Raw genomic sequence first — 57,671 nt, forward strand, 5'->3', positions numbered from 1 at the left:
CATTGTGGCATCCCGAGCCCGCGGAAAGAAGCTGCGCCGCGGGGGAGGCGACCCAAATGGCTTTCTCATATCGTCTTGCGTTTATGGGGCGTAAATGACTCAATTACACCAGACGATCTTATCGTTTTTGGTATTGAGCCTTTATTTAAAGAAGATAAATCGAATAACAAGGGCAACTGCTATGGCCACAATGATTAAAAGCAGGATTGTCAGTCGATGCTGCTTGCGTCGTTTACTTGACGAAACGAAGATTGATTTTCCCTGTTTTGGCGTTTCGAGATAGCGAGCCGAATTCGTCAAGGTTTGCTTTGGTCGAGGACCTCTTTGTTGATGAGTGGCGGATGCTTTCATCGGCTCATCACTAGCTGCGCTGTTTTTAGATAATGGTGCGTCTTTCAGATATACGGGGTCTCCCGAGGCGACGCCCATATGTTTACGTCCCGTTTGGGCATCCTCGAGCGTTTGATATCGATTTCTCGTCACATACTCGGGCTCCGGATCATTAATGGGCTCTTGCGAGATGTGGGGGCGATGGAACCGTGGCGGCTGCGTGGAAGTATCTTCCCCCTGCGTCGGCATAAACATATTGTTCTGGTTTTGGTCGTCCATGATGCCCTTTAGCTCGTTACCAACAACGTGTACGCGCTCATTGTAAGCCCCTTGTTATTTGTAGCTGGGGACATACTCGGTATTTAAGCTCTGGTTCAAAGAACCTTAACCTTCCTAAAACCTGAGTCATATGCACTTAGATATGCTTATAGTACTGGACTCAAAAAACTTTATAGTCGATGTATATATGAGCACTGGGTGGGCATATATAAGAGCGTCAAAAGAAGTCCCAGTCACCTGGAAGATGACTCGGCAGTCCTATAAAGGAGTGGTAAACATGGCAAGCATGGTTCCTTATCGTTCGGTTTTTGGCGTTCGTCCTTCTGCTAGCTCGTTGTTCGATCTGTTTGATGATATGACCGACCTTGCAAACAACTCGATTGCTTCCAAGGCGTTTCCCGTTGACGTTGAGGATAAGGGCGACGGCTATGAGGTCAAGGCCTATCTGACCGGCGTCGCCAAGGACGATATCGATGTCGAGCTCAATGAGGGTCGTCTGTCCATTAGCGTGAATGTCGAGGAAGACGAGGAGAACGAGGGCAAGAACTTCCTGCAGAAGGAGTTCAGCTCGTACAGCGCGACGCGTGGCGTGTATCTAAAGGACGCTTCGAGCGAGGGCCTCTCGGCTAAGTACGCTGACGGCATCCTTACCGTTACGGTTCCCAAGATCGTCGAGAAGAAGAACGTTACGAAGATCTCCATCGACTAACTTCGTTGGTGTTCTGCGCTATTAAAAGACAGCAAAAGGGGCTGGGAAGCGATTCTCGGCCCCTTTTGCTGTCTAGGACTGTCTATTGAATGGTTGCCGGTTGATACTGACTCGAAGGGCGTATCGAGAGTTTTCGAGATCCTTGGAGAAGGGTTGCGGAGCTGCCGACCTCGTCATCCAGGGTTGCGGCCAGAGCTTTGGCATAGCTTTTGACGGTAAGGCTCGGACGATTGTTATCTTGGCTGATATGCATGGCAATGAGCTGTTCGGTGCGATCGGTAACAAGTTTGCGCGCGGCTTCGGCGGCTTGGCCATTGGAGAGGTGTCCCCTTGCAGACAGGATGCGCTCCTGAAGAAAGTGGGGATATTCTCCCTCGCGCAGCATGGTCACATCATGGTTGCTTTCGAGCGCGAGGACTCGACAATCTTTGAGGGTGTTCATGGCTTGGCTCGATAGCTCTCCGGTGTCGGTGGCAAAGCCGATGGAATCATCGAGGGTGTCGAATCGATAGCCGACTGGATTGATGACATCGTGTGACGTCGAGTAGGTTTGCACGTGGATGCCGGCAATGGATAGGGTGTCACCGGGATCGAATTCCTCGACAGGCAGATGCGAAAGATTTTCTTTGCTCGAAAGAGTGCCCCTGCTGGCAAAGAGGGGGCCATGCCAGTGCTTGCACCAGACATCGAGGCCCTTGATGTGATCGCTATGCTCATGAGTAATGAGAAGAGCCGAGACGTTGTCTGTCGAGAGCCCCAGTTCTGCCATGCGCTTTAATGTCTCGCGGCGAGACAGTCCGTCATCGACCATAATGAGCCCCTGCGGGCCCTCGATGAGTGCGCAGTTGCCTTTAGAGCCACTGCCGAGGATATGAAGGTGCAGACGAGACATAAGATTCCAAAGGATACAATGGGTGCGGACGAATAGAGGAGGAAGCAAATGCCTACGGTATCTCAGCATTATGGACACCATGCCGTGCCTGGGGCAGTCGATGAGACCCGGACGAGACAGCAGGCTGCTCCTGTCGTGCTCATGGTATCAGGCGGCGCGGACTCGACGGCACTGCTTCTTATGGCGTGCACATCAAAGCTAGATATCCAAGACGGACGCGGTGTTGCCCCCATCGCGCGCGAGCGACTGCACGTGCTGCATGTGAACCATCATCTGCGCGGCAAGGCGTCCGATGGCGACGAGGCCTTTGTGCGTGAGCTCTGCGCGAAATATGGTTTACCGCTGTGCGTGGAGCACGCTTATTTTGATGGGGAGTCGGGCAATATTGAGGCCGCAGCCCGCGAGGTGCGCTATGCGGCGGCGCGGAGGTATGTTCGCGAGCTCTGCGCCCAGACGGGGGCACCGCGAACGGCGGCTCGTATCTGCACCGCGCACACGTCTTCGGATCGCGCGGAAACGTTTTTGATGAACGCGATTAAGGGTTCGGGGCCCGCTGGCCTATCGAGCATTCCTCGCCGGAGGAATATCGTGGTGCGTCCCTTGCTCGACCTAACTCATGGCGAGCTCGTGGGCTATCTACAGGTACATGGTCAGCCGTGGCGTGAAGACGAGAGCAACGAGGATATCTCGTATCTGCGAAACTACGTGCGCCATCGAGTGATGCCGGTGGTGGCGCAGCGTAATGCGAGCGTGTGCAAGACGATTGGCGCCGCCTGTGAGATCTTGGGTGATGAAGATGCGTTTCTATCCCAGCTGTCGGCACAGGCGTTTCGAAGCTGTTTGCGCAAAGAGGCACCGGGCGCACTGGTGCTCGATGCCAGGCGCCTTGCTGCGGCCGAGGTGGTAATCGCGCGGCGCATCGTGCGACTGGCGATTAAGCGCATCGATCCGGACGCTCGTCCCGAGATGCGGCATGTTGAGCGAGTCCTTTCCTGCGTTGCCGAGGGTGCCGGCTCGGTCACGCTTCCGGCGGGAATTGACGCGCGCGTTGAGTTTGGCATGCTGGCGTTTAAGGCCCCGGTGGCTCGCGAGGGCCTGGTCGCGGACTGGGTTACCGTACCCGGTCGTTTGCCGTTGGGCGGGGGACGTATGCTGGTCACAGAGCCGATGGCCGTTGAGCTGGGATGCGATATCGTGCGCCGCGCCCGTGAGCTTGCGGCTGCCGGGGAAGTGACAGCTTTGGTAGACGCGGCTGCCTTGGGTTTTGCCGACAGCGATAGTGAGCGGATCCTGGCGGGCTCGCGTGGCGAGATCCCTGTCGAGGCGCGATTGGCGCGCCTGTGGGTGGACGGTCCCGCACCGGGAGACGTGATGTGCCCGTTAGGGATGAGTGGCCGAAGCAAGAAAGTATCCGACTTGCTAGGCGAGGCTCGCATTCCCGTTTCCGAGCGCGCCGGCGTGCCCATGGTGAGGACGGCGCCGGGAGGTGCCGTGGTGTGGGTCGCCGGAGTTCGCGCGGACGAGCGTTTTAAGTGCACGGCCGCAACGCGCGTGGCATATCTGCTCCGCGTGGTCGATGCGGAATAGCGTCCCACGCCTGCTATTCTGTGCGACGTTGACGGTATTCCCGCGCTGATGGCGCACGGGCTGGTAAATTTACCCCGTGCGCTGCTAGAATGTGAAGTTCGCGTCCATACGGCGGTGTGTGGGCGATAAGCACAAGAAAGGGTTGTCATGGCTTCTCAACATCCGGATATCGAGAAGGTTCTGTTCACGCAGGAGGATATCGACGGTATCGTCTCTCGCCTGGGCGAGGAGATTACGCGCGACTACGCGGGTAAGGATTTGGTGCTGATTGCGGTCCTGCGCGGTGCCGTTGTCTTTATGGGCGACCTGATGCGCAAGATTGAGCTACCGACCAACATCGATTTCATGGCTGTTTCGAGCTATGGCGACGGTGTGAAGTCTTCGGGCATCGTGCGTATCATTAAGGATCTGGATATCGACATCCGTGGTCGCGACGTGCTGATCGTCGAGGACATTCTGGACTCGGGCCTGACCCTCAAGTACCTGATGAAGAACCTCGAGAGCCGCAAGCCCGCTTCGCTGGAGGTCGCTGCCTTCCTGTGGAAGGACGTTGAGGACCGCACCTCGGCCATCACGCCCAAGTATGTTGGAACCCATTGCCCCGATGCCTTTGTGGTGGGCTACGGCCTCGACTATGCCGAGCGCTATCGTAACCTTCCGTATCTGGGCATTTTGAAACCGGAGGTTTATTCGTAAGATGCCCGACGACCATAACGATAACAATTCCCAGACTCCCCGGGAGCCTAAGATCCCGGGGATGCCCGGAGGCAAGAAGCCCACGCGTACGGGCTGGCTGTATTTTATTTTGGCTTGCGCGCTTCTGGGCTACGCCTTCTTTAACATGGGCTCCGGCTTTGCCAATTCCAGCAATACCGTTAAGCTCGCGACGAGCGAGATGGTGAGCGCCATCAAGCAGGATCGCGTCGAAGATCTGACCTATACGGTTCAAGACGGAAGCGTGACGGGTCATTACTGGAAGACGAAGAAGGACAAGGGCGATACGAGCGAGCTCAAGAGCTTCTCCTCGACCTATGTCGGCTCCGATTCGCTTGCCGAGCTCATGGCGGAGCACCCCGATACCAAGTACATCGTCAACACCAACGATCCCGATTTTTGGGGCGACTTGGCGATGAGTGTGCTTCCGACGATCGCCCTTATCGCCATCATGTTCTACTTTATGCGCCAGATGATGGGCGCCAACAACAGGAACATGCAGTTTGGCAAGACCAACGCCAAGACCAACGAGGCCACACGCCCCAAGGTCAAGTTTGAAGACGTTGCCGGCGTGGACGAGGCAGTCGAGGAGCTCGAGGAGATCCGTGACTTTTTGAGCGATCCGGATCGCTATCGCAAGCTGGGCGCCAAGATCCCGCGTGGCGTGTTGCTGGTTGGCCCTCCGGGCACCGGTAAAACGCTGCTGGCCAAGGCCGTTGCCGGCGAGGCGGGCGTGCCGTTCTTTAGCATCTCGGGTTCCGACTTTGTCGAGATGTTCGTAGGTGTCGGCGCCAGCCGTGTGCGCGACCTCTTTAAGGAGGCCAAGTCCCAGGCCCCGTCGATCATCTTCATCGATGAGATCGATGCCGTGGGACGTCAGCGCGGAGCTGGTTTGGGCGGCGGTCACGACGAGCGCGAGCAGACGCTCAACCAGCTGCTGGTCGAGATGGACGGTTTTGAGGAGAGCGAGTCGGTCATCCTGATCGCTGCGACTAACCGTCCTGACATCCTGGATCCGGCATTGCTGCGTCCCGGTCGTTTTGACCCTCAGGTTACGGTCGACCGTCCGGATGTGAAGGGCCGCGAGCAGATCTTGCGCGTGCATGCCGAGAACAAGCCGATGGACGAGGACGTGAAGTTTGAGAAGCTCGCCCAGATGACCGTTGGCTTCACCGGCGCCGATCTGGCAAATCTGCTCAACGAGTCTGCGCTGTTGGCTGCCCGCCGCCATCGTTCCGTGATCTCGATGGACGAGGTCGAGGAATCGATGGAGCGCGTGATTGCCGGACCGCAGCGCAAGGGTCGCGTGATGACCGAGGCCGAGCGCACCACGATTGCCTACCACGAGAGCGGTCACGCCCTGGTGGGTCACATCCTGGAGCACTCCGATCCGGTCCACAAGATCTCGATCGTCAGCCGCGGCCAGGCTTTGGGTTACACGCTGCAGCTTCCGCAGGAGGACCACTTCCTCAAGACCAAGAACGAGATGCTCGACGAGCTCGCCGTGTTCTTGGGTGGCCGCGTTGCCGAGGAACTCATGTGCGACGACATCACGTCGGGCGCGAGCAACGATCTGGAGCGCGCGACCAAGATGGCGCGCGAGATGGTCACGCGCCTGGGCATGAGCGAGGAGCTTGGAACGCAGGTGTTTGGTGAGGCGCAGCATCAGGTATTCCTGGGCCGCGACTATGCCGATCATCAGGACTACTCTGAGGAGACGGCGCGTCGCATCGACATTGAGGTCCAGCGCATTATGCGTGAGGCCCATCGTCGTGCGGTCGAGATCCTGGATGCCCGTCGCGATCAGCTCGACCTGATGGCCAAGGTGCTGCTCGAGCGCGAGACCGTCGAGGGTGACGCCGTGAACGCCCTGCTCGACAACGAGTGGGACGCCTACCTTGAGCGCGAGGGCGATATCCTGGCGGCCAAGGAGGAGCGCAATGCCAAGGCGGCCGGCATGCCGACCAAGAAGCGCACGCCCCGTATGAGCGAGGAAGAGCTGGCGGCTGATGCCGCGGCCTTTGCGCAGGCGGCCATGCAGGAGGATGCCGAAGTCGCATCCGATGATGCTGGCGATGACCATGCCGTCGTCGATGCCGACGCCGACGCCGACAAATAGTCTTTGTGGCGAAAGCCTCTGCGGGGAAACCTGCGGAGGCTTTTTCTTTTGAGCGATATGGGGCCATCTGTTGATTGGGGACAGACTTAAATGAGCGTTTTCACGCATTTAAGTCTGTCCCCAATCAACATTGCTGCGGCACTTTGCTCGGCTAAAGCGTACAATAGCGCCTATGCGAAAGGGGAACAGATGATCAACGAAACTATGTATGCTCGCGGTGCGGAAAGCTCCATCATCCGTGAGATTTTTAGCTATGGCCTTGAGCGCAAGGCGCAGATCGGTGCGGAAAACGTATTCGATTTTTCGCTGGGCAATCCGAGCGTTCCGGCGCCGGCTGCCGTGGCTGAGTCGATTAAGAAGGCCCTGGAGCTGCCGAGTGATCAGTTGCACGGCTACACCCCCGCTCCGGGCCTGCCGCAATGTCGAGCAGCCGTCGCCGAATCGCTCAACCGCCGCTTTGGAACGAACTATGAGGGTAAGGACGTCTTTATGACGGTGGGTGCCGCGGCTTCGCTCACCTGTACGCTCAACGCCGTTACGAACCCGGGCGACGAGGTTATTGTTATCGCCCCGTACTTTCCGGAGTATCGCGTTTGGATTGAGAAGGCCGGCTGCACGTGTGTTGAGGCGCCTGCTGATGAAGACACGTTCCAGCTGAGCGTGGACAACGTGCTCAAGGCGATCACCGATAAGACGGCTGCCGTCATTATCGACTCGCCCAACAATCCGACCGGTGCCGTATATACATGCGACACGCTGACGCGACTGGCCAATGTTCTGCGCGAGGCCAACGCTCAGCGCGATTCCGAGAATCCGATTATGCTCATCTCGGATGAGCCGTACCGCGAGATCGTGTACGGTGCCGAGGTGCCTTGGGTGCCCTCGATCTACGAGCACACCATCGTGTGCTACTCGTATTCCAAGTCGCTGTCGCTGCCTGGTGAGCGCGTGGGTTGGATCTTGGTTCCCAACACCAATCCGCAGGCTGCCCGTCTGATGCCGGCTGTTGCGGGTGCTGCCCGTACGCTGGGCTTCGTGTGCGCGCCGGCGCTCTTTCAGCGCGTAATTATCGACTGCATCGATGAGCCGAGTGACGTTGAGGCCTATGCACGTAACCGCACCGCGCTTACCGACGCACTAGCGGAGTATGGCTACACCTATGTTGAGCCGGATGGCGCGTTCTACCTATGGGTGAAAGCGTTGGAGTCCGATGCGAATGCGTTTTGCGAGTGCGCAAAGAAGTATGAGTTGCTTGCGGTTCCCTCGGACAGCTTTGGTATGCCGGGTTGGTTCCGCCTGGGCTATTGCGTGAGCTACGAAACGATTGTCAATTCGCTACCCGCTTGGAAACAGTTGGCGGACGAGTATCGTTAAAAGTAAAGCGCTCTGCCTACAATGTTTTACGTGAAACGGGGTTTGGTGTTAAGCCGGACCCCGTTGTCATGGACGTTGTGTCTTTGGGATGGAGTGGTTTTACGACTATCGAAGGCTATGCGTACAATGAATATAAGCGACGGCCGTGCCAGATAAGGAGACCTGATGCCCTACCTGCTTTCTTGTGACATTCATACCCATACGATGTTCTCTGCGCATGCATATTCGACCATTGAGGAGAATGTGTACTGGGCGGCAGAGCGTGGTCTGCAGGTGCTCGGATCTGCCGACCATTTGAGCTCTATGGTTACGGCTTGCCCCAATGACCTGCGCAGTTACCAGTTCTTTATCAACCAGGATATCTGGCCGCGCATTTGGAGCGGCGTGCTGGTGCTGCGTGGTGCCGAGGCCGATATCGTTTCGCTGGACGGAAGCCTGTTTGGCGAGGACACTCCTGTCACGCTCGATATTGCCGGCGATTCGTACAGCCGTCAGCATTCGCTGTTCGATTTGGTTACGCGTAATTTGGATTATTTGGTTGCGAGCGTGCATAATCCGCAGATTGCTGAGCGCGCGACGCTGGCCCAGACGACCGAGATGTATATCAATGCCCTGGAGCACCCCAAGGTGTTCATGCTGGGTCACACGGGGCGTTCGGGCGTGCCGTTCGATATCGACGAGGTGCTGTTGGCAGCTAAGGCCAAGCACAAGATTATCGAGATCAACAACCATAGTCTTGAACACGGTGTCGACACTGAGCATTGGGCCGTATGCCGCAAGATTGCCGAGCGCTGCGCCGAGCTGGGCGTGGGCATTGGCGTGTCGACCGATGCCCACATTGGCATGGCCATTGGCAAGCTCGATCACGCGCGCAAGATGCTCGACGAGATTCACTTCCCACTGGATTTGATCGTGACGCGCGACCGCGAGACGCTGCTGTGCGAGATGGCGGCAGCCGGCGTGTGCAATCTGCGCAATGGGATGTAGCGGAGTTTATAAACCAAGCGAAGGGGGCGGCCCAGGCGGGTCGCCCCCTTTCTTGTCCCAAAAATCTACTGAGGTTGGTTAGCGGCGTTCGAGGACCGCTACGGTTTCGGTGTGGTCGGTGTGAGGGAACATGTCGACTGGCGTGATCTTGAGCAGGCGATAGCCTCCGTCGAGGAGCTGGTGCAGGTCGCGCTCTTGGGTCACGGGGTTGCAGCTGATATAGGTGATGCGGCGCGGCTTAAGTGCGCAGGCAGCTTCGAGGAACTCGGGCGTGGAGCCGGCGCGCGGCGGGTCGATGGAAAGAACGTCGACGCGTTCGTTGTTGTCGGCGGCATCCAGGATGTAGTCGGTGGCGTCGTCGGCCATAAACCAAGCGCTGCGGGTGAGGCCGTTGAGCTCGGCATTGCGACGTGCGTCGGCAATGCCCGCCGGGTTGCGCTCAACGCCGAGCAGCATAATGCCGATACCCTTGTTCTGGGCATCTTTAGCTGCGCAAAGACCGATGGTACCGCTGCCACAGTAGGCATCCATGAGCACATCGCCCTGGTGCAAATCCATGCCGTCGATAGCGAGCTGATAGAGCAGCTCGGTCTGTTGCGGGTTGGTCTGATAAAACGCGGTGGGGGAGATGTCGAATTCGCAGCCGAGCAGCTGGTCGCGCATGCATTCGGCGCCATACACGATGCGGGTTTCCTCGCCGAGGATGGCGTTGCCGGGGCGTCCGTTGATGTTTTGGGCGACGGTGACGATGCGCGGATCGAGTGCGGCGACAGCCTCAAAGAACTCCTGCGCATGCGGCAAGTCGCGCTGAGCGGTCACGAGCGTGACCATGACCTGGTCGGTACGCCAACCGCAGCGGACGACGGCATAGCGAAGCAAACCAAGATGCTTGTCCTCATTAAAGGCGGGAATATGCAGCCGCTCAGCTTCGCGTGCGATGCCGTTGAGAATCTGACGGGCGCCCGGTGCCTCGACGGGGCATTCGGGTACGGCAACGATCTTGTGCGTGCCGCGCTCAAAGAAACCGCAACGGACAGCGCCCTCCTTACCGGGAGCAAAGGGAGTGGCAGCCTTATGACGAAAGCCACGCGGCGCAGGATATTTACCCGGGTCGCCAAGGGTGACGCCCATACCGCGAATAGGATCGACAGCAATGCTCTCGCGCTCACAAAGCTCGGCAAACAGCTCCTCCATAGCAGCCTGCTTAGCCGCCAACTGCTTTTTATAAGGACGATTGAGCGCCGTGCACCCACCGCAAGATTTCGTGATCGAACAGGGAGACTTGGGGTCCACAGCCTTACGCGCAGACGAAACCTGATCTTTATGCGAGCGCTTGGAGCGAGTCTGAGATGCCTTATCCTCGTTCCGACGAGAGCCGGGACGCTTGCCCTTAGCCGACTTACCCTTCGCATTCAGAGACGACTTGGATTTCTTAGAAGATTTTCTCTCCCCCGACTCCTCAGCCGCCTCGATCAAAGCACGACGAGCCTTACGCTCCGCACGAGATTCTGCCATGAATTAACCCCACTAATGCATAAATTGAAATCTGAAAGCATTGTACCGTGCCAAGCTAGCGGACGATATGCAGGCGTCCATTTCCTGTCAGTGATAAGCCCAACGACGTTTGCCCGGCGTGGGCGGGGAGCGGCGCGTAATTAAGTTTATCGCGAGTTCCGCACGCAAAGGAAAGCACTTAATGTGCTTTCCGTCTTGCGCAGGACTGTAGAGCAGGAAACTTAATTACGCGCCGCTCCCCGCCCACGCCGGGCAAACCCTCCCTTGTACTTTATCAAGGTAGAGTGTATGATTCTGAACGTTACATGACTCACTTTACCTAACTAAAGTGCCATCAAGGGGGAATACCATGAATACCGATATGTCTCGTCGTCAATTTGTTGGTCTAGCCGGCTCGCTCGCCACGGTGCTTGGCCTTGGTCTTGTCGGTTGCGGCGGTGGTGCCGGTAAGGGTTCCGCTGCCGGTTCTGCTGCAGCCAAGGATGTGAAGGGCGCTGCGGAGTCCAAGAAGCTCGTGGTGGGCTTTGATAAGTCCTATCCTCCGTACGGCTTTGTGGGCGACGATGGTGAGTACACCGGCTTTGATCTCGATCTGGCCAAGGCTGTTGCCGATAAGCAGGACTGGGAGGTCAAATACGAGGCCATCGACTGGGACGCCAAGGATACGCTGCTTAACTCGGGCGCCATCAACTGCATCTGGAACGGCTTTACCATGGAGGGGCGCGAGGATGACTACACGTTCTCTGAGCCGTACATGCTCAACGAGCAAGTGCTCGTGGTCAAGAAGGACGCGGGCATCAAGAGCTGGGACGATCTTGCCGGCAAGACCGTGATTACCCAGACCGATTCCGCTGCGCAGGATGTGCTCGAGGGTGACCAGAAGGATCTGGCGGCGACGTTTGCCACGCTCGACACGATCGGCGAGTACAACACGGCCTTTATGCAGCTCGAGAGCGGCGCGGTCGATGCCGTGGCTTGCGACCTTTCGATTGCCCAGTATCAGCTTGCCGCCAAGCCCGATGCTTATACGCAGCTTGATGAGCCGCTGTCCAGCGAGCACTACGCCGTTGGCTTTAAGAAGGGCGACACCAAGTCGGCCGATGCTGTAGCCGAGTCGCTCAAGGCGCTCTACGAGGACGGCACGGTCAAGGACCTCTGCGATAAATATTCAAGCTATGGTTTGTCTTTCGATAATTGGGTGCTCAAGTAATGTCTATTCAGGTCATGATGCAGATGCTTGGCCAGGGTTTCTTGGTCAGTTTGCAGTTGTTTGAGCTGACGCTGTTGGGGTCGATTCCGCTGGGAATTCCCGTGGCGTTTATGCGCATGAGCAAAATCGCGCCGCTTCGCTGGATTGCGCGCATCTACATTTCGGTCATGCGCGGTACGCCGCTCATGCTGCAGATGTTTGCCATCTACTTTGCCCCGTACTACGTGTTTGGCATTTCGCTCACGCCCGATTCCAAGTGGACGGCGTGCGTCGTGGCGTTCATCATCAACTACGCCGGTTACTTTGCCGAGATCTATCGCTCGGGCTTGCAGTCCATTCCGCGCGGTCAATACGAGGCTGCCGAGGTGCTGGGCTATTCGCGCGTGCAGACGTTTCTGTATATCGTGATGCCTCAGGTCGCCAAGCGTATTCTGCCGGCGATGGGCAACGAGATCATCACGCTGGTCAAGGACACGTCGCTGGCGTTTGCCATTGGCGTGGGCGAGATGTTCTCGACGGCCAAGGCCCTGGTTGCCTCGCAGGTGAGCATGGTACCGTTTGCGATCGCGGCGCTGATTTACTGGGTCTTTAACTTTGTGGTCGAGATGCTGCTGGGCGCCGCCGAAAAGAAGCTGGACTATTATCATGACTAACTCAGTGATGAAAATCGAAAACGCTCGCAAGGCGTTTGGCGGCAATGAGGTGCTCAAGGATATCTCGCTCGAGGTAAAGCGTGGAGAGGTCGTGGCGATTATCGGGCCTTCGGGTGGCGGCAAGTCCACGCTGCTGCGGTGTGCCACGCTGCTCGAGACGCTCGACGGAGGCTCGCTCTCGTTTGGCGACCTTGCCGTTGCGACGGATGCGGGTTCGGGCGCGGTCTATGCGAAGGGCGATGTGCCCAGGCAGGCGCGCTCGCGATTTGGCCTGGTGTTTCAGAACTACAATCTGTTCCCGCACTATACCGTGATGAAAAACATCACCGATGCGCCGATCCGCGTTCTTAAGCGCCCGCGCGAGCAGGCGGAAGCTCGTGCGCATGAATTGATTGCTCAGATGGGGCTTGTGGGCAACGAGAACAAGGTTCCGTGTGAGCTTTCGGGCGGTCAGCAACAGCGCGTGAGTATCGCCCGCGCCTTGGCGCTCGACCCGGAAATCTTGTTCTTTGACGAGCCGACCTCGGCGCTCGATCCCGAGCTAACGGCCGAGGTGCTGCGTGTCATTAAAGACCTTGCCGCGCAGAATATGACGATGGTGATCGTGACCCACGCGATGCAGTTTGCGCGCGATGTTGCCGATCGCGTGGTCTTTATGGACGGAGGCCGCATTGTCGAGGAGGGTCCGGCCGAGCAGGTTATCGACCATCCGCGCGAGCAGCGCACGCGTGAGTTTTTGAGCCGTATCGAGGGATAGGCTCAGGTATTTGCTCAACTATTAATTGAGGCGAAGCCGCCGCAGGTCTTACGGTCTGTGGCGGCTTTTTGTTTGCATCGGCGGGGTTCAATAATCGCCTCACAAGCTTATCTCTTCCTCTCGCCGCCTGTATTCATACGTGTGCCGAAAGGTGTGCATGGACGGTCGCCCGTGAGGGTAGGGTGGTGGCATAGGACATTTGGAGGGTGAGTCGGCTCGGCTGCCGACCATGCTGCTCCCGGGATGGCACCGACCGCGAACTCTCCCCGTTGGCGTCGCGCATTGCGCGCGGCCCTGCAAGGAGGTCATCATGGGTGCTCCCAAGACCGGTAACGTAAGGAACGTGGTGCTCGTAGGCCAAGGCGGGGTGGGCAAGACTTCACTCGCCGAGGCCATGCTCCACCTTTCCGGCAAGACCGCCCGCCTGGGCGCCCGCGACGGCACCAAGCCCACGCTCGACTATGACCCCGAAGAGGTCAAGCGTGCATTTTCCATCTCGACGACCATCGCGCCGATCGACTGGAAGGGCGCGCGCATCAATGTGCTCGATGCCCCGTGCTACCCCGATTTTATCGGCGACGCCTTTGCCGCGATGAGCGTCTGCGAGACGGCTCTGTTTGTGGTCGACGCCGAGGCCGGCCCACAGCCTACGACGGTTAAGCTCTGGTATGCCGCCGAGGACCTGCGTCTGGCGCGTGCGGTGTTCGTAAACCGCCTGTCGCGCTCCGAGGCCAGCTTTGCGACCACGATGGCCCTGCTGCAAGAGCGCTTTGGCACGCGCCTGGGCGCCGTGACCCTTCCCTGGGGCGAGGGCGAGGACTTTGACGGCATCATCGACCTGGTGCGCATGAAGGCGCGCCATTGCAACGGCACCGAAGCCGTTGAGTCGGAGATTCCCGAGGAGTATCGTGCCCAGGCCGAGGAGGCCCATGACCATCTGTGCGAGTTGGTGGCCGAGGCCGACGATGAGCTGATGATGAAGTACCTGGAAGGCGAGGAGACGCTGACGCAGGAGGAGCTTGAGGGCCTGCTGTCGAAGGCGATCGCCGAGCGCATCTTTGTGCCGGTCTTTGCGGGCGATTGCATTAAGGAGCAGGGCGTCAACTCGCTGATGGACGACATCGCGACGTACTTCCCGGCGCCGACCGACTACGGCGAGATGCCGCTCATCGACGGTGATTCGCTCAAAATCTCGAGCGACGATGACCGTCCGGTGGCGTTTGTGTTTAAGACCCTGGCCGATCCGCAGCAGGGTCGCATCAGCTTTATCAAGGTGCTGACGGGTACGCTTGAGCCGGGTCTTGAGCTGATCAACGCGCGTACCCGCAAGGGCGACCGTCTGGCTCACCTGTATGTGATGTGCGGCCGCGATATGACCGAGGTCGGTCACGCCTATGCCGGCGACATCATCGTGGCGCCCAAGCTGGCTGCCGAGACGGGCGACACGCTCTCGATTACCGGTAAGGTCGAGGCCGCGGCGTTTAAGTTCCCCAACTCGCAGTACCGCATTGCCATCGAGGCCGAGAATCGCGGCGACGAAGAGAAGCTCTACACGTTTATCGAGAAGGCCTGCAAGGCCGATCCGACCATGAGCATCGACCGCGACGAGGAGACCGGCCAGACCATTATCTCCGCCGTTGGTGAGGCGCAGGTTTCGGTGCTGCTCAACCGTTTGGAGGATCGCACCAAAGTCGTGGCCAAGAGCGTGCCGATCCGCATTCCGTATCGCGAGACCATTCGCCGTACGGCAAGTGCCCAGGGCCGCCATAAGAAGCAGACCGGCGGCGCCGGTCAGTACGGCGACTGCTGGCTGCGCGTGGAGCCGCTCATTGGGCCCGACGGCACGAGCGATGGCTATGAGTTTGTGGACGAGGTCGTGGGCGGCCGTATTCCGCGCTCGCTGATCCCCGCCGTGGACAAGGGTGTCCAGGAGACCATGAAGGACGGCATCATTGCCGGCTACCCGCTCACGGGCATTCGCGTGGCTGTGTACGACGGCTCGTATCACAGCGTCGACTCCAACGAGATGGCGTTCCGCGCGGCAGCTCGCATCGGCCTGCGCAAGGCATGTGCCGATGCCGACCCGGTGGTGCTGGAGCCCATTGAGGAAATTACGGTGACCATCCCCGAGAGCTACGCCGGCGCTGTGATGGGCGACATCTCGGCATCGCGCGGTCGCGTGACGGGCATGGAGACCGATGAGCGCGGCGATACCGTGGTTATTGCCCAGGCGCCGCTGGCAGAGCTGACGGATTATTCGACGCGCCTGCGCTCTATCACGCGCGGCACGGGTGACTTTACCATGAAGCCCGCAGGCTATGAGCAGGTGCCTTATGACGTTCAGGCCAAGCTGGTCGAGCGCTATGAGGAGGGCCGCGCCAAGTAGCGCGTGATTTTGTCTGCAATGTAGGTGCTGACGAAAGGGCCGCCCTGGGTAACCGGGGCGGCTCTTTTTGATTCCTTGGGGACGGAGGAAAACGGATCATTTAGGCTTTGGGGCAGCTTGGTCGGTCCTAGTCTCCCGAGGCCTGATTGCGGCCGGTGGTGTAGTCGATCTGCACGTGCGGCTGCAGGTTGTAGCAATATACGTGGAAGCAGAGGGTCTTGCCGTGGTCCTCGACCGATTGCGCCTCAAGGCGCATGCCACGGCAGACAAGTTCCTCTTCGTTATACATAGGCGTGACGCGGTAGAGCACATGGTTGCCCGTATCGCGAATATAGTTGAGAATCTGCTCTTCAAACGGCAGCATGCCCGTCTCGTTGAGATAGCGCGTGCCGGTGAGGAGATTCTTGCGGTTGGCGTTTTCGCCGCAGAGCGACCAGGCGATAAGGTGGCAGCGGTTGTAGAGGCTCTGGCCCGGAATAAAGTCGTAGCGCTGCTGGTGCCAACCGGCAGGATGGATGCGCGAGATATCGCCGCGCTTTCCCTGTCCGAGCGACTCGGGGCCTACACAGGCGAGCGCCTTGCGAGTGCGACCCAGGCTGTCGAGCTTGGAGAATTTCTTAAAGCAGCCCTCTTCGGTGGCGCGATCGTATTCATCGAGTGTGAATGACGGCGTGCCGAGCGGGTGCGTGCTGTCGGCGCGAAGGGCAACGTAGGGGTTGCCGGCGTAGTCGGGAATGCTGCTGAGATAAACACCGCGGGCGCGGTTGAGGTCGGGGTTTTCGACCTCGTCGATGGGGGTGGCGGCACTGCCCGCGGAAACGTCGTCATCGGTGTCGGTCGCGGCGGAATCGGAGCCATCGCCAGAGTCCTGGCTGTTTTGAGGGTCCGCCGCGCTCGCCGTTCCCGATTCGAGCCGAGCGACCAGGTCTGCCTCGTCGTCGGTGCGGCTGGGACTCTCGTTTTGTTTTTCGGCCAGAGCCGCCGCCTGCTCATCGCCTTGCGGCGACAGCAACTTGGGCGCTCCGTCGAGCGATCCCGTAAACAGCGCAAACCCCAGCACCACGGCGGTGCCGATGGAAAGTACTTGCTTGTAGGCGGACTTGCGCGACATTGCGGCTCCTGGATGGACGGTTGGGAATCTACCAGTCTAGCAGGAGCCGGCAGGGGCCGTTCTGTCGAACAAATACTCAAGATTTGGGATAGACGCTACTGATTCATTTGCCTCATATGGAGCTGCGGTGGTTGTGTATGTGGGGCTATTTTGCGTTTCCCCAGATAAAACCCGCCAAAATAAACCTGTCCCTTTTTGGCAGGTTAATCGGGGGACTATTTCACCGCAACTTAGGACACGGTTAGGGAGTGTGCACCTTAAAGAGTGGTGCCCTTGATTAGAGAGGTCGCGCTCGTCTCTCTAATTGTCTCTCTAAAGAGAAAGCCAGTTAAAGAGATAACATTGGGCTATCTAACAGTGAATTCGATACATCTCTCTAAATGTCTCTCTAAAATAAGGTGCTTATCTCTCTAAAGTTAGAGAGATATACTATACTTTAGAGAGATAAATCTATCGTTTTAGAGAGACGGAATGCCAATGCTGCTGGATGAACCTCTTGGCCTTATCGTTGAGCGCCTTCGCAGGCGGGGGACTGATGACGCATCGGTAGAAGTTAAAGCCTGCACGAATAAATTGAGCGCAGACGTATGGGAGACAGTGAGCGCTTTTGCGAACACTGCGGGTGGGCTCATTATTTTGGGCCTAAACGAAGCCGAAGGATTTGTTCCTTCGGCTAACTTTGCTATCGATAGGGTGCGCGATCAGTTTGTTTCGGGTATCGGAGACGGAGGCTCAGCGGCAGTGGTGACCCATGCGCCGCGGTACGAGCTTGATCGAGGCGAGGTCGACGGGCTCCAGGTGCTTCTGGTGCGCATCTTTGAACTTGAGCTTAAAGCGAAGCCTTGCTATATCGGCGCGCGCGGCGTGCAGAACGGTAGCTACAAGCGCGTGGATGATAAAGATATCAAGATGTCACCCGCTGAGCTATATGAGCTGCAGAGTGCGTTGCTTCCGAGCGATGCAGACGGCACGGTGGTTTCGGAGGCAACGGTCGAGGATTTGGATCCAGATGTCGTGCGGTCTATTATCGCAAATCGCCGGCTGCAGACCCCCCGCGTTTTGCGCGGGGCCGATACGCTGGAAAAGCAGCTGGTCAGACTCAATATCACTACAAAGGATGGTGCCGTGAAGCTCGCGGGGCTTCTGTCGGCGGGAATTTACCCCCAGCAGTTCTATCCCAAACTGATGATCGATGTCGCCGTTCATTCCGATGTGGAAAAATCTGCACCCGGGCAACCCCGGTTTATTGACCGCCAGTTGTGCGATGGCCCGATTCCGGCTTGCATCGAAGATGCCCTTGCCGCGATTGGACGAAACTTGCGCAAAGCGACGATAGTGCAAGGCGCTGGCAGAAGGGAGGATTGGGAAGTTCCCCAGGAGGTTTTGCGCGAGGCCTTGGCAAATGCCTGCATCCATCGAGAATATTCGCCCATGTTTGTGGGGCAGGCCGTGAGTGTCGATATCTATCCAGACAGAATAGAGATCAAAAACCCTGGCGGCCTTTGGGGCGGAAAGACGGTGGACAATCTTGCAGACGGGGAATCGCGCTGCCGAAACCCAAAGCTCATGAGCCTAATGGGGGCGACGCCGTTAGAGCATGCCGAGGGGGCCGTTGCGGAAAGCCAGGGATCTGGTATCCCGGCTATGATTCGCGAGATGGAGTCTCGTTCGCTTGGCAGGCCGAAATTTATCGTTAAGGCCGATTCGTTTACGGTGCTGCTTTCCCGGCACGGGGCGGAGCTTGCTGAAAACCGCACGTGGATTCAGAGCCATGTGGGCACCGAGCTGACGGATCGCGAAGAAACATTGCTCATGTTTATGCGGGAGCATGGGTGCGTATGCGATGTTCAAAAAATACGAGAGGCCCTGAAGTGGGATTCGGATGACATTCGCCTGATCTGCGGGGACCTTGTAGATAAACATGCCCTGTCAAAATGCGGCAAAGACACGTTCGAAATTATCGATAGGAACAGAGAACCGTCAGCTTCGACGGCGGATAGGATCCTGGAGGCTCTCAGCGCCGAAGTGGATATGACGGCGCGAGAAATAGCGGTTGCATCGGGGGTCAGAATTTCGTCTGTCCGTTACCATCTGCCAAAAATGGCGGATAAAGGGCTCATCGAAGTAATGGGTTCATCGACGAGTCGTAACCGCCGATATCGGAAGAAGTAGATGCAGCCGGGTCGCCTCTCTAGTGTCTCTCGAGGCCAGATGGGTGCTGGAGGGGCGATTGTCTCGCGATATTTCCCCAGATAAAACCTGCCAAAATAAACCTGTCCCTTTTTGGTAGGTCAGTTAACGCAGTCCAGGTTGAGCATATGCGAGCGAGCGGGCTCCGGGAGCGGTAAGGTGACGTGAAACAAGCGGGCGCTGACCTTTTGGTCGCGCCCGTGAAGTTGAACGTCAGATTGCCGTGCCCGGAGCCCGTGCAGCGCCGAGCAGTTGCGCCGTTTGTAAAACGGCGCAACCTACTGGTTCATGTTGCCGTGGATGTAGGGGGTGACCTCAGGGGAGATATGGTCGCAGCCCAGTTCGCGCAGCGCGGACTCGATAACGGCGGGCAGCGGGGTTTTGCCCTCGGCATCGACGGCGTTGCCACCGAGGGCAGCAATCTTGGCGACATCTGCGGGTGCGGCCTCGATATGCATGCAGCCGCCGATCAAGCGCGCGCGTACCTGTGCCAGATCAAGATCGTGCAGGTAATCCTCGCAGGCGCGGATTAAATCGACCTTCTCGCGCGTAAGCTCCTCGCCCGTGGGGACGCGGGTGGCAAGACATGCTCCCGCCGGCAGGTTCCAAACGGGATAGCCCCATGCGCGCAGCAGCTCGCGCTCTTCGTCCTTGGTAAAGCCGACCTCCATAAGGGGTGAGCGTACGCCGAGCTCTTCTGCCGCACGCATGCCGGGGCGGTAGTCACCGCGATCGCTTGCATTACTGCCATCGATGACGGTGGGAAAGCCGAGCGACTTGGCGTGGTTGACGATGGCGGTAAAGCCGGCGTGCTTGCAGTGGTAGCAGCGATTAGCATCGTTGCAGGCTACTTGGGGGAGCTGCAGCTGATCGACCGAAAGATTGAGCACGGGGAGCTTAAAATGTGCCCCTTCATTGGCTTGTCCATCAACGGACCGCTCAAACGAGGCCTGCTCGGGCGTGCCGATGAGCGGCGTGGTGAGATGGACGAGGAGGGTATTGGTAGGCATGATGCGGGCGCATACGGCGGCCAAAAAGCTGCTGTCAACGCCGCCGGAAAACCCGATAGCCACGCGCCCGTATGCCAAAAGCAGCTGTTCGAGCGCCGATAGCTTGTCTTGAAGCTCCTCTGCGGGTGCCGTGGTGTCTAAAATCATGAAACGATCCTTATCGTTGAGTACTCGATCGAAAACTATAATCCTAATGCGTTACTTGCCATAAGACTTCTATCTGTGTAACGAAAGTGCAATATGGCATATACGTTATATACAAGTTGCCAAATGCGGTAGAGTTGCAGCAACGCGACAGCGAGAGTCGATGGGGGACCGATATGATCAAGGCTGTTATTTTTGACATGGATGGAACGCTGGTCGATACCGAGCGTTTGGGGATTAAGGCCTGGAAGGCAGGCGCCGCTGAGCTTGGGCTCGCGATTGATGATGCGCTGATCCATCAGTTTATCGGTCGCACGCTGCCCGATGTCATGGACATCCTTGATGAGCATTACGGCAGCCACGAAACCACCGAGGCGGTCTATGTCCGCCACAAGGAGATTCGCGACGAGATGGTCAAGACCGAACTGGAACTTAAGGCCGGCGCCGCCGAGTGCCTAGACGAGCTGCTAGCTGCGGGCTATCACGTGGGCCTAGCGACGTCGTCGCGCCTCGTTACGGCCGAGCGCAACCTTAAGATGGTCGGTCTTTTTGACAAGTTTGAAACGGTAACGTGTGGCGAGGACGTCGTGCACGGCAAGCCCGACCCCGAGATGTATCTGCTCGCCTGCGAGCGCGCGGGCTTTGCCCCCGAGGAGTGCGCCGTGGTCGAGGATTCGCGCAACGGCTGCGTCTCGGGTATCACGGCCGGCTGCCATGTCTTTGCTGTGCCCGATATCGTGCCGCTGCCGCAGGACGTGGTGGATGGCTGCGAGGTCGTGCTCGACACGTTGTTCGATCTGGCGGCGGCGGTCAAGGCCGCACGCTAGACAATTGCGGCGTTGAAGCGAGTAATTGGCCGTCTTTGCGTAAGCGGCGTTTTGGCATACTGGCCGACGTGCTATAGATACGCGCCTAGGTTGATGGCCGTGGCGTCGGTCTGGGTGTTTGCCTGGGTGCTGGCGCGCTCCAGTAGGAACGGACGTACCAATTCTTGGCGGTTGATATCCTCGGCGGCGGTGGCTGCGGTGACGGTGCGTGCTGCAGAGCCGACGTGGATATGCTTGGTCTTTGTCGGGACCTTGTTCTCGATTTGCTCCATGAGCAGTTGGACACCCTTGCGGCCAATCTCGTAGCCCGGGGGCGCTACCGTAGTGAGCGGGACCGATCCGCTCCAAGCGAGTGGGTTGCCGTCGCATCCGGCCACGCGAACCTGCTCGGGGACGGAGATGCCTTTGTCGACCAATGCCGAGATAACGCCCGAGGCCAACACGTCGGTCAGACCGACGACAAAATCGGGGCGTTCGTTGGCAGGGCGCCCGGCAATCTGAGCGCCAATGCTGTAGCCGTCGGCTGCGGTATTCCACTCTCCGGCGTCAATGACCTCAATTTTGATATCGGGATGCAGGGCGAGGGCCTTGTGAATGCCAAGGACGCGCAGGGTGAGCTGCATGAATGCCGCTCTGCCCACAACGGTGATATGGTGTGCGCCGCGGGCGATGGCGAGCTCGGCGATAATGCGCCCCTGTGCCTCGTTGTCGGCCGCTACGTAGTAGCCGGGCTCGGAGCAATGGATGTCCAGGTGGACAATCGGCACGGGCATCTTGGTCATAGCGGGGTGCCAGTCGGGGGATGCCATGGGCTGAACCATGACGCCGGACATCTGGGTGCCCATAAAGTAGCGCAGGTAATGGTCCTGGAGAATATCGTCGTTATCGGCGTTGGCGATGAGCAGGTCGTAACCGTGCTTTCGGGCCTCGTTATGGGCACCGCTGGCAATTTGGAGCGAAAAGCCGTGATCGAGACGGGGGAGCACCAGGCCAAAGGACTTGGTGGCGCCGCCCGCGAGCTGACGAGCGCTTTGGTTGGGCAGGTAGCCCAGTCGATTGATGGTTTCATTTATGAGCTTGAGGGTCTCGGGGCGCAGCTTTTCGGGATGGTTGAGTGCGTTGGAAACCGTGCCCAACGAAACCCCGGCTTCGCGCGCGACGTCGCTGATTTTAACCTTTGCCATAGCGGCCCCTTTGATGCGTTTCAAGTACAAGCCAGATTGTAGCATCGCCCGCCCCTGGGGTGTCAAAGCCCACCATGTTGAAAACCACCACAAAGGTGCCTGTCCCATTGTGGTGGTTTGGACCGGCTGGACGTGTGTGCATCGGGTGGTATCTAAGTTGAGGTACCACTTCTGGTATATCAGCTTGCGTTTGCGTGAGTACAATACTCGAACGTTATACGTCTCAGCGCCCCCTGTGCGTGGACGTCTTGCAGTCACGCGAACGAAGGGATTTATCCTATGTGCGGAATCGTCGGCTACACCGGCTCTGATATTGCAAAGAACATCCTGGTCACGGGCCTCAAGCGTATGGAGTATCGCGGCTATGATTCCTCGGGCGTCGCGCTCGAGGTGGGCGAGGGCGCCGCGGCGCACCTCGACGTCATCCGCCGCGTGGGCAAGGTCGCGGGCCTGGAGAGCGAGCTTTCCAACATCGACAGCGACGCTACCTGCGGTATCGGCCACACCCGTTGGGCCACCCACGGCAAGCCTTCGGTCGTTAACGCTCACCCCCACACTAGCTGCGACGGTCGTATCGCCATCGTCCACAACGGCATCATCGAGAACTTCGCCGAGCTGCGCGAAGAGCTGGAGGGTCGCGGCCACCACTTTAAGAGCGAGACCGATACCGAGGTCTTCGCGCATCTGATCGAAGAGGCTTATGCCGAGACGCACGACCTGATGGCCTCCGTGCGCGAGGCTTGCGCCCACGTGGTCGGCGCCTATGGTCTGGCCGCCGTGTGCGCTGACGAGCCCGGCGTGATCGCCGTGGCCCGCAAGGATTCCCCGATCGTGGTCGGCGCGGGCGAGACCGGCGCTTATGTCGCCTCCGATGTCATCGCGCTCATCGACGCCACCCGCGATGTCGTGGTGCTCGAGGACGGTCAGTTTGCCAGGCTCACGCCCGCAGGCGTCGAGTACACCGACGAGGCCGGCAACGTTATCGAGCCCAAGGTCACCCACATCGACTGGGACCTGGACATGGCAGAAAAGGGCGGTTATCCCGACTTTATGCTCAAGGAAATCCACGAGCAGCCGCGCGTCGTGCGCGACACGCTGGTCGGTCGTATGACGCCGGCCGGCGAGCTCGACATCGACGAGCTGGGCCTTTCGCTCGAGGAGCTCAACGACATCGATCGCGTCTACGTGATCGCTTGCGGCACCAGCTATCACGCTGGCCTCATTGCCAAGAATCTCATTGAGGGCTGGGCTCGCATCCCCACCGAGGTGGAGGCGGCCAGCGAGTTCCGTTACCGCAATCCCATCATTACGCCGACGACGCTTGTCGTTGCCGTGTCCCAGTCGGGCGAGACGGCCGATACCCTTGCCGCCATTCGCGACGCGCGCATCAAGGGTGCCAAGGTCTTCGGCATCACCAACGTGGTGGGCAGCCCCGTAGCGCGTGAGAGCGACGGTGTTATCTACACCAAGGCCAACAAGGAGATCGCGGTCGCCTCGACCAAGAGCTTCATCGGCCAGGTTGTGAGCCTTACGCTTTTGGCCCTGCTGCTGGCGCAGGTCAAGTACCGCTTGACCACCAAGCAGGCGCGCATGCTGTTCCGCGAGCTTTCCGATACGGCCGAGCAGATCCAGTGGATTTTGGATACCCAAACCGAGGCCGTGCATGAGGCCGCCCTGCTGTGCAAGGACGCGCAGTCCGCACTGTTCGTGGGTCGCGGCATGGGCGCCGCTATTTCCTACGAGGGTGCACTCAAGCTCAAGGAGGTCAGCTACCTGCACGCCGAGGCCTACGCCGCCGGTGAGATGAAGCACGGCCCCATTGCCCTGATCGACCCGGGCTTCCCTGTCATCGCTGTGGCCACCAAGAGTGCCACCTACGACAAGACCGTGTCGAACCTCATGGAGTGCAAGGCGCGCGGCGCCAAGGTCATCGTCGTTGCCACCGAGGGCGACGAGGAGATCAACAAGATCGCCGACTGCATCATCCGCGTGCCAGCAGTCCGCGACGTGTTCAGCCCCATCACGGCGAGCGTCCCGCTGCAGCTGCTCGCCCGCGAGGTCGCCATCCTGCGCGGCTGCGATGTCGATCAGCCCCGAAACCTCGCTAAGAGCGTGACCGTGGAATAGTTGGTTCCGCCGTCCTAGCGACCAAGGCCCGGCTCCGTTGCAGCGGAGCCGGGCCTTGTTGCATTTGCCCAGATAAAACCTGCCAAAATAAACCTGTCCCTTTTTGGCAGGTTAGCGGAGCTTGCTGGTCTCGAAGTACTCGGGGAACTGGTCCAGAACCTCGGTTTGGTTGCGGAACATCATGTGCAGGTGCTTGCTGACCAAAAAGCTCGCTTCGATGGGGTCGCGACCGGCGATAGCGCGGCGAATCTGCTTGTGCTCGTTCACGATGTCCTGATTGTCGAGAACCTGCGTGGCGGCGCGCAGCCAGCGGAAGCGCTCAAGGTCGGCATTGGTCTCTTCGAGCCACGACCACACGGTGCTGCGACATGCGATGCTAAAAATCATGTGATGCATGAGGTTGTCGCTCAAAAAGAAGCCGATGCGATCCTCCTCGGCCATGGCCTTTTCCTGCAGCACGATGGCGCGGTCGAGCTGCTCGATGCCGGCCGACGTGGCGCGCGCACAGCACTCCACAATCACCTGCTTTTCCAGATGCTCGCGGATGTAACAGGCACTCTCGGCAAGGGTGAGGTTGATGGGCGAGACGTAGGTGCCGCTCTGGGGCACGGTGCGCACCAGGCCTTCCTGCGCCAAGCGAACCAAAGCCTCGCGCACGGGCGTGCGACCCATGTCCAGGTCATCGCAAAGCTGCTTGACGCCCAGCTTTTCGCCCGGCTTGTAGTCCAGGTAGACGATTTTGCGTCGAATGGTGTGGTAGGACTGGTCCTGTAGGCTCGTTTCCTGCTCGCCGACGTGCATCGATTCTTCCATAGCGCCTCGCAACTGTTCTATCAAACTCATATGTCAGTTGTTAATTATGCCGCGAATCAGCTCTCCGCGGTGGGTAATTCGGCTGTTGCCTGAGAACTATCGCGGCATCTTAGTCTGTGTTTGCGCAAGGCTGTGCTCAATGTTGCCGTATCATAAGCCGTCGCAAACGTGAAATAGAAAGAAGGAATCCCATATGCAACTGGCAAATATCGTACGCGAGCGCTGGAAAGGCGTCTTGTTCTGCCTGACCATCGCCATTCCCGCGACGTTGCTCGGCAAACAGGTTGAGGTGGTCGGCGGTCCGGTATTCGCCATCCTCTTTGGCATGGTCCTGGCGCTCGTCTTTCCCAAGAATCGTCGCGAACAGCTCGCCGCCGGCGTCACCTATACGTCCAAAAAAGTCTTGCAGTACGCGGTTATCCTGCTTGGCTTTGGCATGAACCTCTCCCAGATTCTGTCCAAGGGCGCCCAGTCGCTGCCGATTATCGTGGCGACAATCTCGACCTCGCTTGTCATCGCCTTTGTGCTCTGCCGCGTTATGAACGTGCCGGGCAAGATCGCGACGCTTGTGGGTGTGGGTTCGTCGATTTGCGGCGGTTCTGCCATCGCTGCGACCGCACCCGTCATCGATGCCGACGATCGCGAGATTGCCCAGGCTATTTCGGTCATCTTCCTGTTTAACGTTATCGCGGCGCTCGTGTTTCCGACGCTCGGCGGCATGCTCGGGCTGACCAACGAGGGCTTTGGCCTGTTTGCCGGTACCGCCATCAACGACACCTCGTCCGTAACGGCTGCGGCGAGCGCCTGGGACAGCATGCACCCCGGCGCCAATGTGCTCGAGGGCGCCACAGTGGTCAAGCTCACCAGGACGCTGGCCATTATTCCCATCACGTTGGTTCTCGCATGCTGGCAGATGCATCTGGCGCGCAAGGCCGGCGGTGACGCCAAAAGCACGTTCTCGCTTAAACGCGCGTTTCCCATGTTCGTGCTGTTCTTTGTGCTGGCGAGCGTGATCACCACGGTGCTTCAGCTTCCCGCGTCCTTTACGGCGCCCATCAAGGAGCTGTCGAAATTCTTTATTGTGATGGCCATGGCGGCTATTGGCTTTAATACCGATATCGTCGAGCTGGTCAAAAAGGGCGGCAAGCCCATCGCATTGGGCTTTTGCTGCTGGATTGGCATTGCGTGCATGAGTTTGGGAATGCAACACGTACTGGGAATCTGGTAGAGAAGTAGCTTGTTTGCGTGCTGGTTGCTGGTGAGCGCATTCTCACGGTGGAGCGATAGGAGCTCTTGCGGGTATGGCTTGTCCGCAGGTTTATAAGTCCCGAAGAGCTCTTATCGCCCCGCCAGGATGGCGATGCGGGGCAACACCTATACTCGCAGGACGGCGCTTTCTGCCCTATAGTGTTTGGTGAGCAATATCGTTCAATTTTGAAACACTCGGTCGTGCGACCGTCGGCGGCTGCATGTCGCCGCGGACAGGGGCAAATCATGGATAGCGATGCCAAGCTGAACATCTTGACCGAGGCCCTGGCTGCTGCCGGGGCCTCGGCATTGGCAATCGATGTGCGTGGGGACGTCGCGATCTCGACCATGAATGACGCGGCGCTCGAGCGGGATGTGGCGGCTTTTGTCGCTGAGCGCCTCGACCGTATAGGAGACGGCGCGCGTCTGGTTATGGGGCGTGCGGGTACGCGCCTGAGCCTGACCGTTCGCCCCACCGACAAAGAGGGCGGGGGCCTTTGGGTCGTCGTGGTCCGCGAGGTGCGCGGCGCCGCGGCGCACGCGGGCATCGAGTGGCTCAACGCCGACGAAGTCGGGGTCCGCTACGAATCGAGCGCGTACGGCATCGTTGAGGGGGCGGCCTCGGTGGCTGCACCGGTTGCCGAGAGCTATGCGCGCGGCGTGCCCCTTATGTTCGAGGGCGAGCTGGGAGCGGGTCAGGTCGAGATTGCCATGCGCCTCTACCTGGATGGCCCTTTTGCCGATCAACCCTTTGTTTCCGTCGCGCTCGATGAACTCACCGATCGCGGTTGGCGCCATGTGCTCAAAAGCTCCGAATCGCCGCTGTTCCAAACGGGGCTGACACTTTGCATTGAGGGCTGGAATGCGGTTGGCCCCCAGCGCCTCCGCGAGCTCGTTTCCGCGATGGCCGACACCGCGTTGGCGACGCGCTGCCATGTGGTGCTGACGGCGAATGACATGCCGGGCGGCGGCGAAAGTGATCAAGCCGCCTTTGTGACCGAGCGCTTCGCCTGTGCGGTGAGCGTGGCGCCGGCAATCGCCGAGCAGGGAGCCGCGTCGACGAAGGTCGCGCGCTATTTGGAATATCTCGCTGATGCATTTGGGACGGCAGCGCCCACGCTGTCTGCCGCGGCGACGAAGACGCTCGATGCTTACCGCTGGCCGCGCAATTATCTGCAGCTCCGCGAGGTCTCGGAACGACTGTATATATTGGTGGGGGCGGGCACGGTGGACCGCGCTGTGGCGGAGGAAGTGCTCGCCCAAGAGGACGTGATTAAGACCGCAACCTTTGGCGCCCCGACGCTCGAAAGTGACCTGTATATCCTGCGACCGCTGGCAGATACCGAGCGAGATATCGCGCATCTGGTTGTAGATCATCTCCACGGCAACCGGACTCGTGCGGCAGAGGTGCTGGGTATAAGCCGTACAACGCTGTGGCGCTTGCTGAAGGACGATGACCGTTGAGCGAGGCGCCCGTGACCGCGCGCGACGCGTGTGCTACAGTCCAAAGCGTTATTGTTTCGATTTGGTTACGGCGTGCGAGGGCATATGGCTGAGACTTCAAAACCGAGCCGCAGAAGGCGGAGCGCCGCGCCGGTCAACCGACGCACGACATCGGTGACGTGGGGCAAACACGCCTCGGGGTTTGATGGCTCGTTCAAGCGCACTAAATATGGCTATCCTTCGGCAAGCGCCCGCTTGGCAATGCAGGCAGAGTCCTCACTGTGGGGCCGCAAACGCGTGGTGGGCTCAAAGCTCAAGCACGACGGAACGCTCGGTTACATCAGCCGCGGGGCGGCTCGCCGCAGTGGGCTCAATCCGGCTGGTTGGCACCGTTATGTTCCGATCGCGGTCGTCGTTGCAGTGATCGTCATCGCACTCGCCGCGCTCGGCTACGCCGGCGGTGGCGCCAACTTGGACGCAGTGTTTAAATCGCCCGAGCTCGCGCATGCAGGCACAGAAGTTGTCGAGGGCGCTCAGACCCAGACGGGCGTCGCACCCCAGCGCGGTATCGTCGCGGCGGCCTCCACCATCGCCGACGCGCAAAAGGACGAAGATAAGCAAGGCGACGACGCCGAAACGGCCCAGACGAACGAAACGACGACTACTCAAATATCAACATAGCTTGCCGGCAGAAGGGGACGTTCCTTTTCTGCCGGCAGTTTGGGACACTCCTGCGCTACTTGACGTATACCACGTTGTCGCGGCGGGGTTTGGGCTCGGGTAGCGTGTCCTCGGCGTAGCCAAGAATGCAGTTACCGACACCGCGCAGGCTGCCGTCGGCGGGCAGTCCCCAGCTGGCCAGCAGCTCCAGGCCCTCGGGCGAGTCAAAGACCTCATGCGCGCGGTGAATCCAGCACGAATCGACACCCAGTGCATAGGCGGCGTTGAGCAAGTTGCCCATAGCGAGCGAGCCGTCTTCCAGATGTGTGGGCACGCTGCGGTCAACCAGCACCACCACAACGGTCTTGGCGCCATAGAAGGGGTCGCTGTTGCTGCCCATGACCTGGGCGTTGAACTGTGAAAGACGCTCGACGGTCGCGGGGTCGGTGACGGCGACAAACGTCACCGGTTGGCGGCCCATGCCGCTCGGTGCATATTGGCCGGCTTCGATAATACGTGCAAGCTTTTCGGCCTCGACGGGACGATCGCTGTAGTTGCGGCAGCTGCGACGGTGAATGAGTGCTTCGATAGTCTCCATGGTGTCTCCTTGCGGTGGCGTTGCAGATGCCCCGTTCATACCCGTCGGGCTTAAACGATAGACGGTCAATTACCCAGCCAAAAGGATAGATTCCAATTGGGAAAGTAGGTTTGCATAAAAGTACCTTCAGAATGTGACAAACAAATGGGATGGTTAAACGTTTTATCCCGTCTACCCTGCGGTTTTTTACCACTTGCCTAAATGACGAACGCATAACCTTTGATAAAGGTTTTACTAAAGGAGTACCAACGTTTATCAATGCGCCGTGGTGGCGCCGGGCCAGGAGGTAACATCATGTTCCAGGCTGGAGATGTCGTCGAGACCGACTTCGAAGGATTTCTGAAGCTGCTGCGTTCCAAGACGCGCGCTTTCGTGTCGATCAACGATCACGAGTACTACATCACGCACACCGATGGCTATTGGCGTGTTCAGGATTGCGAGGCCCTCAACGACAAGGGCCACTTTACTGACTGCTCCGAGCTGGTCAACACGGTCTGCGAGGTCGTCGAGCTGCCGTGGATTGCCGGCAAGAGCCTGCATGACAGCTTCTCGGGCGCTACGGTCTATGAGGCCGTCGCCGCTTAACAGGCAATAAAACTCGATTTTCACGTGACCGCTGGCGCCGCCCCCGCGCCGGCGGTCTTTTTCTGCCGATAGGCCATAAAAGTGCACGCATTTGCGGAGAGCCTGTTGACGATAGTCAAAACTCGGACTAATCTAGAGACACAAAATTGGTCAAAACTCGGACAATCGAATGGTGGGATAGATGAATAGTGCGGTTACACTGGTCGACTTCGACCGGTTGCTCAATGGACTCGACCATATCTATTCGGAGTTCTCGCGCGCCTGCGGCCTTTCGGACTGCGCTTACTGGATGCTCGTTGATACCAGCACGGCGGGCGGCAGTATTGCCGTAAGCCGTCTGACAAGCGAATGGTTCTACAGCAAGCAGACCATCAACTCGGCAATTAAAACCTTGACGGCGCGGGGCTTCGCAACGTTGGAGTTTGCCGAAGGCAGTCGTAAGAACAAGGTTGTGAGCCTGACCGAAGAGGGCAGGCGATTTGCCGAGCGTTATGCGCTGCCGGCACTCAAGGCCGAGCAGCGAGCCTTTGGCGCGCTTGAGCCGTGTGAGCAGCGCGAGATTATGCGCTTGATCGGCAAATTCTCTCAGGTGCTCGGCGAGGAGTGCGAGACATTTAAGCGGCATATCGCTGCCGAGAGCCAAGCCGAGAATCAAGGTGAGGGGGAGTCGTGCGAGTGCTAATGAGGTTTTTGAAGCCCTATCGAGGGCTTGTCGCAGTGACGCTGCTGGTGCTGCTGGTGGATAACGTCGGTACGTTGCTGGTTCCCACGATGCTGGCGAACATGGTCAACACCGGTATTACCACGGGCGATGTCGACTACATTTTACGCAACGGCCTATACATGTTTATCGCGACCAGCATGGCTAGCGGCGGCACGGTGCTGGGCTGCTATCTTTCGGCGCGCCTGGCCGCCAACGTGGCTTGCGATATCCGCAATGCCGTGTACGACAAATCGCTCGAGCTCGCGGCCAGCGATTTTGAGCGCTTTGGCACCGGATCGATGATCACGCGCTCGCTCAACGACATCAACGTGATTCAGCAGGCGATTCTGCAGACGATTCAGCTGGTGCTGCCCGTGCCGTTTTTGGCTGTGGCGGGCATCATCTTCGCCTGGTTTATCGATCCCGCCATGGGCACGCTTCTGGGCGTAGTCGTTGCTATTGTGCTGGTGGCGGCGGTCTTTACGGTTGCCAACGCGGCGCCGATTTTTATGCGCCTACAGGGCTTTATCGACCGCATGAACGTGGTGCTGCGCGAGAATATTGTGGGCGCGCGCGTCATCCGTGCGTTTAACAAGGAGCGCCACGAGGAACGGCGTCTGGACGAGGTGTTTAGCGACTACGCCGCCAACGCCATCAAAGTCAACCACCTGTTTGTGGGCCTCGACAGTTCAAGCTTCTTTTTGATGAACATCGCCGAGGTGGCGGTGTTGTGGGTGGGCGGCAACCGCGTAGGCGCCCACGCCATGCAGATTGCGAGTATCTCGGCGGTGCTGGAGTATGCAATTCTGATCCTGTTCTTTGTGATGATGGCCCAGATGGTGGTGCTGACGCTTCCGCGTGCTGCCGCGTGCCTGAACCGTGCGCAGCAGGTGTTGGAGATTGAGCCGAGCATCGTCGATGGCGAGCGCACGCTGGATGACGGGGCGCGCGAGCCCCAAGACGAAGCCGATGCGGTGGCCGTGTTCGACCACATGTCGTTTCGCTTTGACGATGCCGACGAGGACACCCTGTGCGACCTGAGCTTTGCCTGCCGTCGCGGTCAGACGACTGCAATCGTTGGCTCGACAGGCTCGGGCAAATCGACGGTGGCAAAGCTTCTGCTGCGCTTCCACGATGCCACCAAGGGCTCCATTCGCCTGAATGGTGTGGACCTGCGCGAGCTTTCGCAAGGTGAGATTCGCGGGCACATCGCCTATGTGCCGCAGAAGGCGTGGCTGTTCTCGGGCACCGTGGCAAGCAATCTGCGCTTTGGCAACGAGGACGCGACCGAGGCGGACATGCTTCATGCGCTGCGGGTTGCCCAGAGCACCTTTGTGCTCGATCAGCCGCAGGGGCTCGATACCCCGGTTGCCCAAGGCGGTACGAACTTCTCGGGTGGTCAGCGCCAGCGCCTAGCCATTGCTCGCGCGCTCATGAAGCATGCCGATCTATATATCTTCGACGACAGTTTCTCGGCCCTGGACTTTAAGACCGATGCCGCCCTGCGTCATGCGTTGCAAGATGAGACGCGTGACGCTGCGGTGCTCATCATCGCGCAGCGCATCTCTACGATCTTGCACGCCGACCAGATTGTCGTGCTCAAGGACGGCGAGATTGTGGGCTTGGGCACGCATAGCGAGCTTATGGAAACCTGCGAGGTGTACCGCGCCATCGCGGAATCGCAAATGAAGGGAGGTGAGTAGCATGACCGAGGAGCTCAAGAAGCAGGGCGGCCTTGTCGATGCCGCCGCTGCGGACGCTGCCGATAAAACGGTCGACCAGGCTGCCGCGTCGACCGAGCTGGATGACGCCGCCAAGGCTGCAGCCGAGCGCGAGGCTCGCCGCCAAGCGCTCTACGAGGAAAATGAGCGCGCCGAGGACGAGCGCGCCCGCGCTGAGGCGGAGCGCATGCGCGATGTGGACGACGAGGACGAGGACGAGAAACCCCGCGACACCTGGGCGACGGTGCGCCGCCTGTGGAGCGAGGCTGCCGGCGACCATTGGCGCTTCTATATCGTGTTCGCGAGCATTGTGTTCTATGCCATCTTTAACACCGCTGCGCCGGCATATAGCGCCCGTGTGATCGATGAGCTGTGGGGCCACATTCAGGTGGCGTTTGCCAACAACGCCACCTTCAACATCACCTGGGAGAACTGCGGCAGGACCATCTTCATCTACTTTATGATTTGGACGGCCGCCGCCTCGTTCTACGCGCTCCAGAGCTTTTTGATGTCGAGCGTTGCCGAACGCCTCAACCTGTGCCTACGCAACCGCATCGCACAAAAGCTCAACCGTCTGCCGCTTGCCTTTTTTGACGCGCATCGTCCCGGTGAGGTCGTCAGCCGTGCGACCAACGACTTGGACAAGATGTCCGAGAGCATGCAGCGCGGCTTGCTGCAGCTGCTGGTGTCGATTGGCACCGTGGTGGGCGCCGTGAGCGTGATGTTCGTGTTTAGCGTGCCACTTACGCTGGTCTTTTTGTTCTTTACGGCGTTGTCGCTGCTGGTGACCAAGGTGGTCTCGCGCCGCACGCATGACGTAACCGGTGAGCGCCAAGAGTGGGTGTCCAAGATTACGAGCGCGGTCGAGGAAGGCTACTCGGGCCGTCTGGTGATTCGCGCGTTTAACCGCGAGCGCCAGAGCTCTGCCGAGGTGCACGAGGCCTCGGGCGAGCTGGCACGTGTGAGTGCCAAGGCCGACTTCATGATTAACGCCGTCGGCCCCGCGGTGCGCTTTATCGGCCGCTTGGCACAGATCGTGATTGCGATTGTGGGCTGCAGCATGCTGGTTGCCGGCCACATGACTGTCGGCGTGTTCCAGGCGTTCTTCCAGTTTATCTACGAGGCATCTGAGCCCATGACGCAGCTGTCGTTTACCTTCAACTCGCTGCAGAGCGCGCTGGCGAGTGCGGAGCGCGTGTTCGACCTGCTCGATGAGCCCGAGATGGAGGTGGATCCGCAGCCGGGCGAGGCTGCCAGGCTACCGGGTCGCGTGGAGGGCCGCGTCGCCTTTGAGCACGTGCGCTTTGGCTACACGCCCGAAAAGCCGCTTATGCGCGACGTGTCGTTTACCGCCGAGCCGGGCCAGAAGATTGCCGTGGTGGGAACCACGGGCGCAGGCAAGACGACGCTCATCAACTTGCTCATGCGCTTTTACGAGATCGACGGTGGCCGCATTACGCTCGACGGTGTGGATACGCGCCTTATGAACCGCGGCGAGCTACGTCAGCAGTTTGGCATGGTGCTGCAGGACGCCTGGCTGTTCGACGGCACGATTGCCGAGAACATCGCCTACGGCTGTCCCGAGGCAACGCGCGAGGAGATTGTTGCGGCTGCGCGCGCCGCCCAGGTCGATTTCTTTGTGCGCACCATGCCGCAGGGCTACGACACGCGCGTGGTCAACGATGCCGAAAGCATCAGCCAGGGCCAGCGTCAGCTGCTGACCATCGCACGCGTGCTGCTCAACAACCCGGCGATTCTCATTCTGGACGAGGCGACCTCAAGCGTGGACACGCGCACCGAGCTTGCTATCGGCCGCGCCATGGACGCGCTCATGCGCGGGCGCACCAGCTTTGTGATCGCGCATCGCCTGTCGACGATCGTGGATGCCGACCTGATCTTGGTCATGGACCACGGCAACATTATCGAGCAGGGCACGCATAAGGAGCTGCTGGCTGCCGAGGGTGCCTACGCCGACCTCTACTTGAGTCAGTTCGCTTAATGTGACAAAGGGACAGCCCCACATGTCACATCAAAAAGAAAGGCGCGCCGGGGATGAATTTCCTGGCGCGCCTTTGCGTTGACGTCAATGTTGTCGGTAGCCGTCCGCCTCTAGCGCTCGTCCACGAGCTTGGCGACGAGGGCTTTGAGCTCGGCCACCTCTCGCTCGAGTTCCTTGACGTGGCGGGCGTTCTCGGTGATGCCCTGGCGGTTGAGGGCACTCTGCTCGGCGGCGTCATCGGGCATGTACTCGCGATGCTGCTTGGCGTCGAAACTCTCTTCAAACACACGGCAGCCGTTGCGCTTGATGATGCGTCCCGGCACGCCCACGACGGTGCAGTTATCGGGCACGTCCTTGACGACAACTGAGTTGCCGCCGATCTTGACGTTGTTGCCGATGCGAATGTTGCCGAGTACCTTGGCGCCCGTGCCCACGGTGACGTTGTTGCCCAGGGTGGGGTGGCGTTTGCCGGTCTCGTTGCCGGTACCGCCGAGCGTGACGCCCTGGTAGAGTACACAGTTGTCGCCCACGATGGTAGTCTCGCCAATAACGACGCCCATGGCGTGGTCGATAAAGAAATGCTTGCCGATCTGTGCGGCGGGATGAATCTCGACGCCGGTGATGTGGCGGGTGATTTGCGAGAGCACACGGGCAAGTGAGCGATGACCGTGCTCCCAGAGCCAGTGCTCGGGCACGTGGTTCCACTTGGCGTGCAGGCCGGGGTACGAAAGGAAAATGACCAGGCCGTTTTGCGCGGCGGGGTCCTGAGCTTGGACGGTCTTGATGTCCTCGCGAATGGTATTGATAAAGCTCACCGTCCGCCCTCCCTTAGCGCCATGGCAATGCGATTCAATAAAGTATAGCGATTCGCTAGGGATTAGGAAGGACATTCTTGGCGGCATTGCACGACAGGTGTCAGTTATGCAAACTTGCTGGTAATGGAGTCATGCTTTTGTGGGGTTGCGCACGAGGGGGCGCCGCAACCGTATACTGGTCAACTTGGACGTATCCGCGCCCACAACTGAGAGGTTTTACTTCATGGGTTTCATTAATTTTATCGCCGAGCTGCTCAAAGACCCGCGCACCGCGATCGCCAGCTGGATCGCCGCCGGCCCGCTTATGGCCTACGGCTGCGTGTTCCTGATCATCTTTATCGAGACGGGCGTGGTGTTCTTCCCGTTCCTTCCCGGTGATTCGCTGCTGTTCGCCTCGGGTTTCTTTGCCCACAATGGCGGCTTTAACATTGTGGCGCTTCTGGCCACCGCATGGGCCGCTGCTATTTTGGGCGATCAGTGCAACTTTATGATCGGTCACTTCTTTGGCAAAAAGATCATCGCTTCGGGCAAGGTCAAGGCTATGACGCCCGAGCGCATCAAAAAGTCCGAGGATTTCTTGGACAAGTGGGGTCACCTGGCCATCTTCCTGGGTCGCTTCTTCCCGTTTATCCGCACCTTTGTGCCCTTTATCGCCGGCATGGGCGGCATGCACTGGCGCAACTTTGTCATCTTTAACGTGCTGGGCGGCATTACCTGGTCAACGCTCTTTACACTGCTGGGCTACTTCTTTGGTGGCATTCCCTTTGTGCAGGAGCACTTTGAGCTGCTAATCGTTGGCATCGTTGCCGTGTCGATCATCCCGACCGTGGTCGGTCTGGTTAAGGCTAAGCTGGGCAAAAAGAACGCGTAGCTCGAGCCAGCGCGCAAACCGTGCAGTTGAGGCCCGTCACCGTTTACGGTGGCGGGCCTCTTCAGCTTCGGTCAAATGAAAATACTTTAGTTAGTTAAAGAAAAGCGTTTTATCAGACGCGCGAGCGGAGTACAATCTCGTGCATGCGAATCGACGTGCCATCGGCTTTGATGCTGCTCGCGTGTCCCGTCCGGCTCTACGCTCCGGGCGTGCGACGTTGCGACGCGGTCGGCCTCGGTCCTTGCGTGCGGGTTCGCGAGTATGCAACTGTGTATGTAAGGAGCGACATATGACTGTCGAGAAGAAGGATATCGATTGGGGTAGCCTCGGCTTTGGCTACGTGAAGACCGATTACAGCTACGAGGCCCATTGGAAGGACGGCGAGTGGGACGAGGGTGGCCTGACCACCGACCACACCCTGCATGTCTCCGAGTGCGGCGGCATCTTCCATTACTGCCAGGAGGTCTTTGAGGGCCTGAAGGCTTACACCGCCGAGGACGGCAGCATCGTCTGCTTCCGTCCCGACATGAACGCCGAGCGCATGTATAACTCTGCCCAGCGCCTCGAGATGCCCCCGTTCCCCAAGGACAAGTTCGTTGAGGCCGTCAAGCAGGTCGTTTCTGCCAACGCCGCCTGGGTTCCGCCCTTCGGTTCCGGCGCGACCCTGTACGTGCGTCCGTTTATGATCGGCTCCGGTGACGTGATCGGCGTGGCTCCCGCTCCTGAGTACACGTTCCGCATTCTCGTGACCCCGGTCGGTCCGTACTTTAAGGGCGGCCTCAAGCCCGTCAAGCTGCGCGTTTCCGAGTATGACCGTGCCGCACCGCACGGCACCGGCAACATCAAGGCCGGCCTGAACTACGCCATGTCCCTTAAGCCCACGATGGAGGCCCATCGCGAGGGCTATGCCGAGAACCTGTATCTCGACTCCGAGTCCCGCACCTATGTCGAGGAGACCGGTGGCGCCAATGTCCTGTTCGTGAAGGAGAACGGCACGCTCGTCGTTCCGCAGTCGCACACCGACTCCATCCTGCCCTCTATCACCCGTCGTTCGCTCGTTCAGGTTGCTCAGGACCTGGGCATGACCGTCGATCAGCGCCCCGTCGAGTGGGCCGAGGTCAAGGCCGGTACCTTTGTCGAGTGCGGCCTGTGCGGCACCGCTGCCGTCATCTCCCCGGTCGGCGAGATCGACAACAAGGTTTACGGCGCCGACGAGACCGTGACCTTCCCGGCTGGCTACACCGAGATCGGCCCTGTGATGAAGAAGCTTCGCGAGACCCTGACTGGCATCCAGTCCGGTGCTGTCGAGGATAAGCACAACTGGGTTTACACCGTCGCGTAATTTGTCTTACCTATCCGGGCAGAGAACAAGTTCCCTCCCGGCGCGTCCTCGGACATGCAACAAGCCCTCGCTGCGCACTTCGTGCGGCGAGGGCTTCTTGCGTCCTGCGGAGTGCGCCGGGAGGGAACTTGTTCTCTGCCCTGCGGGTTCGGCGATGTCACAACGGGCAATGATTAATCTGAATAAAGATGGTGCGCGGCCTTTTAGACTGCGCTTTTGCTTTGCTTCGCGCCATGTGGGGGCGGTGGCGACGTGCATTTTTGCGAGTATTCTGCAGTCGAAGGTCCCTGCATACCGACCTCGGGCAAAAAATCGGGAGTTCTCGATGTTTTCTACGAATGATGGGCGGGGTTATGGGCTGACAGCGGTTGATTTGCAGGGATATTCGCGGTCTTTGGCATTTATCGTGGCGCCCGAAGCTCTTGGTTATGTTGAATACTCCTAAAAATGCACGGCGCTTAGAGGGGGACCTTCGCGAAAAAGGAAACCGCCCCGTCGAAGTATGCATTCGACGGGGCGGTTTATGCATTTGGCCGATTAAGGATACGCTGCCAAACTACTAGAACTTGACGGTCGGGGCCTGACGGGCTGCTTCGGCGGCCTCGAAGCCCTGGCGCTCCTTAAACTGGAAGATGCCGGCAAAGATGACAGCCGGGAACGTCTGAATGGCGTTGTTGTAGCTGAGCACGCAGTCGTTGTAGCTCTGGCGTGCATAGCTAATCTTGTTCTCGGTATCCTCGAGCGATGCCTGCAGCTGCGTAAAGTTGGTGTTTGCCTTAAGATCGGGATAGGCCTCGGCTACGGCGAAGAGCTGGCGCAGTGCGCCGGTCAGCACGTTGTCGGCTTCCATCTTGGCCTCGGGCGTGGTGGCCTTGACGGCGGTGTTACGCGCGCTGATCACGGCGGAGAGCGTCTCCTGCTCGTGCTTGGCGTAGCCCTTGACGGTCTCGACCAGGTTGGGGATCAGGTCGTTACGGCGCTGCAGCTGCGTATCGATGTTCTGCCAGGCGTTATCGATGCGGTTGCGCTTGGTGACCATGTTGTTGTAGATGCCGGCGATGGCGCAGACAATCACAATGACAACAACGATGCCGATGATGACGGGAAGCATGATGTCTCCGTTTCGAATGGCCGCGGCGGCATGCGCCAGCTGCCGTTGGTATAACGCTACTAGTATACCCGCAACGTTTTGCCGTGCCGAACTTTCCGGTAAGCGTTGTGTTTTCGGCGGGGCCGGCACCGGGGCAAAGCGCGCGAGGTACAGGTGTAAGATATGCGACAGATTGACGAGTGTTGTCTTTGCCCTGAGGATGGCGATACCAGTGGACCTTCGCATCAAGAAAACCTACCGCGCCCTGTTCGATGCCTTTACTGAGCTTCTCGAGGAGCATCGTTTTGAGGACCTGACGGTTGCCATGCTGTGCGACCGCGCCATGATTCGCCGCACGACGTTCTACAAGCACTTTCGCGACAAGAACGATTACTTTGCCTTTTATATCGATGAGCTCATGTCGGGCTTGCCGCAAAAACAGCCCGATGAGGCCGGCGCAGTGTCTGCCGAGGACGTGCGCGCGCTTCGACACGCGATTTTGGACGATGCCATGGATTTGATTCTGGCGCACGAGCAGCTCATGGATAACATTTTGGCAAGCAGCATGTCTGGCATGTTGACCAACGTTATTTGCGACCGTATTGCCCGCTCCATCCGCGAGCGTGTGATGAACGTGCTTGCCGAGGATGCCCTGGCCCCCGTGTCACTCGAGACGACGTCCGAGTTTGTCGCCGGCGGTATTATTCGACTTTTCACGATATGGTGGGAATCGGGCCACGATCTTGAGCGTCGACCCGAGATGGCCGACGTGGTCGATGCACTGTTCGAGCGAACCATGACGCCGGTGCATCACTAGAAGTGGCGGAGAGAGGGGGATTCGAACCCCCGGAACGCTCTCGCGCTCAACGGTTTTCAAGACCGCCGCATTCAACCGCTCTGCCATCTCTCCGTGAGTCGTAATGATAGCATCGTTTTGAATTTGCAACAGGGAAGGCGAACGATGACGATCATCGAAATCGACGAGAAGTTCATGCGCGAGGCGCTGGCGGAGGCGCGAGTCGCCACGGCGGTGGGCGAGGTGCCCATCGGAGCCGTAGTGGTGCGCGACGGTGAGATCGTCGCGAGGGCGCACAATCGGCGCGAACTCGACCAGGACCCTTCGGCTCATGCCGAGTTTGCGGCCGTGTGCGCCGCTGCCCAGGCGCTTGGCCGCTGGCGCCTTTTCGACTGTACGGTTTATGTAACGCTGGAGCCTTGCTGCATGTGCGCGGGCCTTATGGTCAACGCGCGCGTGGGACGCTGCGTGTATGGCGCGACCGATGCCAAGGCGGGCGCGCTGGGATCCCTATACGATTTGAATGCCGACTCGCGCCTGAATCATCGGTTTAACGTGACGGCTGGGGTCCTGGCGGATGAATGCCGCGAGCTGCTGAGTAGCTATTTTGGCGGTCTGCGCGGATCGGGTGGCAGCGGCTGTGGCTGCGGTCCGAACCTTGAGGCGCATGCCGCCCACGCCGCGGCGCTTGCTGGTGCCGGTGAGGATGCTGGCATGGCGGTTGACTTTGGTCCTGCGTGCCGCCGACCCCGCCGTGTGCTGTTGGCGATCGACTCCTTTAAGGGCAGCGTTTCGAGCGCGCAGGCGGAGGCGGCGGTTGCCGAGGGCATGCGCCGTGTGTGGCCCGATGCCGAGCTGAACGCTTTGCCGCTGGCAGATGGCGGTGAGGGGACGCTCGATGCCGTTGCCGCGTGCGGCGGTGAGATTGTGACCTGCGAGGTTGCAGGCCCCTTTGGCGAGCGTGTGCCTGCCCGGATGCTGGTGGACGACGAGCGCGACTCGGCTGTAATTGAGATGGCCGAGGCGGCCGGCATTGGGTATTCACCCTGCACGGAATCGGCGGCGCTCGCGGCTTCGACCTATGGCGTGGGCGAGCTCATGCTTCGCGCGGTTCGCACGGGCGCAAAGACTATCTATATTGGTCTGGGCGGTAGCGCCACCAACGACGGTGGCGCCGGCATGCTGCAGGTGCTGGGCGCGCGTGTGGCCGATGACCAGGGCTGCGATGTCGCCCCCGGTCTTGCCGGACTTGAGCGGGTGGCGAGCGTTGATTTGGCGCCGGCGCTGCAGGCTTTGGATGGCGCTCGCATCGTTGTGCTCTCCGATGTCGAGAATCCGCTCGTAGGGCGTCGCGGCGCGCTTGCGGTGTTCGGCGGACAGAAGGGTCTGCCGGCGGATGATGCCGAGGCGCTGGGCAAGTACGACAACTGGATGGTCGGCTACGGTCGCCTGCTCGATGCGGCAATTTTCGAGGTGCGAGCTCAGGGGTTGTTGCGCACACCCGAGGGCACACGGACGTTTGGCTCGGTGCTCGGCGTGCCCGGCGCGGGCGCTGCCGGTGGCTTGGGCGCGGCGTTACTGGCGCTCGGTGCGGAGCTACGCTCGGGCGTGGAGACGGTGCTCGATCTGATTGGGTTTGACGAACGCATGCGTGATGTCGACCTGGTCATAACGGGCGAGGGCAATATGGACGAGCAGTCCGCCGCCGGTAAGGCACCGGTGGGTGTGGCTCGCCGCGCCAAGCGATATGGCAAGCCGGTGGTCGCCGTCGTGGGCGGTCGCGCCGTCAACCTGGACGCGGTATATGGGCAGGGTATTGACTTGGTTTTGCCGATCTGCCGCAAGCCCATGCCTCTCGACCAGGCGCTCAATCCTCAGGAAGCCACAACCAACCTCATCTTCGCCGGTGAGTCAGCCGCCCAAGCCTACGACCTCGCTCGCCTCTAAAACCCATCCCCTCGATAAGTTGCGGTGAAATACGGAGTGTTATTGCCTTTAAGGTGCCAATTCAGTCCGTATTCCACCGCAGCTTCGAGAATGGCCATTCGAGGTTGGCTGCCTTGGGCCTTGGATCGGACCGTTTGCCACGAAACGTGGCCATCTACTACGTTAAACCGGCCACCCTCGACCATCCCGGAATTTGCAAAAACAAAACCGCAGGTAGAAAGCTTGCCGATTTTCGAAAAAGCCGGCTATGGTCGACCCCTGTGACCAAAATGTAGTAGATAGGCCCTTTTCGTGGCACAGCACCAGATCAGTCTATTTAGGACGGGGCTTCCTTGACTACGCTCGCCACCCTGATGCCCCACCAGTCAAAAAGTAGTCAAAAAAGCTCCGTCCCAAATTAGCTAGCTTGCTCTGGCGGGCGGGAGCAGGTAAGATATACCGAGCGCCTAGCGCGTTCGATGGGTTCGGATGACGACATGTTCCGAATCTGGTCAGGTCCGGAAGGAAGCAGCCATAAGGAGCCTCTGTCGGGCATCCGAATCCATCGAGCGCACGGGCGTTTTTTGGTGCCGCGACATGGCCCGGCCGGCGGCGAGGTGTTTGGTGTCTCGCTGGTCCTCGGCTTTGCCTGCGGGATCGCTCGACTACCAAGCGCCCTACCGTCACTCGCGGGTAGCCGACCGAAACCGCCTGAAGGGTCACATTTATCTGAATAACTAAATCCCGTGCCTTTTGCTGCTCGCTGGTGTTGTCTGGAGCGCGGTGGCTATGTGGTTCAGGAGGCGGCGGCACTGTTGCTTGAATTATTGCAGTTAACGAGGTCCGTTTCCCTAGGTGGGGAAACGGACCTCCTTTTGTCTCTGGGCTTGTGGATTGGCGAAGACAATAACCGCTGGCAGCTATTTTGAGTTCTTGATGCGGCGTGTGGCAGTGGCGGTTATTCCGAGGCCTGCGGCGGCGATTGCTGCGAGTGCGATTGCGCTCGGCGCTGTGTCGCCTGTGTTTGCGAGCTTGTCGGCGGTCGTATTTGTTTGCTTGCCGTTGCTCGAGTTCGCTTGCTTGGTGGAGCTTAGCGAGGTGTCTTTACCGGTCGCGGACGAGCCGGCGGGCGGTGTCGTCTCGGCGGGTTGCGTTGAGCCGGAGGGAGGCACTGTCTCGGTCGGTTTCGTTATCTCGGGCGAGGTGGCCTTGTCTGCCGCGGCCTTTGCCTCTTCGTATGCTTTGCAGGCGTCGTCATAGGCCGCTTGCGCCTTTTCCAAATCGTCGAGGAGCGCGTTTTGCTTGGTTATGTCCTCGTCGATGTGGGCTTTAGCTTCCTCCGCCTCACTTTCGAAACGCTGAACCTGTCTTTCCTGGATTTCGAGCTGGCGTTGGTAGGAGTGAAGATCATCTTCACAAGATTTTTCTCGCCTTTCTGCCGACATGATCTCACTTCGCAACTGCTTAATAGTTTCGTTAGAAGCTCCGTCGCCGATTGTCTTATTTAATTCTGCCTGAAGGCCGCTTGTCCGGTTGTGGGCCTCATCGTATTTGGCTTGGGCTGCATCGACGTTCGCTTGCATGGCGGGAAGGGGTTTCCTCCATTTGGCGGCTTCCGCCACCACCATGTCGTAGAGTTCTTGAAATGCGGCAATGTCATCATCGATTTCCGCAAGTTTCTCGGGACTTGCGGCGTCTTTTGCGGCCTCGAGGTTTTTGAGCGCTTCCTGCATGGCCGCGTACGCTTTTTCTTTTTCGGTGGCCGCGGTTTCGCTCGAGTTCGCGGCCGCTGTCTGCAAGGCGACTGCATCGGTGGGGGAGCTGATTTCTGCCGCGATCGCCGTTGCGGGGGCGATTCCCGCGACAAGTGCCGCGGAAAGGGCGATACCCATAGTTGCTCGTCTTGCTCTTCTTGCGAGAATGTCGTTCATCTCGGCACCTCATTTCAAGGGTTGGCGACTCACTTGGTAGCACTAAGGTAAGTATATCAGGCGGTTTACCTGCTCTTGAATCTCGCCAGAAATAACGAGCTGTTTACTCGTCTTTTGGGGCGGCAGTACTATCATGATTCGAATTGAGTGTGAATGATGATAGGGAGCGCCTATACATGATTGAGCTGCTCAGGCGTTTTGGTGGCAAGTTTCGCCGCTATATGGTGATTGGCCCTGCGTGCAAGCTGATCGAAGTGATCTTTGACCTGCTTACACCGCTCGTGATTGCCCAGATGATCGATAAGGGTATTGGCGCACACGATGTCAGCGCCGTTATCCACTACGGCATGGTACTTGGCGCCATGGCTGTGATTGGCATCTCGTTTACGCTTGTCTGCCAAAAGATGGCGGCGCTGACATCGCAGGGCATGGGCACCGACATTCGCGGCGCGCTCTACAAGCACATCAACAAGCTGAGCTATGCCGAGCTCGACCGCTTTGGCACGCCGTCGCTCATCACGCGCATTACCAACGACGTTAACCAGGTCCAGCTCGCTGTGGCGCTGGGCGTGCGCATGCTCATCCGCTGGCCCTTCCTGGCGGTGGGCTCCATGTGCGCGGCCCTTGCCATCGACCTTAAGCTCGGCATCATCTTTTTGATCTGCACGCCCGCCATTGGCCTGGTGTTCTGGGTTGTCATGGCGCGCTGCATTCCGTACTACAAGCAGCTGCAGGCAAAGCTCGACCGCATCGCGCTTATCTGCCGCGAGGGCCTTTCGGGCGCCCGCGTGGTTCGCGCCTTCGTGCGCGAAGATCACGAGCGCGAGCGCTTTGCGCAGGCCGCCGACGACCAGGCCAATACTGCCATCGCGGTGGGCAAGCTCTCGTCGATTCTCAACCCCGTCACGTTTTTGGTGATGAACCTGGGCGTGTGCGCCATCCTGTGGGTGGGCGGCATCCAGGTCAGCGTGGGCGAGCTTACGCAGGGCCAGGTCATGGCGTTTGTGAACTACATGACGCAGACCCTCACCTCCATCGTGTACGTCGCCAATCTGGTCGTGGTCTTTACCAAGGCGAGCGCCAGTGCGTCGCGTATCAACGAGGTGCTCAACTGCGAGCCGAGCATCACCGACGAGGATAACGAGCCGGTCGCACTGCCCCAGGCACCCGCGACGGACGTCGACGCCCCGGTCTCCGCGCTGAGCTTGAGCCATACGAGCTTCTCCTTTGGCGCGGGCGCCGCCAACGCCGTCAATGACGTGACCCTGGAGCTGCCGCTGGGCAAAACGCTCGGCATTATCGGCGGCACGGGCAGCGGCAAGTCCACGCTCGTCTCGCTCATCCCGCGCCTGTACGATGCGAGCACCGGCAGCGTGAGCGTGATGGGCGCCGACGTGCGCACCTGGCCGCTCGATCAGCTGCGCCATGTGGTCGCGACCGTTCCGCAGCGCGCATCGCTGGTGAGCGGCACAATCCGCAGCAACCTGACCTGGCGTGACGAGTCGGCGACCGACGAGGAGCTCTGGGCAGCGCTCGATATGGCGCAAGCGAGCGAGTTCGTGCGCAACAAGCCGCAGGGGCTCGATGCCCCGGTCGAGGCGGGCGGTAAGAACTTTAGTGGTGGCCAGCGCCAGCGCCTGACTATCGCGCGTGCCTTGGTGGGTTCGCCTCAGATATTGATTATGGACGACTCCGCCTCGGCGCTCGACTTTAAGACCGATGCGGCGCTTCGCCATGCCATTCGCGAACGAAGCATGCGCGGTGCCGCCGAGGGCGAGCTGCCGCTGACCACGGTGATTGTGAGCCAGCGCGTCTCGACCGTGCGCGACGCCGACATGATCTGCGTACTCGACCACGGCTCGGTTGCGGGCCTGGGCACGCATGACGAGCTGTACGCGACCTGCCAGCTCTATCGCGAGATTTGCCAGTCGCAGCTGCGCCGCGAGGAGCTCGAGGGCCAGCAGGGGAGTGCGGCGCCCGCGTCCGTCCCAAGTCCCGCGTCCGCCCCGGCTGCCCCGGCATCCACTTGCGCAAAGGAGGGCTGCTAAATGAATCCGTACACTTCCTCCGGTTCGGTCGCCACGATGACGGCCAACGTGTCCGGTAACGATAGCCTCAACGACCTGGGCGACGGTCCGCGCCAGCCCGGCGATCCCGAGCGCTATCCCGTGGGTGCGGTGACCCGCCGCTTGCTGGGCTACGTTCGTCCGCACCGTTTTTCGTTTACGGCGTCGTTTGTGAGTGCCGCCGTTTCGGTAATCTTGCAGCTCTATACGCCCATCCTTATTGGCGAAGGCATCGACCTTATCGTCGCCGCCGGGCAGGTGGACTTCGATGCGCTGCTGCCGCTCGTTACCAAACTCGCGCTCGTCGTGGTGGGAGCAGCGGCCTTCCAGTGGCTGCAGGGCTATTGCGTCAACCGCTTGTCCTACGAGACGGTGCGCGACATGCGCGTGGAGGCGAGCGACAAGCTCAGTCGCATGCCGCTCAGCTTTATCGACAGCCACGCCCACGGCGACCTTATGAGCCGCGTGGTCAACGACGTCGACCAGGTGGGCGACGGTCTGCTCCAGGGCTTTACCCAGCTATTCACCGGCGTTATCACCATCGTTGGCACGCTCGCGTTTATGCTCTCCATTAACCTGACCATGACGCTCGTGGTGGTACTCGTCACGCCGCTTTCCATTTTTGCAGCCGGCGCCATCGCCAAGCTCTCCAACAAAAGCTTTACGGCGCAGCAGCGCATTCAGGGTCAGCTCGGTGGTCATATCGAAGAGTACGTAGGCGAGCAGAAGCTTGTCGACGCCTTTGCCTATGGCCCCAATGCGCAGCTGCGCTTTGATGCCCTTAACGCCGAGCTCTATACGGCAGGCGAGTGCGCGCAGTTTATGGGCTCGCTTTCCAATCCCGGTACGCGCTTTATCAATAACATCATCTATGCCGTGGTCGCTGTGATCGGCTGCGTGGGCGTGATCACGGGCGTGCCCGCGGCGCTTACGGTGGGCGGCGTGCAGATCTTCCTGTCCTATGCCAACCAGTACACCAAGCCGTTCAACGAGGTCACCAACGTCATTACGCAGGTCCAGACCGCGTACGCCTCGGCGCGCCGCATGTTTGCGCTGCTCGATGCGCGCGAGCAGGAGCCCGACGCGTCGGACGCTGTAGAGCTTACCGCCCCGCAGGGTGAGGTGACTTTTGAACACGTGGACTTTAGCTACGTGCCCGACCGCAAACTGCTGCAGGATATCTGCATCGAGGCTAAGCCCGGCATGCGCTTTGCCCTGGTCGGCCCCACGGGCTGCGGCAAGACGACGCTCATCAACCTGCTGCTGCGCTTTTACGACATCGATGCCGGACGCATCATGGTCGATGGCAGGTCTTCGCGTGACTACACGCGCGCAAGCCTGCGCCGCGCCTTTGGCATGGTGCTGCAGGATACGTGGCTGTTCGAGGGCACGGTGGCGGAAAACATCGCTTACGGTTGCCCCGATGTCACGCGCGAGCAGGTTATCGAGGCCGCCAAGCGCGCGCATGCACACAAGTTTATCGTGCAGCTGCCAGGCGGCTACGATACGGTCATCGGCGAGGACGGCGGCACGTTTAGCCAGGGTCAAAAACAGCTGCTGTGCATCGCGCGCGTCATGCTCACCGACCCGGCGATTCTGCTGCTGGACGAGGCGACCTCGAGCATCGATACCCGCACCGAGCTGCAGGTGCAGGCGGCATTCGACGAGCTTATGGCCGGCCGCACAAGCTTTGTGGTGGCGCACCGCCTGTCGACGATCCGCAACGCCGACTGCATTCTGGTCATGCGCGACGGCCAGATTATCGAGCGCGGCACGCACGACGAGCTGCTAGCGGCAGGCGGCTTCTACGCCGAACTCTACCGCAGCCAGTTTGCCCAGTGAGCAAGCCCGTGGGGCAAATTAATCAATCGACAGACGGTGGTTTACATCTGTCACGTAAGTACTAAGATATTCATCTAATAAATTGCATTAGTGGCTTTAGTTTTTGGGGAAACGAGGCAACGTGACTATGACGTGCTCTTTGGTGGTTAACAGCAAGAGCGGTAATACCAGGATGGTTTCGGGCGCGATCAAGCGCGCTCTGCAGGCTGCGGGTGTTGATTTTGTCCATGCCGCGGCGTTGAGCGACGATGCGGATGCAGATCAGGTTGCGCTCGAGGCGCAGGGCGCCTGCGCGGCCGACACGGTGCTCGTCGGTTTTTGGTGCGACAAGGGCGCGTGCACGCCTTCGGTCGCGGCGTTGCTCTCCGCTTTGCACGGCAAGCGCGTCTTCCTGTTTGGCACCTGCGGCTTTGGGGCCGATCAGAGCTATTACCAGCAGATTATCGACCGCGTGACCTCCAATTTGGCTGGAGATGCCGAGCTTGCGGGCTGGGCGATGTGTCAGGGCAAGATGGGCCCTGCGGTCAAGCAGCGCTACGAGGCCATGCTCGAGCAAGATCCCGACAACGCCCGATTTAAGATGCTGCTCGACAACTGGGTTGCCGCAAAGGACCATCCTACCAAGGAGGACCTGGACAACATGGCCGCAGCCGCCAAGAAGGCCGTGCTGGGCGAGTAGCTTCGCCGTCCGCGATCCTTCGTGCAAAACAATACAAATGTGAAAGCCTCGAAGTTCTCGAGGCTTTTTTCTTGACACTTGTAGGCGCAACCGTGGCAGGCGTTTGGGGTGACATTTTCCATTACCCCGATGACGAGACCGTCCTGGACGACACACTCGCATGCGTTCGCTGGATGTATTCAGAGTGGGACGGGCTTTCCGGATGGATGGGGTTTCGGAAAGTGTGTCCCGGAATTTGCCTTTGGAATGGGATGCGGTTTCCGGTTGAGGGCTCTGGTGGAAAATGCGACCCGGAATTTGCAATCGGAGTGGGATGCAGTTTCCCAACGGGGCCGTAAGCGGAAACTGCATCCCACTCCGGACGTGAATTCTGGGACACGGTTTCCGGATGCAAAAAAGGCCACAAGACGTGGCCTTCAACTTATATATGTTCGGCGATACACCCAAGACAAGCCACGCTCCAACAACAGGGCGTCTGTCCGGGCGGAGGTATGTAAGGTTCATCGCGAGTTCCGCACGCAAAGGGGGCCACTTAATGTGGCCCCCGTCTTGCGTAGGACTGTCCGAGCAGGGAACCTTATATGCCTCCGTCCGGACAGACGTTTCAGTTATGAGTGACCCGCTACTTGATCTTGGTCGTACCCGGTGCCAGGTTGGGGTCGGTCTCGTTGGCCTCGGTCTGGAAGTGCTCCGTATAGACGTTCTTGCCGTCGCGGAACATCTCGTAGTATTGCATCTTGGCGTAATCCTCGCGCGCCTTGGTGGCGGCTGCTGCGGCGGCGTCGTCACCGGTGACGTTGGAGGAGAGTGCCCAGCGCAGGCTGGCGTCCTCGTAGCCCACGGAGTTGATAGCAGGCAGCGACTCGCGCAGCGTCATGTGCGCCTTCTGGTAGTCGGTCAGCGGGGCGCCGATCAGCTGCATGAGTTGCGTGGACAGGTAGTTGGTGGACAGGTTGTCGACCTCACTCGTCTGGTCGCAGCCGGCAACGTCGTAGTTGGCCCAGATGATGTAGTCAGTCTGCCACAGGCGCTCTTGATGCGTGGCGTCGTCCTCGCCGGTAAACCACTTGTCGTTGAACTTGGACGGGAAGAACGGCTGGTGATCGCCCCAGAACACCACGACCACCTTGCGGTCGAGTTTGCTCAAGGCGTTGAGGAAGTAGCGAAGCGCCTGGTCGGACTGCTCGATGCACGAGACATACTCGTCGACATCGGAGAGCGTGCCGTCCTCGACGGTCTTGGTGTCCAGGTCGGTCGTGTCGATGTTCAGGTGCATCTGCTTGTCGACCGGCAGCAGGCCCGTGTCGTAGCCCGAGTGGTTCTGCATGGTCACGTCGAAGATAAACTGCGGATCGGCGTTCTGGTCGAGCAGCTCAAGAATCTTGTCGTAGGTAGCCTGGTCGGTCACCATGCCGCGTAGGGTGTCGGCTCCCTGGAAGTCGTTGATGGACAGGAACCGGTCAAAGCCAAAGTCCTTGTACACGTTCTCGCGGTTCCAGTTGGTTGCGTGGTTGGGGTGCATGGCCGTGGTGGAATATCCGAGCGACTTGAACTGCTCTGCCAGGTTCCCGGTCGTTTCCATGTTGTAGATGGTGTAGGGGTACACGCCCGAGCCCAGGTTGGCCATGGAGTTGCCGGTCATAAACTCAAACTCGGTATTGGCGGTGCCGCCGCCGTAGGCGCTCACGTAGAGCTTACCGCGGCTGAGGCAGTTGGACAGGTTCTTAAAGTACTGCGGGCCCTCGTAGCCGGCGCGCATGTTCTGGTAGATCGAAAGATCCGAGAAGGTCTCGTTCATGATGGCGATGACCGTGGGCTTCTCGCTATCGAACTGCTCCTTTGCGGCGGCGCGCTCGTCGCTCTTGGCTGCGTCGGACTTGTCGTAGGCCTTGGCGTACTTTTTGAGCGTGGCCTTGGCATCGTCGACGGAGTAGTCGGCGGGTTTGGGCGGCTTGATGGACTGCGCTGCGCTAATGAAAGCGGGCAGGTAGCCCTCGCGCCAGTAGCTCTCGAGCGGGCGCCAGGTGTAGACGGTGATGCCGAGGGTGTTGTAGTAGTCGATGAGCGTGACGTGTGCGGTCACGCCGCCCAGGCACAGCACCGCCACGAGCAGGTTGGTGAGCAGCATGCGCTTGGCGTTGGCGGCGCCCTTCTGACGGTGCGGTGCCACCAGGCCGGCGTACTCGCACAGCAGCATGGCGATGGAGGTAAGGCCCATGGACAGCACGCAGAACAGTGAGATCGAGAAGGTGTAGCCGGTGCCGGCGACCGCGGCGGCGGTGGAGATGGCCGAAAGGTCGCCCGGCTGGATGGGCATGGATTTAAACGTGATGACGAAGAACTCGGCAATGCCCAGGACAAAGAGGGCAAAGGCCAGGACCGCGGGAGCTGCGCCGTGGCGCTGGAACAGGAAGAACAGGCCGACCATGAGCGTGGTGATGATGGCCCACTCGAGCAGGATGCACAGGGGGTAGACCCAGGTAAAGTCGTGGTTGGACGAAACCTCCATGCCCAGCAGCGCAAAAACGCCGGCGAGCAGCAGGCACAGGACGGCGGCGACGAGCGGTTTGCCCACAAAGGCGCCGCGCAGGCGGGCGAGCTTGCCGGTGGGGGCGGGGGCGTCGGGCTTGGCGAACGCAAAGACGCGCGGGGCGATGCGGTCGCGGGCGATGCTGGCCCAAGCGCAGCCGGTGAGGATGGCGTTGGTCAGGATGAGCATCACGAAGGCGAGCGGCTCGTTCTGCGCGACGAGGCCAATAGCGCCCCAAATGGTCAAAAAGAGCTGGAACAGGCCGAAGGCGACGCTCCACCCAAGAGCGCTTTTGGCAACGGTGCCCGACTGAGCGCGAATGGCCTTGGCCTCGCGCAAAACAAGGTAGACGGTCGCCGCAAGACCGACGAGCGAGATGGCGGCAGCGAACATGCTGAGACTCCTCACAAACTTAAAACCTACGAAAGCGGGGGTTTACCCGATTGTTACCTAAATATGCGCTGCATTTGCGGGCTGCGCACAACAACCAGCCATATTAACGCGCATGTGCGGCGGTGTGGCGCAATGTAGTGGCGACCTGCGCGATAATGGACGGGAATTACACGGAAACGTAAAGGCTTCTTAAAGAATTGGCGAGGATAGAGCTATGGGCGAGCAGGTTTGTATGACGGGCGCCGAGTACTGCGACGGAGCTGCGGGCGTGGATACGTTCGGCTATCCAGTCGAGACTACGGGCAACGCGGTGCTGGACACGTTGGAGCGCCGTTCCTCCACGCGTGCCTTCGCGCGTGATGACGACGACCGACCCGTGGCGGTGACCGACGAGCAGCGCGCAGCGATTTTGCATGCGGCGAGTCGCGCGCCGTCGGCGGGCGCCATGATGATGTATTCCATCGTGAGCATCCGCGAGCAAGCTACGCTCGACCGCCTGGCCGACCTGTGCGACCATCAGCCCATGGTTGCCAAGGCGCCCTGGGCACTCATATTTGTGGTCGATTATGCAAAGTGGATCGATCTGTTTGAGCACGTGGGCTGCTTTGAGCCCGAGTTTGTCGAGCGCACGGGCAAGGCGCCCCGCCGCGCGCCGGGTTTGGGCGACTTTGCCATCGCGGCCCAGGACGCCGTGATCGCCGCGCAAAACGCCGTGGTTGCCGCCGAGGCCCTGGGGCTGGGAAGCTGCTACATTGGCGACATCGTGGAGAACGCCGAGGAAGTTGCCGAGCTGCTCGATCTGCCGCCCTATACCATGCCGCTGTCGATGCTCATCATCGGCACGCCCCGTAAGGAGCGTCCGGCCATTGCGCACCCCGTGGTGAACCTGGTGCACGAGGAGCGCTACTGCCGCGCGGATGCCGCGACCATGGACGCGCAGGTGGCCGAGATGGACGCAATGTTCCGTCCGCATGCCCGCGAGGTGGGGGAGCGCGTCGTGGACATCTATACCCGCAAGCACACGAGTCCCTTTATGGCCGAGATGAGCCGATCCATGGAATGGTGGTTCAAAAACTGGCTTGGAAAATGACGAATGTGACAAAGGGGCAGTCCCTTTGTCACATTCCATATCGCCGCGGTGGCCTAAAGGCCGTATAAATGTTTATTTAGCTGGGAAAACAGTGCCATTCAAACATGGGCCGATTACCTATAATTCCTTCGAACATTAAAGTTGGGAGGAAACCGGCTTATGGAACAAAAGGCCAAGGAGGCAGCCTCGCACGCTGCGATTCCTGTGAGCATCTCGGCGATGCTCGTCACGCTGGGCGTGGTGTACGGCGATATCGGCACCAGCCCTATGTATGTAACCAAGGCGCTCGTTGCCGGCAACGGCGGCATCGGAAGCGTGACGGAGGAGTTCGTGCTTGGCGCGCTCTCCCTTGTCGTGTGGACGGTCACGCTGCTGACCACCATCAAGTATGTGCTCATCTCGCTGCGCGCCGATAACCATGGTGAGGGCGGCATCTTTGCCCTGTACAGCCTGGTCAAGCGTTGCGGCAAGTGGCTCATCATCCCCGCCATGCTGGGCGGCGCCGCATTGCTCGCTGACGGCATCCTGACACCTGCCGTTACCGTTACCACGGCCATCGAGGGCCTGCGCACCATCCCGGCAGTCCATGCCGTGCTGGGCGACGATCAGGGCCGCGTCGTGGCCATCACGCTTGCCATCATCATTGTGCTCTTCTTGGTGCAGCGCATCGGCACGGCCAAGATCGGCCGTGCCTTTGGCCCCATCATGACGCTGTGGTTTCTGTTCCTGGGCGGTACGGGTCTGTTCTTTGTCTTCCAGCACCCCGCGGTGCTGCTGTGCCTCAACCCGCTGCGCGGCATCGGCTTTTTGTTGAGTCCCAACAACCATGCGGGCATCATGATCTTGGGCAGCTGCTTCCTTGCCACCACCGGTGCCGAGGCGCTCTACTCCGACATGGGCCATGTGGGTCGCGGCAATATCTACGCCACCTGGCCGTTCGTTAAGTGCTGCCTGCTGCTTTCCTATATGGGCCAGGGCGCTTGGCTTATGAACAACGCTGCCAACCCCGAGCTCATGGGCATTGCCGACCTCAACCCGTTCTACCAGATGCTCACCCCGGGCCTGCGTCCCTTTGCCGTCGGCCTTTCCACCGTCGCGGCCATCATTGCCTCGCAGGCGCTCATCACCGGCGCATTCTCGCTGGTGTCCGAGGCCAGTCGCCTGGACCTCATGCCGCACATGCAGGTCTTCTATCCTGCCGAGACCAAGGGCCAGCTCTATATTCCCATGGTCAACAACGTCATGCTTGTGGGCTGCGTCATCGTGGTGCTGCTGTTCCAGAGCTCGGCGCACATGGAGGCCGCCTACGGCTTGGCGATTACCCTGACCATGATGTGCACGACGCTGCTGCTCTTCTTCTACTTGCATGTCGATCGCGGCCTTAAGGTCGTCCCGTATATCTTTGTTGCGTTCTTCCTCATGCTCGAGGGCTTCTTCTTTGTGAGCTCGCTTACCAAGTTCTTCCACGGTGGCTATTTCACCATTTTGATGGCCATGCTCATCATGGGCATTATGGTGTGCTGGTACAACGGCACGGCGGTCGAGCAGCGCCAGTTTACGCTGCTGCCGCTGCGCAGCTACCTGCCGCAGCTCAAGCGCCTGCGCGACGACGACCGTTACGAGCGCATGAGCGACAACGTCGTGTACCTGACCAAGGACACCCATACCGACTACATCGACCGCGATATCGTCTATTCGATCTTGGACAAGCATCCCAAGCGCGCCCGCGCCTGGTGGTTTGTGAATGTCGAGACCATGGACGAACCGCACACCTTTGCCTATTCGGTCGAGACGTTCGGCACCGACTACGTGTTCCGCGTGCATCTGTACCTGGGCTACAAGATCAACCAGCGCGTCAATGCCTACCTGCGTCAGGTTGTTCAGGACCTGGCTGCCACCGGCGAGTTGCCGCCGCAGACGCATGACTACTCGGTCTACAAGGATCCGGGTAACATCGGTACGTTCAAGTTCGTCCTGATCCGTAAGCTTCTGGCGCCCGAAAGCGATGTGGAGCCCAGCGAGCGTACGGCCATCACGCTCAAGTACATCATCCGTCGCGCCGCCGGCACGCCTGCGCGTTGGTACGGCCTGGAGAACTCCAACGTGAGCTTTGAGTACGTGCCGCTGTTCACCAAGTTCAAAGCCGTGAACAAGATGCAGCGCCTGGCCCCCAACGAGCGCCCGTAGTCGACGCTCGAGGTTTGTCTGCGAACGGGCGGGCTTGTATTGATGGGGATTGAGTCCTGGGAGGAAACCATGGATGCAAAGGTGCTTGACGGTTGCGATCTTGCTGCCGAGATGGTGCGTGAGGCACGCGCCGATGCCGCCGAAGATCGGTTCTTTACGAATCGTGCCAACATGGACATGGCCGATCGCGTGATTTCGATCGTGGTGACGGTGCTTGTCGCGGCGTGCGTGTGCGCACTGCTCGCGCACGTGCTGTTTGTCTAACGACCGCAGGTTGCAAAGGCTTTACACTTGGAACCACCACAAGGGGAAACCACCACAAGGGTGCCTGTCCCCTTTGTGGTGGTTTTTGTTTTTGAGAGAGGGGCGGGACGCTGATGGACGTTCGTACGGACGGCGATATTGCCGATAGTTTTTGGTGGCGGCGCACAACGCTGACGCGCCGCACTCCTCTGTATGACGCCTGCGTATCGGTGGGGCTGCTGGTCGCGGCGACGATTGTGGGCGCGCTGCTCGACCATCCGGGTCTCGCGCCGAGCATCATGATCGTCTATGTGTTCGCCGTTCAGCTGTGCGCATTCTTTACCTGGAGTCGCCTGTATTGCTTGCTGAGCTCGGCTGCCGCCGTGGCGCTCTACAACTTTTTGTTTGTCGACCCGCGCTACTCGCTGTCGCTTATCGACCGCGGCTATCCCGGCATGTTCTTCATCATGTTCGTGGTTTCGCTTGTGTCGAGCTCGATTGCGTTGGCCCTGCGCCGCGCCTTGGCACAGGCTGCCGCCAGCGACCGCCGCACGCATATGGTGCTCGAGACCAACCGCATGCTGCAGCGGTGCGCCGATCAGCATCAGATCGTTCACGCCATGGCCACGCAGCTGGCGCGTCTTTCGGGCTGTCCGGTTGTGTGGTACAGCGCCGACGCCGAGGGCGATGACCTGCTGCCGCGTGCGACGTGCACGGCCGTGGGCGATGCCGCCCCGGTGCACGAGCTGGCGCCGCAGATGCCGCCGAGGCTCTCGGCGTCCGCCTACGTGGGAACGCCGCTCGACGCCACGTTTGGCGGTTCGGCGTTTTATGGCATCTACCTGACGGTTCGCACGGGCGACGGCTTCGTGCGCTCGGGCGACCCCGCCTCGGTGGTGGGCGTGCTGGCTATCGTTGCCGAGCCCGACGTGCTGACGCACGAGGAGCGGACACTTGCCGATGCCATCGTGAGCGAAGGCGAGCTGGCACTCGATCGCGCCCGCGCCATGGAGGCCCGCGAGGCGGCGGCGGTGCTCGCCAAAAACGAGCAGCTGCGCGCCAACCTGCTGCGTTCCATCTCGCACGACCTGCGTACGCCGCTTACCAGTATTTCGGGTAATGCCGACGTGCTGCTCGACCAGGGCTCGACCGGCACCGCCGTGCTCGACGCCCAGACGCGCCGCGGCCTGCTCCTGTCCATTCGCTCGGATGCGCAATGGCTCAACGCCACTGTCGAGAATCTGCTCGCTATCACCAAGCTCGAGGGTGGCGGCATGCGCCTGTCGACCACGCTCGAGCTCATGGACGATATCGTCGAGGAGGCGCTGCGCCACGTAAATCCGGCTGTGCGCGAGCACGACCTTAAGGTGGTGGCGTGCGATGAGCCGGCGCTCGTCAATGTCGATGCGCGCCTGATGGTGCAGCTGGTGGTCAATCTGGTGAACAACGCCATCTCCTATACGCCCGCAGGCTCGCATATCGTGATTTCGATTGGCGTCGACGATGGACGCGTAGCGTGCTCGGTGGCCGATGACGGCCCGGGCATTGCGCCCGAGGACCGCGAGCGGATCTTTGAGTCGTTCTACACCGCCAACCACGGTCTTGCCGACAGCCATCGCAGCGTGGGTCTGGGTCTTTCGCTCTGCCGCTCCATTGCGTTAGCGCATGGCGGTAGCATAGAGGTTGCCGCGGCGGATCCGCACGGCTCGGTCTTTACGATTGAGCTTCCCGTCGCTGACGTTTCGTTTGATAAGGAGTAACGCTGTGCCGAACTCTGCCGTAAAACCGCTCATCTTGGTTGTCGAGGACGACCCCGCCGTTCGCAACTTAATCGTTGCCGCGCTCGAGGCGCACGGCTTGCGTCATATGGCTGTGGAGACCGCCCATGCCGCCATCGCCGCTGCCTCATCGCAGGCACCGAGCATTGTGCTGCTCGATCTGGGCCTGCCCGATATGGACGGCGTTAAGGTGGTGGAGTCGGTGCGCGCATGGTCGGGCATGCCGATCATCGTGGTCTCGGCGCGCAGCGAGGATGCGGACAAGATTCGCGCGCTCGATGCCGGCGCCGACGACTACCTGACCAAGCCGTTTTCGGTCGAGGAGCTGCTCGCGCGCATTCGCACGACGCTCAGGCGCCTTTCGTATGCGCAAACGGGCGGCGTTGCTTCCGAGGGCTCGTTCGATACCGGTGAGCTGCATATCGATTTTGATGCCGGCATCGCCACGATGGATGGCGAGGAGCTGCATCTGACGCCGATCGAGTACAAGCTCCTGTGCCTGCTGGCGCATAACGCCGACAAGGTGCTGACGCACCAGTTTATCCTGCACGAGATTTGGGGCACGGCGACCAAGAGCGACCTGGCAAGCCTGCGTGTCTTTATGGGCACGCTGCGCAAGAAGATCGAATCCGACCCCGCGCATCCGCGCTATATCCAGACGCATGTGGGTATCGGTTACCGATTGGTCACCCAAGGCTAGATTGCCAACCACCATCCCACTATGAGTTGCGGTGAAATACGGTCTAAATTTGCCTAATTCCAGGCAAAGCAGTCCGTATTCCACCGCAACTTTGTTATTTGCCCTTGGGCTTGCTGGCGTAGAACTTCTTCTTTTTGGACTTGCCGTTGTCTGCCTGCGCGTGCGCGGGTACTGCCGTGCGAGGCTTGCGGGCCTCGGGGTTGCGCAGCTCCTCGACACGCTCGGCAATCTCCTCGGCGCTAAAGCCGACCTCTGCCATGGCGTCCTCGATGGGCAGGCGGCACACGATATAGCAGTGGTGCACCTTCTGGTTGCGCGCGAAATCCTCGGGGATGGTCTGCGCCGTAATGTCCTCCAGCACGACGCCCGCGCGTGCGAGCTTGCGCGTCTCGGGGCGGAAGCCACGCAGGTTGCAGCTAAAGATGGCGTGGCCGCCCTGTGCGAGCAGGCGCGATACGCCGGCCAAAAGCTCAACATGGTCGCGCTGGACATCCCAGGTGCGGCGGCCCATCTTGGACGAGTTCGAGAACGTGGGCGGGTCGACAAAGATCAGGTCCCAGCGGTTGCGCGTCTGGCGCTGGTCGCGAATCCAGGCGAGCACGTCGTCGCGCACAAAATGATGCTGCGGACCAACAAAGCCGTTCTGGCGCATATTGCGCTCGGCCCAGTCCAGGTAGGTGTTGGAAAGGTCGACCGTCACGGTCTCCTCGACGCCGCCATCGGCCGCATAGCAGGTGGCGGTGCCGGTATAGGCGAACAGGTTGAGGAAGCGGCGCGCCTGTTTGGCGTGCTCGCGCACCAGGTTGCGGGTGACGCGGTGATCCAGGAAGATGCCGACGTCCAGGTAGTCGTCAAAGTTGACGGCAAAGGTGAGCCCGCCCTCTTCGATGAGCGGCAGACGACGGCGCGCGATGTTGGCGCGCTCGCCCGATCCGCCCTTGCCGGCGCCCTGCTTGCCGTACTGCGAGCCGCCGCGCGAACGCATGCGGGCCTTGGCGTGCACATGCTCGGCCGGAACATCTAGGATGCGTGGCGCGATGGCCAAGATGTCGAGCATGCGGGCCTGGGCTAGTGCGGGGTCGATGGTCTTGGGCGCAGCGTATTCGGCGATGACGAGCCAGCGGCCCGGCGTTTGCGGACAGCCCTCATACAGGTCGATGGCGGCGGAGTAGTCGGGCAGGTCGGCATCGTAGACGCGGTAGCAGCTCACGCCCTCGCGCTTTGCCCACTTGCGACGCAGGCGGGCGTTCTTGCGCAGGCGGTTGGCGAACTGCTCGGACTCCGGGATGAGCACGGGCAGCGGCTTGCCGTCGCCCAAGTCGAGCGTGGCGGCAGGTTCGGACATGGGGGTGTCGGCGGCTTCGTCGTTGGCTTCGTTGGCATCCGCGACCTCGGCCTCGGCATCTGCGCTGGTCGCAGCTTCGAATGCCGCGGCGGCGTGGTCGAGCGAGGGCCAAACCTCAAGAGCCGCCTCCTCGTTATTGGGCATGACGGCGATGGAGCGCGCGGGCTCGGCG

At 59.9% G+C, this 57,671-nt stretch carries 45 protein-coding genes, 1 tRNA gene and 1 other RNA gene (1 of these 47 running past the window's edge); 33 read left to right on the forward strand and 14 right to left on the reverse strand.

The window, feature by feature from the left end; all coding sequences use genetic code 11:
- Nucleotides 1–141: 141 nt before the first annotated feature.
- Nucleotides 142–609 carry a hypothetical protein gene (locus I2E45_RS05230; RefSeq protein WP_152067536.1) on the reverse strand — a complete coding sequence of 156 codons (468 nt, stop codon included), beginning with the start codon at nt 607–609 and terminating at the stop codon, nt 142–144.
- Nucleotides 610–886: 277 nt separating this feature from the next.
- Between I2E45_RS05230 and I2E45_RS05235 the strand changes: the two genes are divergently transcribed.
- Nucleotides 887–1,318: an Hsp20/alpha crystallin family protein gene (locus I2E45_RS05235; RefSeq protein ID WP_040359532.1), complete on the forward strand. Its 432-nt coding sequence runs from the start codon at nt 887–889 to the stop codon at nt 1,316–1,318.
- Nucleotides 1,319–1,400: 82 nt separating this feature from the next.
- Here I2E45_RS05235 and I2E45_RS05240 read toward each other — a convergent pair whose 3' ends face one another.
- Nucleotides 1,401–2,210, reverse strand: a complete 810-nt coding sequence (locus tag I2E45_RS05240; protein ID WP_195444749.1) for an MBL fold metallo-hydrolase — start codon at nt 2,208–2,210, stop codon at nt 1,401–1,403.
- Between the two features lie 48 nt (nt 2,211–2,258).
- On the opposite strand from I2E45_RS05240, the gene tilS reads away from it, so the two are divergent.
- From tilS to I2E45_RS05265, 5 genes are all read left to right on the forward strand, one after another.
- Entirely contained in the window at nt 2,259–3,797 is a 1,539-nt protein-coding gene (gene tilS / locus I2E45_RS05245; RefSeq protein ID WP_195444751.1) for a tRNA lysidine(34) synthetase TilS, read from the forward strand.
- Between the two features lie 147 nt (nt 3,798–3,944).
- The gene (gene hpt, locus I2E45_RS05250) at nt 3,945–4,493 is read left to right on the forward strand and encodes a hypoxanthine phosphoribosyltransferase (protein ID WP_006235600.1); all 549 of its coding nucleotides are present in this window, start codon (nt 3,945–3,947) and stop codon (nt 4,491–4,493) included.
- Nucleotide 4,494: 1 nt separating this feature from the next.
- A complete protein-coding gene (gene ftsH, locus I2E45_RS05255) occupies nt 4,495–6,630 on the forward strand; it encodes an ATP-dependent zinc metalloprotease FtsH (RefSeq protein ID WP_195444753.1) in 2,136 nt (711 codons plus the stop codon).
- Nucleotides 6,631–6,819: 189 nt separating this feature from the next.
- On the forward strand, nt 6,820–8,004 hold the full coding sequence (locus I2E45_RS05260; protein ID WP_195444755.1) for a pyridoxal phosphate-dependent aminotransferase: 1,185 nt from the start codon (nt 6,820–6,822) through the stop codon (nt 8,002–8,004).
- 165 nt (nt 8,005–8,169) lie between these two features.
- Nucleotides 8,170–8,991: a phosphatase gene (locus I2E45_RS05265; protein WP_195444756.1), complete on the forward strand. Its 822-nt coding sequence runs from the start codon at nt 8,170–8,172 to the stop codon at nt 8,989–8,991.
- Between the two features lie 78 nt (nt 8,992–9,069).
- Here I2E45_RS05265 and rlmD read toward each other — a convergent pair whose 3' ends face one another.
- Nucleotides 9,070–10,506, reverse strand: a complete 1,437-nt coding sequence (gene rlmD / locus I2E45_RS05270; protein WP_195444757.1) for a 23S rRNA (uracil(1939)-C(5))-methyltransferase RlmD — start codon at nt 10,504–10,506, stop codon at nt 9,070–9,072.
- A 349-nt stretch (nt 10,507–10,855) separates the two neighbouring features.
- Between rlmD and I2E45_RS05275 the strand changes: the two genes are divergently transcribed.
- The 4 genes from I2E45_RS05275 to I2E45_RS05290 all read left to right on the forward strand — a co-directional run bounded on the left by I2E45_RS05275 (nt 10,856) and on the right by I2E45_RS05290 (nt 15,512).
- Complete coding sequence (locus I2E45_RS05275) at nt 10,856–11,716, forward strand: transporter substrate-binding domain-containing protein (RefSeq protein ID WP_138375044.1); 861 nt, start codon at nt 10,856–10,858, stop codon at nt 11,714–11,716.
- On the forward strand, nt 11,716–12,369 hold the full coding sequence (locus I2E45_RS05280) for an amino acid ABC transporter permease (protein ID WP_195444758.1): 654 nt from the start codon (nt 11,716–11,718) through the stop codon (nt 12,367–12,369). Before I2E45_RS05275 ends, I2E45_RS05280 begins: the two co-directional genes overlap by 1 nt.
- Nucleotides 12,362–13,126, forward strand: coding sequence for an amino acid ABC transporter ATP-binding protein (locus I2E45_RS05285; protein WP_229058846.1), 765 nt, complete (start codon nt 12,362–12,364; stop codon nt 13,124–13,126). The genes I2E45_RS05280 and I2E45_RS05285 overlap by 8 nt, the downstream gene beginning before the upstream one ends.
- A gap of 310 nt (nt 13,127–13,436) precedes the next feature.
- Nucleotides 13,437–15,512, forward strand: coding sequence for an elongation factor G (locus tag I2E45_RS05290; RefSeq protein WP_195444759.1), 2,076 nt, complete (start codon nt 13,437–13,439; stop codon nt 15,510–15,512).
- 127 nt (nt 15,513–15,639) lie between these two features.
- On the opposite strand, the gene I2E45_RS05295 is transcribed toward I2E45_RS05290, so the two are convergent.
- Entirely contained in the window at nt 15,640–16,623 is a 984-nt protein-coding gene (locus I2E45_RS05295; protein ID WP_195444760.1) for a DNA/RNA non-specific endonuclease, read from the reverse strand.
- A 477-nt stretch (nt 16,624–17,100) separates the two neighbouring features.
- Between I2E45_RS05295 and I2E45_RS05300 the strand changes: the two genes are divergently transcribed.
- Nucleotides 17,101–18,795, forward strand: a complete 1,695-nt coding sequence (locus I2E45_RS05300) for an ATP-binding protein (protein ID WP_195444761.1) — start codon at nt 17,101–17,103, stop codon at nt 18,793–18,795.
- A 296-nt stretch (nt 18,796–19,091) separates the two neighbouring features.
- On the opposite strand, the gene larE is transcribed toward I2E45_RS05300, so the two are convergent.
- Nucleotides 19,092–19,970 carry an ATP-dependent sacrificial sulfur transferase LarE gene (gene larE, locus I2E45_RS05305; RefSeq protein ID WP_195444762.1) on the reverse strand — a complete coding sequence of 293 codons (879 nt, stop codon included), beginning with the start codon at nt 19,968–19,970 and terminating at the stop codon, nt 19,092–19,094.
- 173 nt (nt 19,971–20,143) lie between these two features.
- Between larE and I2E45_RS05310 the strand changes: the two genes are divergently transcribed.
- On the forward strand, nt 20,144–20,794 hold the full coding sequence (locus tag I2E45_RS05310; RefSeq protein ID WP_195444763.1) for an HAD family hydrolase: 651 nt from the start codon (nt 20,144–20,146) through the stop codon (nt 20,792–20,794).
- 71 nt (nt 20,795–20,865) lie between these two features.
- Here I2E45_RS05310 and I2E45_RS05315 read toward each other — a convergent pair whose 3' ends face one another.
- Complete coding sequence (locus I2E45_RS05315) at nt 20,866–21,978, reverse strand: LacI family DNA-binding transcriptional regulator (protein WP_229058847.1); 1,113 nt, start codon at nt 21,976–21,978, stop codon at nt 20,866–20,868.
- A 279-nt stretch (nt 21,979–22,257) separates the two neighbouring features.
- Between I2E45_RS05315 and glmS the strand changes: the two genes are divergently transcribed.
- On the forward strand, nt 22,258–24,105 hold the full coding sequence (gene glmS, locus I2E45_RS05320) for a glutamine--fructose-6-phosphate transaminase (isomerizing) (RefSeq protein ID WP_055310170.1): 1,848 nt from the start codon (nt 22,258–22,260) through the stop codon (nt 24,103–24,105).
- A gap of 111 nt (nt 24,106–24,216) precedes the next feature.
- Here the strand turns inward: glmS and I2E45_RS05325 are convergent, their stop codons facing one another.
- Nucleotides 24,217–24,918 carry a GntR family transcriptional regulator gene (locus I2E45_RS05325; RefSeq protein ID WP_050766156.1) on the reverse strand — a complete coding sequence of 234 codons (702 nt, stop codon included), beginning with the start codon at nt 24,916–24,918 and terminating at the stop codon, nt 24,217–24,219.
- A 193-nt stretch (nt 24,919–25,111) separates the two neighbouring features.
- On the opposite strand from I2E45_RS05325, the gene I2E45_RS05330 reads away from it, so the two are divergent.
- From I2E45_RS05330 to I2E45_RS05340, 3 genes are all read left to right on the forward strand, one after another.
- Nucleotides 25,112–26,146, forward strand: coding sequence for a YeiH family protein (locus tag I2E45_RS05330; RefSeq protein WP_195444766.1), 1,035 nt, complete (start codon nt 25,112–25,114; stop codon nt 26,144–26,146).
- 266 nt (nt 26,147–26,412) lie between these two features.
- A complete protein-coding gene (locus tag I2E45_RS05335) occupies nt 26,413–27,630 on the forward strand; it encodes a helix-turn-helix domain-containing protein (RefSeq protein WP_195444768.1) in 1,218 nt (405 codons plus the stop codon).
- Between the two features lie 84 nt (nt 27,631–27,714).
- On the forward strand, nt 27,715–28,290 hold the full coding sequence (locus I2E45_RS05340; protein ID WP_195444770.1) for a hypothetical protein: 576 nt from the start codon (nt 27,715–27,717) through the stop codon (nt 28,288–28,290).
- A gap of 55 nt (nt 28,291–28,345) precedes the next feature.
- On the opposite strand, the gene I2E45_RS05345 is transcribed toward I2E45_RS05340, so the two are convergent.
- On the reverse strand, nt 28,346–28,867 hold the full coding sequence (locus I2E45_RS05345) for a nitroreductase family protein (RefSeq protein WP_195444772.1): 522 nt from the start codon (nt 28,865–28,867) through the stop codon (nt 28,346–28,348).
- A gap of 294 nt (nt 28,868–29,161) precedes the next feature.
- On the opposite strand from I2E45_RS05345, the gene I2E45_RS05350 reads away from it, so the two are divergent.
- The 4 genes from I2E45_RS05350 (at nt 29,162) to I2E45_RS05365 (ending at nt 33,875) form a co-directional block, all read left to right on the forward strand.
- Nucleotides 29,162–29,452, forward strand: coding sequence for a hypothetical protein (locus tag I2E45_RS05350; RefSeq protein ID WP_006235631.1), 291 nt, complete (start codon nt 29,162–29,164; stop codon nt 29,450–29,452).
- 181 nt (nt 29,453–29,633) lie between these two features.
- Nucleotides 29,634–30,134: a MarR family winged helix-turn-helix transcriptional regulator gene (locus I2E45_RS05355; protein ID WP_195444774.1), complete on the forward strand. Its 501-nt coding sequence runs from the start codon at nt 29,634–29,636 to the stop codon at nt 30,132–30,134.
- Nucleotides 30,134–31,858 carry an ABC transporter ATP-binding protein gene (locus I2E45_RS05360; protein WP_006235634.1) on the forward strand — a complete coding sequence of 575 codons (1,725 nt, stop codon included), beginning with the start codon at nt 30,134–30,136 and terminating at the stop codon, nt 31,856–31,858. Before I2E45_RS05355 ends, I2E45_RS05360 begins: the two co-directional genes overlap by 1 nt.
- Before the next feature lies 1 nt (nt 31,859).
- Nucleotides 31,860–33,875 carry an ABC transporter ATP-binding protein gene (locus tag I2E45_RS05365; protein ID WP_195444778.1) on the forward strand — a complete coding sequence of 672 codons (2,016 nt, stop codon included), beginning with the start codon at nt 31,860–31,862 and terminating at the stop codon, nt 33,873–33,875.
- 110 nt (nt 33,876–33,985) lie between these two features.
- On the opposite strand, the gene cysE is transcribed toward I2E45_RS05365, so the two are convergent.
- Nucleotides 33,986–34,690 carry a serine O-acetyltransferase gene (cysE, locus tag I2E45_RS05370; protein WP_195444781.1) on the reverse strand — a complete coding sequence of 235 codons (705 nt, stop codon included), beginning with the start codon at nt 34,688–34,690 and terminating at the stop codon, nt 33,986–33,988.
- A 223-nt stretch (nt 34,691–34,913) separates the two neighbouring features.
- On the opposite strand from cysE, the gene I2E45_RS05375 reads away from it, so the two are divergent.
- Both I2E45_RS05375 and I2E45_RS05380 read left to right on the forward strand, forming a co-directional pair.
- On the forward strand, nt 34,914–35,561 hold the full coding sequence (locus tag I2E45_RS05375; RefSeq protein ID WP_117848562.1) for a DedA family protein: 648 nt from the start codon (nt 34,914–34,916) through the stop codon (nt 35,559–35,561).
- Nucleotides 35,562–35,850: 289 nt separating this feature from the next.
- Nucleotides 35,851–36,903, forward strand: a complete 1,053-nt coding sequence (locus I2E45_RS05380) for a branched-chain amino acid aminotransferase (RefSeq protein WP_195444782.1) — start codon at nt 35,851–35,853, stop codon at nt 36,901–36,903.
- Between the two features lie 559 nt (nt 36,904–37,462).
- Here the strand turns inward: I2E45_RS05380 and I2E45_RS05385 are convergent.
- On the reverse strand, nt 37,463–38,014 hold the full coding sequence (locus I2E45_RS05385) for a LemA family protein (RefSeq protein WP_195240071.1): 552 nt from the start codon (nt 38,012–38,014) through the stop codon (nt 37,463–37,465).
- 211 nt (nt 38,015–38,225) lie between these two features.
- On the opposite strand from I2E45_RS05385, the gene I2E45_RS05390 reads away from it, so the two are divergent.
- Nucleotides 38,226–38,810, forward strand: coding sequence for a TetR/AcrR family transcriptional regulator (locus I2E45_RS05390; RefSeq protein ID WP_158551589.1), 585 nt, complete (start codon nt 38,226–38,228; stop codon nt 38,808–38,810).
- A 3-nt stretch (nt 38,811–38,813) separates the two neighbouring features.
- On the opposite strand, the gene I2E45_RS05395 is transcribed toward I2E45_RS05390, so the two are convergent.
- Nucleotides 38,814–38,903 (reverse strand) — tRNA-Ser (locus I2E45_RS05395).
- 51 nt (nt 38,904–38,954) lie between these two features.
- Here I2E45_RS05395 and tadA point away from each other — a divergent pair.
- The gene (gene tadA, locus I2E45_RS05400; RefSeq protein WP_195444784.1) at nt 38,955–40,736 is read left to right on the forward strand and encodes a tRNA adenosine(34) deaminase TadA; all 1,782 of its coding nucleotides are present in this window, start codon (nt 38,955–38,957) and stop codon (nt 40,734–40,736) included.
- A gap of 455 nt (nt 40,737–41,191) precedes the next feature.
- Nucleotides 41,192–41,287: signal recognition particle sRNA small type (gene ffs, locus I2E45_RS05405), an RNA gene on the forward strand.
- A 348-nt stretch (nt 41,288–41,635) separates the two neighbouring features.
- Here the strand turns inward: ffs and I2E45_RS05410 are convergent.
- Entirely contained in the window at nt 41,636–42,646 is a 1,011-nt protein-coding gene (locus I2E45_RS05410; protein WP_195444786.1) for a coiled-coil domain-containing protein, read from the reverse strand.
- 176 nt (nt 42,647–42,822) lie between these two features.
- Between I2E45_RS05410 and I2E45_RS05415 the strand changes: the two genes are divergently transcribed.
- From I2E45_RS05415 to bilS, 3 genes are all read left to right on the forward strand, one after another.
- On the forward strand, nt 42,823–44,694 hold the full coding sequence (locus I2E45_RS05415) for an ABC transporter ATP-binding protein (protein ID WP_195444788.1): 1,872 nt from the start codon (nt 42,823–42,825) through the stop codon (nt 44,692–44,694).
- Complete coding sequence (locus I2E45_RS05420) at nt 44,695–46,554, forward strand: ABC transporter ATP-binding protein (protein ID WP_195444790.1); 1,860 nt, start codon at nt 44,695–44,697, stop codon at nt 46,552–46,554.
- 127 nt (nt 46,555–46,681) lie between these two features.
- Complete coding sequence (gene bilS, locus I2E45_RS05425) at nt 46,682–47,233, forward strand: flavodoxin family protein BilS (protein ID WP_195444792.1); 552 nt, start codon at nt 46,682–46,684, stop codon at nt 47,231–47,233.
- A 622-nt stretch (nt 47,234–47,855) separates the two neighbouring features.
- Here bilS and I2E45_RS05430 read toward each other — a convergent pair.
- Nucleotides 47,856–50,156, reverse strand: a complete 2,301-nt coding sequence (locus tag I2E45_RS05430; RefSeq protein WP_195444794.1) for an LTA synthase family protein — start codon at nt 50,154–50,156, stop codon at nt 47,856–47,858.
- Nucleotides 50,157–50,370: 214 nt separating this feature from the next.
- Here I2E45_RS05430 and I2E45_RS05435 point away from each other — a divergent pair, with 214 nt between their 5' ends.
- The 5 genes from I2E45_RS05435 to I2E45_RS05455 all read left to right on the forward strand — a co-directional run bounded on the left by I2E45_RS05435 (nt 50,371) and on the right by I2E45_RS05455 (nt 56,154).
- Nucleotides 50,371–51,246, forward strand: coding sequence for a nitroreductase family protein (locus I2E45_RS05435; protein ID WP_195444796.1), 876 nt, complete (start codon nt 50,371–50,373; stop codon nt 51,244–51,246).
- A 159-nt stretch (nt 51,247–51,405) separates the two neighbouring features.
- The gene (locus I2E45_RS05440; RefSeq protein ID WP_195444798.1) at nt 51,406–53,433 is read left to right on the forward strand and encodes a KUP/HAK/KT family potassium transporter; all 2,028 of its coding nucleotides are present in this window, start codon (nt 51,406–51,408) and stop codon (nt 53,431–53,433) included.
- Between the two features lie 69 nt (nt 53,434–53,502).
- Nucleotides 53,503–53,697, forward strand: a complete 195-nt coding sequence (locus I2E45_RS05445) for a hypothetical protein (RefSeq protein ID WP_195444800.1) — start codon at nt 53,503–53,505, stop codon at nt 53,695–53,697.
- 113 nt (nt 53,698–53,810) lie between these two features.
- Nucleotides 53,811–55,436, forward strand: a complete 1,626-nt coding sequence (locus tag I2E45_RS05450) for an ATP-binding protein (protein WP_195444802.1) — start codon at nt 53,811–53,813, stop codon at nt 55,434–55,436.
- A 4-nt stretch (nt 55,437–55,440) separates the two neighbouring features.
- Entirely contained in the window at nt 55,441–56,154 is a 714-nt protein-coding gene (locus tag I2E45_RS05455; RefSeq protein ID WP_117648427.1) for a response regulator, read from the forward strand.
- A gap of 94 nt (nt 56,155–56,248) precedes the next feature.
- On the opposite strand, the gene rlmKL is transcribed toward I2E45_RS05455, so the two are convergent.
- Nucleotides 56,249–57,671, reverse strand: partial view of a bifunctional 23S rRNA (guanine(2069)-N(7))-methyltransferase RlmK/23S rRNA (guanine(2445)-N(2))-methyltransferase RlmL gene (rlmKL, locus tag I2E45_RS05460; RefSeq protein ID WP_195444804.1) — the 3' portion only. It continues 1,109 nt past the right edge of the window; 1,423 of the gene's 2,532 nt are visible here — the last part of the coding sequence; its start codon lies beyond the right edge, outside the window; it ends in the stop codon at nt 56,249–56,251.

It is taken from the genome of Collinsella aerofaciens (assembly GCF_015555045.1).
Taxonomy (GTDB): domain Bacteria; phylum Actinomycetota; class Coriobacteriia; order Coriobacteriales; family Coriobacteriaceae; genus Collinsella; species Collinsella aerofaciens_W.

Bases quoted from the DNA above. Each gene is read 5' to 3' on its own strand.
- I2E45_RS05230 (WP_152067536.1), bottom strand. From the start codon at position 609: ATGGACGACCAAAACCAGAACAATATGTTTATGCCGACGCAGGGGGAA.
- I2E45_RS05235 (WP_040359532.1), top strand. From the start codon at position 887: ATGGCAAGCATGGTTCCTTATCGTTCGGTTTTTGGCGTTCGTCCTTCT.
- I2E45_RS05240 (WP_195444749.1), bottom strand. From the start codon at position 2,210: ATGTCTCGTCTGCACCTTCATATCCTCGGCAGTGGCTCTAAAGGCAAC.
- tilS (WP_195444751.1), top strand. From the start codon at position 2,259: ATGCCTACGGTATCTCAGCATTATGGACACCATGCCGTGCCTGGGGCA.
- hpt (WP_006235600.1), top strand. From the start codon at position 3,945: ATGGCTTCTCAACATCCGGATATCGAGAAGGTTCTGTTCACGCAGGAG.
- ftsH (WP_195444753.1), top strand. From the start codon at position 4,495: ATGCCCGACGACCATAACGATAACAATTCCCAGACTCCCCGGGAGCCT.
- I2E45_RS05260 (WP_195444755.1), top strand. From the start codon at position 6,820: ATGATCAACGAAACTATGTATGCTCGCGGTGCGGAAAGCTCCATCATC.
- I2E45_RS05265 (WP_195444756.1), top strand. From the start codon at position 8,170: ATGCCCTACCTGCTTTCTTGTGACATTCATACCCATACGATGTTCTCT.
- rlmD (WP_195444757.1), bottom strand. From the start codon at position 10,506: ATGGCAGAATCTCGTGCGGAGCGTAAGGCTCGTCGTGCTTTGATCGAG.
- I2E45_RS05275 (WP_138375044.1), top strand. From the start codon at position 10,856: ATGAATACCGATATGTCTCGTCGTCAATTTGTTGGTCTAGCCGGCTCG.
- I2E45_RS05280 (WP_195444758.1), top strand. From the start codon at position 11,716: ATGTCTATTCAGGTCATGATGCAGATGCTTGGCCAGGGTTTCTTGGTC.
- I2E45_RS05285 (WP_229058846.1), top strand. From the start codon at position 12,362: ATGACTAACTCAGTGATGAAAATCGAAAACGCTCGCAAGGCGTTTGGC.
- I2E45_RS05290 (WP_195444759.1), top strand. From the start codon at position 13,437: ATGGGTGCTCCCAAGACCGGTAACGTAAGGAACGTGGTGCTCGTAGGC.
- I2E45_RS05295 (WP_195444760.1), bottom strand. From the start codon at position 16,623: ATGTCGCGCAAGTCCGCCTACAAGCAAGTACTTTCCATCGGCACCGCC.
- I2E45_RS05300 (WP_195444761.1), top strand. From the start codon at position 17,101: ATGCTGCTGGATGAACCTCTTGGCCTTATCGTTGAGCGCCTTCGCAGG.
- larE (WP_195444762.1), bottom strand. From the start codon at position 19,970: ATGATTTTAGACACCACGGCACCCGCAGAGGAGCTTCAAGACAAGCTA.
- I2E45_RS05310 (WP_195444763.1), top strand. From the start codon at position 20,144: ATGATCAAGGCTGTTATTTTTGACATGGATGGAACGCTGGTCGATACC.
- I2E45_RS05315 (WP_229058847.1), bottom strand. From the start codon at position 21,978: ATGGCAAAGGTTAAAATCAGCGACGTCGCGCGCGAAGCCGGGGTTTCG.
- glmS (WP_055310170.1), top strand. From the start codon at position 22,258: ATGTGCGGAATCGTCGGCTACACCGGCTCTGATATTGCAAAGAACATC.
- I2E45_RS05325 (WP_050766156.1), bottom strand. From the start codon at position 24,918: ATGGAAGAATCGATGCACGTCGGCGAGCAGGAAACGAGCCTACAGGAC.
- I2E45_RS05330 (WP_195444766.1), top strand. From the start codon at position 25,112: ATGCAACTGGCAAATATCGTACGCGAGCGCTGGAAAGGCGTCTTGTTC.
- I2E45_RS05335 (WP_195444768.1), top strand. From the start codon at position 26,413: ATGGATAGCGATGCCAAGCTGAACATCTTGACCGAGGCCCTGGCTGCT.
- I2E45_RS05340 (WP_195444770.1), top strand. From the start codon at position 27,715: ATGGCTGAGACTTCAAAACCGAGCCGCAGAAGGCGGAGCGCCGCGCCG.
- I2E45_RS05345 (WP_195444772.1), bottom strand. From the start codon at position 28,867: ATGGAGACTATCGAAGCACTCATTCACCGTCGCAGCTGCCGCAACTAC.
- I2E45_RS05350 (WP_006235631.1), top strand. From the start codon at position 29,162: ATGTTCCAGGCTGGAGATGTCGTCGAGACCGACTTCGAAGGATTTCTG.
- I2E45_RS05355 (WP_195444774.1), top strand. From the start codon at position 29,634: ATGAATAGTGCGGTTACACTGGTCGACTTCGACCGGTTGCTCAATGGA.
- I2E45_RS05360 (WP_006235634.1), top strand. From the start codon at position 30,134: ATGAGGTTTTTGAAGCCCTATCGAGGGCTTGTCGCAGTGACGCTGCTG.
- I2E45_RS05365 (WP_195444778.1), top strand. From the start codon at position 31,860: ATGACCGAGGAGCTCAAGAAGCAGGGCGGCCTTGTCGATGCCGCCGCT.
- I2E45_RS05375 (WP_117848562.1), top strand. From the start codon at position 34,914: ATGGGTTTCATTAATTTTATCGCCGAGCTGCTCAAAGACCCGCGCACC.
- I2E45_RS05380 (WP_195444782.1), top strand. From the start codon at position 35,851: ATGACTGTCGAGAAGAAGGATATCGATTGGGGTAGCCTCGGCTTTGGC.
- I2E45_RS05385 (WP_195240071.1), bottom strand. From the start codon at position 38,014: ATGCTTCCCGTCATCATCGGCATCGTTGTTGTCATTGTGATTGTCTGC.
- tadA (WP_195444784.1), top strand. From the start codon at position 38,955: ATGACGATCATCGAAATCGACGAGAAGTTCATGCGCGAGGCGCTGGCG.
- I2E45_RS05410 (WP_195444786.1), bottom strand. From the start codon at position 42,646: ATGAACGACATTCTCGCAAGAAGAGCAAGACGAGCAACTATGGGTATC.
- I2E45_RS05415 (WP_195444788.1), top strand. From the start codon at position 42,823: ATGATTGAGCTGCTCAGGCGTTTTGGTGGCAAGTTTCGCCGCTATATG.
- I2E45_RS05420 (WP_195444790.1), top strand. From the start codon at position 44,695: ATGAATCCGTACACTTCCTCCGGTTCGGTCGCCACGATGACGGCCAAC.
- bilS (WP_195444792.1), top strand. From the start codon at position 46,682: ATGACGTGCTCTTTGGTGGTTAACAGCAAGAGCGGTAATACCAGGATG.
- I2E45_RS05430 (WP_195444794.1), bottom strand. From the start codon at position 50,156: ATGTTCGCTGCCGCCATCTCGCTCGTCGGTCTTGCGGCGACCGTCTAC.
- I2E45_RS05435 (WP_195444796.1), top strand. From the start codon at position 50,371: ATGGGCGAGCAGGTTTGTATGACGGGCGCCGAGTACTGCGACGGAGCT.
- I2E45_RS05440 (WP_195444798.1), top strand. From the start codon at position 51,406: ATGGAACAAAAGGCCAAGGAGGCAGCCTCGCACGCTGCGATTCCTGTG.
- I2E45_RS05445 (WP_195444800.1), top strand. From the start codon at position 53,503: ATGGATGCAAAGGTGCTTGACGGTTGCGATCTTGCTGCCGAGATGGTG.
- I2E45_RS05450 (WP_195444802.1), top strand. From the start codon at position 53,811: ATGGACGTTCGTACGGACGGCGATATTGCCGATAGTTTTTGGTGGCGG.